The organism is Paraburkholderia sp. SIMBA_027 (assembly GCF_046535315.1).
GTDB classification, from domain to species: domain Bacteria; phylum Pseudomonadota; class Gammaproteobacteria; order Burkholderiales; family Burkholderiaceae; genus Paraburkholderia; species Paraburkholderia tropica.
In genome coordinates this window covers 1-53,428 of record NZ_JAWRWY010000027.1, presented here as the reverse complement: position 1 = coordinate 53,428, position 53,428 = coordinate 1, and the positions used below count along the sequence as shown (strand labels likewise).

Here is a 53,428-nt window from a genome sequence, read left to right as displayed (position 1 = left end):
CCGGGGCCTCTCACGAAGAACGAACTGGTCCACGCGCTCCAGTCCGTCTGCCGTGGGGACACCCGCTGACAAACAAATCGAAACACGCAGCGCTTGATCGCGACTGCCTGAGCGATGCCTAAAATAGCGCATATGATGGAAATTTCAAGAGGCCCTGCAACAACACAACCGGGAGGCATCATGGACCTATTCGACACGCTTCAGGCGCAGATCGACACCGTGCGTCTGCCGCTGTTCGCTGTCACCGTCACGGCGGCAGCACAGGTGAATACGCCGCTCATCGCAATACTCCACTGGCACGGATTCAAGCGTGCGACACCGTTGGTACTTCCCGGCATAGAGATCCCGCCCCGCCCGGTTCCAGCGTCAGCCGTTCAGCTCCATGCGCCATGGCACAATTTTGAGAGTGTGGATGCTTTGCTGCTGGATGCAGCGTGGCAATCTGGTGCATGGGATGTCGAGCGCACGGAACGGCGCGGGTGCAACGTGATCGGTGCCGGCGCTGCGGAGGCGCTCGCCTGTCGTCTGGCATTTGGCGACTACGGGGTGGACAGCGCGCATGACCCACAGCTCCTCGATGACGAAACCGATCGCGGCGAGCTGATTCAACTCGCCGCGCGCAAAGGCTACGTGCGCTGGCTGTTCCGGCCGGTAAAGGGCGGCCTGTGGCGCACGCTCGAAGCCCCGGACGACACGCTTGACGCCGATGGCGGACGCCAGCCACCCTGCCCCGTGCTGCCTGAGCCGCGTCGCCCTGATGGGCGTGGCCGCACGGTTTATCGCCTCGGCGTTGTCCATCGCATCTTGCTGACTCGCTGAAACAATTTGTTACAAATAGCCATTTTGACACCCCTTGAAGGACGTGACCGCCGCCTCTATTTCGCTATCCGCCAGACACACTGGCTCGGCTGCTCCGAGGCGTCCCCACACGCTTCGGTAACAGCAGCCGGATTCCCTTATTGGTAATCTTTAATCGCTCAGGAGATGAGAATGCAGATTCGTCCCCTCTACGACCGGGTTATCGTCAAGCGAATCGAGACGCAGCGGACGACGGCCTCGGGCATCGTGATTCCCGATTCGGCGGCAGAAAAGCCCGAACAGGGTGAAATTGTCGCGGTCGGCAGCGGCCGGCTGCTGCAGGATGGCACGCTGCGCCCGCTCCAGCTCGAAGCCGGCGACCGGGTGCTCTTCGGAAAGTACGCAGGCCAGACCGTCAAGGTCGATGGCGAGGAACTGCTCGTCATGCGCGAAGAAGACGTCATGGGCGTCCTCGAGGCCGACGCGGGCACCACCCGCAAGGCCGCCTGAAATCCCGACGCGGTCGCGAACACCGGGACGGTCGTTCGCGACGCGTTGAGTCAACGACTTTACCCGGAGCAATAACATGACTGCAAAAGACGTCAAATTCCACGACAGCGCACGCACACGCATCGTCAAGGGCGTGAACGTCCTCGCCGACGCGGTCAAGGTCACACTCGGACCGAAAGGCCGCAATGTCCTGCTCGAACGCAGCTTCGGCGCGCCGACCATCACGAAGGATGGCGTGTCGGTGGCGAAGGAAATCGAGCTGAAAGACCGCTTCGAGAACATGGGCGCGCAGATCGTCAAGCAGGTCGCCTCGAAGACCGCCGATATCGCCGGGGACGGCACAACGACGGCCACCGTGCTGGCGCAGGCCATCGTGCAGGAAGGCATGAAGCACGTCGCCGCGGGCATAAACCCGATGGATCTTAAGCGCGGCATCGACAAGGCGGTAGCCGCCGTGCTCGACGAGTTGCGCAAGCTGTCGAAGCCAATTTCCACGAACAGGGAGATCGCGCAGGTCGGTTCGATTTCAGCGAATTCCGACGAGGCAATCGGCGCGATCATCGCCGACGCCATGGAAAGGGTCGGCAAGGAAGGCGTCATCACGGTCGAGGACGGCAAGTCGCTCGAAAACGAACTCGACGTGGTCGAGGGCATGCAGTTTGATCGCGGCTACGTGAGCCCCTACTTCATCAACGATCCGGACAAGCAGGCGGCCTATCTCGATGATGCGTTGATCCTGCTGCACGACAAGAAAATCTCGAATGTCCGTGACCTGCTGCCGGTGCTCGAGGCGACGTCCAAGGCCGGCAAGCCGCTGCTGATCGTCGCGGAAGATATCGACGGTGAGGCGCTGGCCACACTCGTGGTCAACGCAATGCGCGGCATCCTCAAAGTCGCCGCCGTCAAGGCGCCAGGCTTTGGTGACCGACGCAAGGCTATGCTCGAAGACATTGCCATCCTCACGGGCGCGACCGTCATATCCGAGGAAACTGGCAAGCAACTGCAGAAGACAACGCTGGAGGATCTCGGGCGTGCGAAGCGCATCGAGGTACGGAAAGACGACACGATCATCATCGACGGCGCGGGCGACGAGCAGCGCATCGAGGCGCGCGTGAAGTCGATCCGTGCGCAGATCGAGGAAACGACGAGTGACTACGATCGCGAGAAGCTCCAGGAGCGTGTCGCGAAGCTCGCCGGTGGTGTTGCCGTCATCAAGGTCGGTGCGGCCACCGAGGTCGAGATGAAGGAAAAGAAAGATCGGGTAGACGACGCGCTGCACGCCACACGCGCGGCAGTCGAGGAAGGGATCGTGCCCGGTGGGGGCGTTGCGCTTCTGCGCGCGCGCTCGGCCGTGACCGGCCTGAAAGGCGCCAACAGTGACCAGGACGCGGGCGTCCAGATCGTGCTGCGTGCGCTCGAAGCGCCGTTGCGCGTGATCGCCGCCAACGCTGGGGACGAGCCTTCCGTGGTCATCGCGAAGGTCCTCGAAGGCAAGGGAAACTTCGGCTACAACGCAGGAACCGGCGAGTACGGCGACCTCGTCGAAACGGGTGTGGTCGACCCCACCAAGGTAACGCGCACTGCGCTACAAAATGCTGCATCAATTGCCGGGCTGATCCTCACGACGGACGCGACGGTCGCCGAGGCGGCGAAGGACGAGAAGCCGGCGCAGGCCCCCGCACCGGAGTTTGACTACTGAGGAGCGTTTCCGCATGCGCCGGCCAACGGTCGCGGCCGGTGCAATCCGTTCGGCGCCGCACATTGTCTCCGTCCTGCGGCGCCGCTTTTTGCCTGGGCCCGAAATGAAACTCGAACTTTACATTGACTCCAAGCGGCTCGACATCGAAATCGACGACGTCGTGGCGGGACTGCTGGCCGCCCGCCTGAGCCTTCCCGCCGGCTCAGACAATCACGATGCCCTCGCGCATTATCTCAGCGAGAAAGGCGCCCCATGGACGCTCGACGAGGAGCATATGCGCCGGCGCATCCTGCGCAGGTTCATCCTGGATATCGCCGACCCGGCACTGGTAATTCGCCATCTCATGGCTGATGGGGAGCACGGTCTGCCGTGATCGGCAAAGTCCCGCACGCCCAGACCGCCCAGTCAAATAATTTTTCTGAAGTACCTTGCGTCGCGATGTCCGACAGCCCTCATTTTCGTGCCCGCATGCCCGCCAGATTGCCTGTCGGCATGCTTGGCCTGGACTATCTCAAATTTCTGCAACTCTCGGTTGATGACGAACTATGTCGCAAGGGATCGTTCGTCGATGCCGCGCTGCAGGACGCGATGGCCGCCATACGCAAAGGCTCAATGCGTACGGAGCAGCCCGCGATGAAGGTCTTCTTTGATGGCTGCCAGTTCTGGCTCGCCAGGCACTTTCACCGCCATGAGGCGGCCCGCCGCCTGGACGCATTCCATCAGGAATTCTGGTGTGATATTCAACCGGGCCAGAAGGCCCACGCTGTGCGATATGCGTCGGAACGCCCGACCTGATGCGCGTCGGCATTGATACCCGCGCGCGCCACACGAGCTGACTGCCGTCCATGGCCTGCCCGAACTGGCGTGTGCCATTTATGCCTGGGGATGGCCGATTCTACCGTCCTGCCCCAATCAATCAGGCCGTTCGGCAGCATGAGCCTGGCACAGGGCTGTGGGTCGGACGGCGGACAGGGACGACTGCTACGTCGCGCGCAGCGTGGCTTGATGCGAGGCGCTTTTCCACCGGGCTGACCACACCGGCTACGAAACGGCCGAGCTAACCGATCTCGATCTCCACCTGACGGCCCAAGGACCTCACCGGTTCGCTTTTTGGCACCGTCAACGTGAGTATGCCGTTGTCATACCTGGCGAGCGCGCGTTCTGGATCTGCATATTCCGGCATGGGAACCGTGCGCTCAAACCGTCCGTGGGAACGTTCCAGCCGGTAGCACCCGTTTTCTTCGTCGCGTATATCCTGCTTTTTTTCTCCTCGAATTATTATCACACCATCCACAACGCTCACTTTTACGTCGCTCCGATCAATACCGGGTAGTTCTACCGTGACGCGCAGGACTGGTCCCTCATCAACCACGTCGATACGTGGCTGGAAACGCGCCGAGCTAAAATCTCCGAACCATCGGTCAAGCACTCCGCGAGCCAACGTCGGATCAAGAAGAAAGTCTTCGACTGCGCGCCACTGCTCGCGCGAGAGCAGCCTCATAAGGTCGGGCAATGAGTTGCGCTGGCCGCTCTCCCCTGCGTTGGTGTTGTCTGGTGACTGTGCGCCAGGCTTACGCCCTGACACGCGAAAGAACTTGAAGGGGTTCCACCTCTTCGGATCGGGATTCATCGTCTTTCTCCTCTCGGTCCTCAAGGAACATACGTTCGCGATGGTTAACATAGTCCAGGAAGACGAAATTTCAAGAGCACAAGAACGGAAGGCCCGCTGCCCAATAGCAGGACAGGCGCGGGTGACATGGCCAACGATCTGCGTTCGATTATCCGGGGGGCGGAATCGCCGGGGGCAGCCCAGTGCGGTCATCCTTGATGGCCGTACGTTGCAGTCGACGTGCGAGAGCGGTCCACGCGCAGTCTCTACGGGTACAAGCGTAAAAAAGGCAGCAAGGTGAACATGGCGGTGAACACATTGGGGTAACTGCTTGCTGTGCGTGTGACGCGTTTCCGACCTACGAGGGCAGCGGCGTCAAACGCGACATCCCCGAAGCCGAGACGCCACTCATTCTGCGTACGCTGAAGACCGCGGCGGCGACCGGTAAAACAAAGGTTGATGACGTGTCGAGCGGTGCCGACGCCGTGGTGGCGGTCGCCTGTCCCGTGCCACACCATAGAGACCTGCTCGCCTGGACGCTGACCCGCGCGCGGTCGCAACTCGGGCCGTACGGCGAGCGCGCCGCGACGATCCTGACCGGTCTTCTTCATCGTCTTGCTGGCGTTCGTGCTCGCCCTCGCACTCAGGCGCTGGAAGCGTAATCTGACTTGTCTCGAAACGGCCCTCGCGGAAGACGGCGAGTTCGAGCAGGGCAAGCGGATCACGCGGCTCGGTGAACGCGATCTGGACCAGATCGTTGAGGCGCTCAACCGATATGTCGATCCCGCCGAGCGCTTTAGCGCCCTCGGGAAGATGGCCGCGCAGATTGCGCATGAGATTCGAAATCCCGCTGGCGCCATGCGCCTCAAAGCCGAGAATGCGCTCGCGGGTGACGACGCGCGACGTGAAGCTGCTTTGAAGACCATCATCGAGCAGGGGGGAAGTATCGAATCCCAGGTGACGAGTCTGCTCGCCCTGACGCAACCCGTTACGCTTCAGCTTCGCGAGGTCGATTGAACTACTGGCTGGGCAATTTGAAAGTCCCCCACGAGCCCCATGCGCAAAATCGCCAGATCGACCTGAACGTCGAGGTCGCAGGGCTACGGCCCGTATTCGACACGACCCAGATGGCGCGCGCGCTCGACAATCTCATCGTGAACGCGCTGCGGCACGCCCCCCCTGGCGGCTACGTCAAAGTCACAGGACGACACACTAGATCGGACGGCGGCGAGCGTCTGCGCTTCGAAGTGAGCGACAACGGTCCGGGGGTGAGGGCCCGACGGAAATATCGTCGGCAGCCCCGGAGCGAACACGGCTTACCTTGGCACACAGCGCATCTTCATGGCCTCGCTCGAACTCGACTATTGACGCTCGCGCAGAAGCGTAGGTCGATGCCGCCATATGGGTCTCTTTGGGTGGCCCGATTATTGCATGGCTCGTGTTGGCGTTCGCTCCTGCTATTCGCGTATATCGGGCAATGCAGGGAGGCGTGACGCTCACGCTCGCCTGTTCGAGATTCCTGTGCGCGCGAACGCCATCTTTCGCCACGCCTCGCTGCCGTATCGACAGTTCGACGGAGGATGCCTCATGTCCACTCACGCCGATCCATTCACACGCATGCTCGACAGCGAGCAAGGACGGCTGCTGCTCTCGAAAGCCGTTCGGCGCAAGTTGCGGCGCGGTCAGATGCTCAGCATGCCGTCGCAGCTCGACAATCAGATTTTCATCGTGCGTAGCGGCCGCATCCGCGTTCATCTAATGAACGACCAGCGCGAACTGACACTGGCGTTTCTCGAACCCGGCGACGTCTATTCGACACACACGCCCGCATGGGTTACCGCCAGCGAGAGTTCCGAAGTGCTGCTGATCGGCGCGCGTGCATTCTCCGAACTGGTGGCCCAGATGCCGACGGCCACCGGCACGGTGGTCCGCTCGCTCGGAATGTTGCTCGGACGCATGATCGAACTGGTCGAAACGCTGGTGTTTCGCGACGCTCACGCGCGGCTCGCGCACTTCATCGTTTCGACGGCACGCAGTCGCGGCCAGCGCAGCGCGGACGGCTGGACCTTGCGACTCCATCTGTCGATCACCGAAATCGCCTTGCTGCTCGGATCGACACGTCAGACCGTCTCGGCGACCCTGAACCATATGCATCGCGAAGGCGTCATCATGCGACATGGGCCACGCCAGTTCTTCATCGCCGACCTAGCGCGGCTGGAAGCGTGGAATGGCGAGCGCCGCACCGGCTGCGAAGCGCCTCGGCCGAAACAAAGCACGCAAGGTGTCGGCCAGCCGACGGACGACGGCGAAGCGCATGGCTAGACTGATGACACGACCAATCATCAGGAGTCCGTTTTGTCCACTTCATCCGCTTCCGCCGATCGCTATCGAACCTTCAAGGGCATCGACTTCGACGGACAGACCCGTCGCATGATGGAACGCATCGAACAACACACGCTATCCAGCGACGACCCATTCTGGGCGTACTTTCATGGGCGCCGCCGCGCGACGAACGGGCCGCGCCACGACGATCTGCTGTTGCTGGCGAGCTTCGTCAACCAGATCCGCGAACTCTTCGAATCGCACAACGACGAGGAGGGGCTGCTCTGGCTCGATCAGATCGAAAACGAATGTTTCTGATGACTAACAAGCAGCGGCACGCCGTGCCGCCGCTGCCCCAGCTTATTGCGCGGCGACCGCCACCACGACCGAATAGGCCTTGAAAATGGCAGTCGCCTCCATACCAACCATCAGCGCCAGTGCATCGACTGCGTCATTGGTGACGCTGGCCGTCAGGATCGTGCCACCGCGCAACGTCAGGCCGATCAGCGACGAAACCGCGCCCCGCTCCACACGGGAGATGGTTCCCGGGAACTGGTTACGCGCCGACAAGGCGTAGCCGGCGAAGTCGAGCACGAGTACCACCGCCGACGACTTGATCAACACGAGCGCTTCGTTTCCCGCCGATAGTTTCAGACGCTCCGCCGCTGCGGTCGTCATGGTTGCCGCAACCTGATGCCCGCCCGGGACGGCGACCAGGACCTGGGTCGTCACCGGCCCCGGCGTCACGGCGTCGACGATTCCGGAAAGCACATTACGTGCTGTCGTTTTCATTACGATTCTCCTGAGAAGGCCAGCCACGGCCGGCAACGAACGGATAGAGACGCCGAGGATTTCATCCATCCACGGGCATATGGAGCAGGTCGCGGACGTGCCGCTCACGCACGTTGAGCGGCGACGCCCGACGCTCCGGCATCAGCTCGCGCGCCTCGCCGTTTCGCACGTCCACTTCCCTCACCACGCGTCCGTGCTCGATAACGAATGCGACGTCGGCCAGCGCAAGCACGTCGTCGAGGTCGTGCGTGATCATCACAACCGGAATCTTCCAACGCGCGAACACGCGCGCGAGCTGCTTGCGCAGTGCGTCGCGCAACATCGGGTTCAGCGCGGCAAACGGCTCGTCGAGCAGCAACAGATCCGGCTGGCACGCAAGCGCACGCGCCATCGCCACGCGTTGCTGCTGCCCGCCCGACAGGGTGGCCGGACGGCTGTCCGCCAGCGCCGTCAGCCCGAACGTATCGAGCAATTCGCCGATCAGCGCGACCTGCTCGCGCGCGAGCCTGCGGCGGCGCCAGTTCGTCAGCCCGAACGCCACGTTGTCCCGCACGCTCAGATGTGGAAACAACGCGTAGTGCTGGAACAGGTAGCCGATCCCGCGCCGCTGCGGCGCCAGATCGATACCCCGCGCCGAATCGAACAGGACGCGCCCGTCGACGCGCACATGACCGCGTTGCAGCGAAAGCAACCCCGCGATCGCCTGCAAGGTCAACGACTTGCCGCCACCCGACGGCCCGTACAGCGCGATCACGGACGCGTCGGACACGAAGCGCGTGGCGAGCACGAAGTGCCGCGCCCCATCCGACACGGTCGCGCCGAGATCGACATCGATCATGTCGTTGCGGTCCTACGAGTGCGCGAAGCCATAGCGTTTCAGTATCTCCTGCGCCTGGGGGCTCAACAGATAGGCGATGAACGTTTTCGCCAGCGCGGGTTCGCGACTCGCGCTGACCGCGACGACCGGATAGGTCACGGGGGCGTGGCCGCCGACGGCCTGGACAATCGCAACCTTGTCGGACATCAGCAGCGCGTCCGTGCGATACACGAAGCCAGCCTCGGCCTCACCCCTCGCCACGTAATCGAGCACCTGCCGCACGCTGTCGGCCTGCACGAATTTTGGCGCGAGCGCATCCCAGAGCGCGGCCTTTTCGAGCGCCTGTTGCGTGTAGCCCCCCACTGGCACAGTCGATGTCTTGCCGATGGCGATGCGCTGCACCGCCGGATTCGCCAGATCCGCCATGCTTTTCACCGGCGAGCTTTGGGCAGCGGGCACGATCAGCACCAGCGTGTTCGCCGCGAAGTCGCGGCGCGTGGCGGCGTCGAACAGCCCGGCGTCGACGCCGCGCGTGACGGTCTGCTCGTCGGCGCTTACAAATACGTCGACGGGTGCGCCCTGCCGGATCTGTTGCAGCAGCACGCCGGAGGCCGCGAAATTGAAGCGCACGGTGATGTCTGGATGCGTCGCCTCGAACTTCGCGCCCACTTCCTTGAACGCATCGGTCAGACTGGCGGCGGCGGAAACGGTGAGTTGCTGCGCCATCGCAAGGGACGGCAGTGCAACAAGCAGAACCAGGGCGGCGAATAGAACAGACAGGAAACGTTTCAAGGCATGCTCCACGAAATCAGCGAAGAGAAAGAAAGCGCCCGGACAACACGAGCATCGCAATGGACAACACGGAAGTGACGAGCACCAGCAGTAATGCGGCTTCGTCGCGGCCATCCTGCATGGCGTCGTAGATGGCCATCGAGAGCGTCTGTGTCTGATGCGGGATGTCACCGGCCACCATGAGCGTCGCGCCGAACTCACCCATCGCGCGCGCAAACGCGAGTAGCGTGCCCGCGAGAATGCCGGGCCAGGCGAGTGGCAGCGTCACGCGCACGAACACCGACCAGGGCGATTGGCGCAGTGTCAGCGCCGCGGCCTCAAGCGAACGGTCCACACCCGCGAACGCGGCATTGGCCGACTTCAACACCAGTGGCAGCGCGACCAGCGCCGACGCGAGCACCGCGCCGTGCCAGTTGAAGACGATCGTGTAGCCGGTCTGCCGGTACAGCCATCCGCCCACGATGCTGCGCCGGCCGGCCGCCACGAGCAGGCCGTAGCCGATCACGGTCGGCGGCAGGACGAGCGGCAACATGAAGACCGCTTCGAGTGCGGTGCTGCCCGGAAAGCGCCGGCGCGCAAACAGCCAGCCGAGCGCGATGCCGGCGACGAGCGCGAGCGCCGTGGCGAGGCCCGCCACGCGTAGCGACAGCCATAACGGCGACCAGTCCATCCGATGTAGGGAATCCGACATTCTCGACAATTCACGTTATCAAACGGGCGACCGAACCATCGTTGCAAAATGTGAGCCATGTGCATGTCGATGGCGCACCCTGCCGCGCGGCTGCCGATCACGTGGCGGCTAGACCAGCCGCGCGCGCAAACAACGCGAGAGACGCCCGCGCCTCGACCGGATCGTGCGTCGCGGGCTTGAGCAGGAGCTGGTACGGCCCGAGCCGGTCGCGCAGCGCCTTCGCACGCGCCACACATTGCTCTGGCGTGCCGATGATCGAGTTCGCGAGAATCACCGCTTCGGGCGCGCCCGGCGCGAACATCGGCGGCAGCTTGCCGGACGCGAACTGCACGCCCATCAGACGCGGATAGGCACGCACCGCCGCGACGCCATGCTCGACCGCACGCCGGCTATCCTCGTCGCAATGAAAAAAGCGGGCGATCGCGAACGGGAAGTCGCCGCGTCGCGCACGCTCGGCGGCGACCTGCTCCGCGACCTCGCTGAAATCGGCCGACGGCGTCGCCATCAGGCCATAGCCGTGCTGTTCGGCAAGATGCTGTGAATCGCCGGCCAGGCTCGCAAGCCAGACCGGCACCGGGCGCTGGAGCGGACGCGGATACACCGCGACACCTTCGTAGTGGAAGAAACGCCCGTCGAAGCGCGTTTGCGGCTCGTTCCACAATCGCTGGATCAGCGCGAGCGCCTCGTGCATGCGCTCACGCGCGACATCGGCGGACGCGATCCCCGCATGCCGGTACTGCTCGGGAAACGGACCGCCCCGCGCGACGCCGAATTCGATGCGCCCGCCGCTCAGCAGATCGAGCGACGCGATGTCCTCCGCAACGCGCAGCGGGTCGTTCAGTGCGAGCAGCGATGCGCCCGTGCCGAGACGGATCGTCGACGTACAGGCGGCAATGTTCGAAAGCAGCACCGTCAATGCGCTGCCGATCGCGAACGGACTGTAGTGATGTTCGGCGACCCATGCTGCGTGAAACCCCAGCTCCTCAGCCGCGATCGCGGTTCGTACGGTCTGTCCGAGCGCGTCGCGGGCATCGCCTTCGGGATTCTCGACGTTGAGAAAGACACCATAGCGCTGTAGTAAATCCGACATTTCAGTCTGGTCCGTCAAATAGCGTCATGCCCGTGCAAGTTCCGGGCCGGAACACAGCCGTGCGGCGAGCGATCCTGCAAGACCGGCGTCGAGAACCAGCTGCGCACCGTGTCGTAGGCATATCGGGTGAGGCGGTCGTGGCGTGCGCGCGGGGCGAGCAGATAGACGGAAAGCGGCTCGGCCCAGCCCCAGAAATCGGCGCGCAGCGCGGTCGGGAAATTGACGTCGTCGAACGCGTGCCACAACTGCACCAGCCATAACTCGCGCCCGTCCTCGTCGAGCAGCAACGGCAAGCCCGCGCCCGCCTGCAAATGGGCATGGCGCTGGCTGTAATAGAGCGGTCCGCCGCAGGCCTCGACGACAAAGTCGGCAACCCGCTCCGTCACGCAATCGAAGCAATCCCCGGCGTGGACGAACAGCGGCGTTGTCCTGAGCCGCCGCATGTGCTGCCTGACCAGATCGCGCAAGCCGGCTTCCTCACAGATGGCGAGCAGGCGATGTGGCGGGGCCGGCAGCGGCGGACACAGCGTCTGCTCTCCACGCGCGGAACGCTCGCGCGAAGACTGGACAACAGGCCAGTGCAATGTCCGGTAGCAGGCGCGCGTGCACGGTGTCCAGCGCGCACGCGGCGGGGGCGCAGAGGTCGGGTCCATGAGCGTGTCGGGTTCCTTGTCCGGTTTGTTGGTTATATACCGATGTACATAACGATTCCTGTGACAAAGCAAGGACCACGCCTGGACCGCCCGCAGGCTCCTAGCGCTCCGGCCCGAAACAATGCCCGTAACCCGAGCACACGCCACAGCTCGGCGCCTTGCAGACGAACAGCCCCTCGCGCTCGCACAGCTGCTTATAGAAGAACTTCTTCCATTTCATGTCGTTGACGTTTTTTTCGGCGAGCCGTGGAAACCAGTCGCCGAGCAACGCGGAAAGCTCACGCCGCGAAGGCAGCCGCAGATCCTGCCAGAGGTGGTTGGCACCGAGACACGCGCAGGCCAGCGCGTGGGCCACGCAGTTCACTTCCTCGGGCGTGCCGCTGCAAGGGTCGGCATGGTCCTTGAAGAGCGTCACGAGGTCTTCGACTTCGTCGTATCGCGTCCCGGGCGGCGACGCGCCGGTCGATTCGTCCCACGCCAACGGCAATGCCGCCTCGGCGCCGGGAAACCAGTGCGCGAGCAGCCAGCGGGTTTCGTCCACGCTCAGTCCGCGGATCGGCAACGCCCGCATGCCATCCTCGTCGAAAGCCGACGACAGCACGCCGGCGAGCGCCAGCACCGTCGGGTGATCGGCGCTCACCGCGTGGTTCATCAAGGACGTGTGGAAATCCATGACCGTCGACGCCTGCTCAAAGCCGGGCCGGCGCGTGCGTATAGCACTTTTTCGGGCAGATCTTCGCGCACGCGGTACAGCCGATGCACCGCTCCCTGTGCGCGATGGTCATGACTTTCTTCTCGTACTCGTCGTCCTCGTCGTCGTCGAGGGCGATGTGGTCGCCGTCCTCGTCGAGCCCCACCAGTTCGAGCACGCCACGCGGGCATACCCGGAAGCATCGCCCGCAGCCGATGCATTTTTCTTCGTCGAGCGTCGACACGAAAGTCGGCGTCCAGGTCTCGCCGCTCGGCAGCGTCACGCTAAAGAGATCGCTCACGTCCATCTCCCGCGCGGCTCACGCCGAAGCCGCGGCTGCGGCTGCGGCTTTGCGGGCATCCATCAGCGCGGCGTGCGCGGCGTGACAGCGCTGTGCGACCGTGAGAATCTGCTCCCAGTTCGTCGGCAGTTCCTCGGACAGGTCGTGAAGATCCATCTTCGCCTGCGTCGCCTGCGCGTTGAGCTTTTTCAGGCGCGCCTTGAGTTCGTCGGCATCGGTCATCGTGTTCTCCCGCTCAGGCGCCGTATTGCGCAACGGCCGGATAGGCCCGGATCATCTCGATGGCTTCGCTCAGGAACTTGCCGCCCGCCTCGGCCAGCTTCGCAAGCGACGCAAAGCCGAAGCGGTGCACGTCGCGAAGCTGCTTGTTGACGACCACGAGACGCCCGGCGATCAGCACCATGCGCCCGAAGCCTTCGTGGCTCATCTTCATCATCGGCGACACCATCTGGCCGGTCTCCCGCTCGATCGCCACCGCGATCGCGTTGTAGAACAGTTCCAGATGCCAGAGCGTCTCGGGGTCCGGGTCGCCCATGATCGGAATCGCGCGGCGTTCTTCCGGCGTCAGGATGTACGGCTTGAGCAGTTTCAGGTCGCTCTTGCCCTCCCAGGTGCCGTGGGTGTCCTGCGCGCGCAGTTGCCTCACGAGCTGCTGGACAAACGGCGTTGCGAGCAGCGCCTCTTCGCTGGCCGCATCGGCGGCCTCCTCGCCAGTAATGGCATCAGCCATGGGATACCTCGTCGTCCTCTTCGAAATCGAATGTTGGCCTGCCTTCCTTTGCGAGCGCCTTGCGCAGCCACGGCGGCGGCGTGCCCTTCAACACGTCGCGCAGCTTCGCCAGCATGTCCTCGATCGGCTCCGGCTGCGGCACCTTGATCGGATGGATCTTCAGCGCGACCACGCGCGCCGCGCCCGAGCCGCCGATCGCGGCGACGTAGAGGATCGCGCAGTCCTTGACGGCGTCGAGCTTAGGCGCGAGCTTGTCTTCGTCGCCGTCCTCTTCAAGCTTGCCGCCGAAGTCGAACGACTCGACGAACGTGTGGCCGTCGGCGGTCACGTCGTACGTGACGATGCTTTTCGCCCAGCCAAAGTGCGCATCGACGTGCACCTTGTCCTGGGTCGCGAATGCGATTTTCATGGGGTGGACTCCTCGTGAATTCCCGTACCGGCCGCGACGACCGGAATCTTCACTTCGCGCGCGGGTTCGCGCGCGGCCAGATCGACCGAGGCCTGCGGCAGCGGCCAGTCGTCCGAATGGTGGTGCGCAATCTGCTCGATCATCAGGTTGGCGATCTCGAAGATCAGGTTCATCGTGCCGCGATAGCCGATCTGACAGCGATGCGCGTTGCCGACGCGGTCGAACACAGGAAAGCCGACCCGCATCAGCGGCTTGCCCAGACGCTCCGCCATCTGCCTGCCGTGCGAATGCGTGATGAGCAGATCGCAGTTGGCCGCGGCGCGCTCCAGGTCTTCGAGGTCGCCGAGCACGACTTCGGCAGCGGGCAACAGGGCATGCGATGGCGACGCGGTCGTACTGACGCAGACGCTCGGTTGCGCGCCCATCTCGTGCAGCAGCGCGCCGAGCGCGAGCAGCAGGTCCGGCTCCGCGCCGAGCGCCACCTTGATGCCGCCCGTGTAGAAGTGGCCGTCGAGCATCGCGTCGAGCAACTGGCTGCGCTGGCGGCGATACTTTGCAGGCACGGCACGCCCCGAGAGCAGCGCGAGGCGCTGCAAGAACCGGTCGTTGGGTTCGAGGCCGGTGAGCCGCTCGAAGATCTCGAACGGCGTGCCGGCGATTTCCCGCAACGCCTGCGCGCCCTCGCGGGTCTGCTCGCCCACGCCGATCGTCAGCGCCGATGCACCCGCCGCGCGGATCTGCGCGAGCGTCGTACCGCCGAGCGTGGTGCCGCGCCAGTCCGGCGCGATATGGCCATCGAGCGAGCCCGACAGATCCGGCAGCACGATCGCGTCGAGCCCGAATGCGCCGATGATCTCGCGCAGCTCGTCGATATCGCCTGGCGACAGATGACTGCCCGGCAGCAGCGTGATCTGCCGGGCAACAGTCGGCAACGGCTTGACGAGCGCCTTGACGATGGCGGTGACCGCATGCGCATAGCCGTCCTCGAAGCCGCCGACGTAGTCGGGCGTGGACACGTAGACGAGTTCGGTGTCGTCGAGTTCGGGCTTGCGCTTGCGCACCGTCGTGAGATAGCCCACGACATCGTCGCCCTTGGTTTCGGTGAGCCCGGTCGAGCAGATCGCAATGATTTTCGGCGCGGCCCGCTTGCGGATATTCAACAGCGCCGTCTCGATGTTCTCGTAGCCGCCGAGGATCGTCGTGACCTCGTTCATCGCCGTGGTTTGCAGCGGGATCGCCTCCTTGAAGTGGCGCACCAGCAGCACGAGACCGAACGACGTGCAGCCCTGCGAACCGTGCATCACCGGCATGCAGGCGTCGAGCCCCATGAACGCGTAACTCGCGCCAAGCGGCTGGCTCATTTTCAGCGGGTTGACCGCACAGGCTTTCTTCGATTCGACGACAAGTGCCATGATGTCTGCTCCTCGCCGCGCTCAGGCCGGCATGCCCGGTTCGAACGCCATGGCCCTGGCGCGCACGCCCGCGAACGGCGGCACGGGCGATTGAGGCTGTTCAAGCGGCGCATCCTGCGCTACCTCCGCCCGCACCGCGCCGAGCGTCTCGCCGTCGTCGCCCCACGGCGCCGGAATGCGCACCTGCTGCCACACAGGGTTATGAATCGCGCGATCGATCTCGTGCACGAGTTCGACGATGCCCTCATAACCGCCATACGGGTGATGGCGCTCCTGGTTGATATCGAGCCACGGCATGCGCGCCTTCAGCGCGACGAACTGCGAGCGACCGCCCGAGAGCATGATGTCGGCCTTCGCGTCGCGCAGCATGGTGTACATCTCGCGCGGCGTCATGTCGTCGATCATGTGCGCGTCGTCGCCCATGATCTCCTTGATCTTTTCCTTATCCTCTTTCGTGCTCTTCTTGACGCTCGTGCCGACGATCTCGAGCCCCGCCTCCTGCAACGCGGCGACGACCGACCACGACTTCACGCCACCGGTAATCAGCAGCACGCGCTTGCCTTCGAGGCGCTCGCGGTAGCGCGCGATCCTCGCCCACGCGCGCGCCTCCTCGGCTTCGATCAGACGCTCCGTTCTGCCGATCAGATCGTCGGGCGCGCCCTGCTGCACGAGCAGCCTCGCGATCTGGCGCAGCGTGTCGCTCATGTCGCCGATGCCGTAAAACGAGCCCTCGAAGTACGGAATGCCGTAGCGCTGCTGCATCTTTGTCGCGATGTTGATCATCGACTTCGAGCAGACCATCATGTTGACCTTCGCGCGGTGCGAACTCGCGATCTCGTTGTAGCGCCCGTCGCCGGAGATGCACGACAGGATGCGGATGCCGAGCGCGTCGAGCAGCGGCTTCGTCTGCCACAGCTCGCCCGAGAGGTTGTATTCGCCGATGATGTTGATGTCGTACGGCGTCGTGTATTCCGGCTCGCGCGTGCCGATCACGTAGTCGAGCACCGCCTCGCCGCCGAGCTTGTTGCCAAGGTTCTTCGGCCCGGCGAAACCCGGCGCATTCACGGGAATCACCGGCTTGCCGAACTTTTCCGACGCGCGCTTGCAGACCGCTTCGATGTCGTCGCCGATCAGCGCGGTCACGCAGGTTTGATAGACGAACACGGCAGGCGGGTCGTATTTCTCGATGATCTCGCGCACGCTTTTGAAAAGCCGCTTCTCGCCGCCATAGATAACGTCGAGCTCGTTGATGTCGGTGGTGAAGCCGGTGCGGTAGAGCGTCGAGCCCGACGAGGCCGCATGACGGTTGTCCCACGAGTTGCCTTCACACGCGATCGGCCCATGCACGAGGTGCGCAACGTCGACGATTGGCTGCAACGCGATCTTCGCGCCATCGAACGCGCAGCCGCCCGCTGCCGCGCCCGGAGAAAGCTGCTTCGTGCAGCCCTTCTTGCGCTCCTTCTCGCCTTTTGCCTGGTTCTTGTCGCAACCGGGTTCGTCGAAGACTTCGGCGATCTTGGCTTTGAGCGAAGGTGACATGACGGGCTCCTGACTATGTGGGGTCCACGATGACTGGCAAGTTCCGTACCACGGCAGCAACCGGCGCGCGGCACGGTCAAACCGCTTCGTTGCGCGGCCCGCTTGCCGGATGGTTGTCGTCATCGGAACAGACTTTGGGCGATTTGAATGAATTGCGACATTGCCCCGCGCTGCAAACACGACACGCTGACGTTGGCGGGTTGTCCTGCTTCGATTTACGCTCAGTTGTCGTCCGCGAGCACGTCGAGCGCCACAAGTTGCTCGTACAGCGCCCGCCGCGCGTGCCAGCGCGACGCGCCCGCCAGACGTGAATCGGCGCCTTCGAACGCACCAATCGCATCGCGATCGTTCCAGTAGACGAGGCAGTCGCCACGCGCCTGCAACGCGGCCTCCGATGCATCGCACCGCGTGACGACCTCGGGCTGGCACACGCCCCGGCCGAGCAGATAGTCGGCGCGGTAGAGCGGCGTGTCCCAGCCGTGGGCGTCCCCGATTGCGCAGATCGACGGGTACTGCGCCCGCGTAACGGCATCGGGCGTCGGCCCGGCGAATCCGAGCAGTTCGCGCGGCGTCGACACATCATGGATTTCCTCGGCGTCGAGCACGTCGGACGCCGCCACCTTGCGGACGAAATCCGCCTCGTCGTAGGCAAACCACGCCCTCGGTTGTTCGCCCTCCGGCATCTCCAGCACGTAAATCACGCGTTGCCCTCCTCTGGACGGTTCACGCCACTTCGCACGCAGCTACTCGACACCTTCGGCGGCCGTCCTGGCCCAGACCGCTTGCCGGATACGCTGTGCGATGCCGGACGGACTCACATCGAACTCACGCTGGGCCGCCGCCATCGTCCCCTGCGCAATGGCGGCCTGCTCGTGCGTGAGCGGCAGCCGCCCGGCGATGTGCGTGGCGCCGGGCACGCTGTGCACAATCGCCTGCCGGTTCGGGTGCTCGTCGAGCGGCACCAGACGATCCGCCTCGCGCACGCCCGCGAGGCAGACCCAGCCGTCGATCACCTCGACCTTGCGGCCGTCCCGAGTGACTTTGACCAAAACCGGGTCTGCCATGGCTGCGCTCCGTTCAACGGATGATGTCGTAGCTGTAGTCGGTCTTCGCGGCCTCGATCGTGTTCGCGTCGAGCGTTTCGAAGAACTCGTCGAGCAAGGTCACGAGCGTGCGCAGCGCGCCTTCATAGCCCCAAGTCGGAAAGCGGTGATAGTGATGGCGATCGAAGATCGGGAACACCATCCGGATCAGCGGCGTCTTCGTGTCGCGCTCCAGGTACTTGCCGTACGTGTTGCCGATCAGAAAGTCCACCGGCTCCGTGAAGAGCAGCGAGCGCATATGCCACAGGTCGCGCTTCGGATAGACCTTGCAGCCCGCGCCGTAAGGCGATGCATCGAAGAGCGCCCGCACCTTCGCCGCCCAGGTGTCGTTGCCGTTGGTCGCGAGCACGTGCGCCGGTTCCGCGCCGAGTTCGAGCAGGAACTCCGCGTAACCGAGCATCTGGTCGGGATCGCCATAGAGCGCGAAGCGCTTGCCGTGCAGGTGCGCCTGGCTGTCGGCCATCGCGTCGACGAGCTGGCCGCGCTCTTTTTCGAGCTCGGCGGGAATCGGCTTGCCCGTCACGCGCGAGATTTCCATCAGGAAACGGTCGGTGCCCGCCACGCCAACCGGCGCGTTCAGCACGACGACTTCCTGGCCATGTTCCGCGATGAACTTGCTGGTCTTCTCGCAGCAGAACTCCTGGAACACGAACGTCGCTTTCGCATTGAGCGCGCGCTCCACCTCTTCCTTGGTCGTGCCGCCCTCGTACATGCGGAATTCGCCGTCGGTCGGCGTATTCCACGTTTCGGACGGATCGCAGATGATGTTGACCGTCACGCCGAACAGATCGAAAATCCGTCGAATCTCCTTCATGTTGCCGACCACGAAACCGTCGAAACCGCCGATGAAGTTCACGCTGTCGTCCGGCACGCGCACGAGCGACGCCGTGGTGCCCGCCTTGCCGTCCCAGAAGTGCTTCAGGATGCCGAGCAGCGCGTTGTCGTAGCCGGTGACGTGACTGCCGACAAACGCCGGCGTATGCGCGAACGGCACGTCGTAGTCTTCCGGCACGCTGCCCTTCTGTTTGCTGTTCTTGATGAACGCGTCGAGGTCGTCGCCGATCACCTCGGCCATGCACGTCGTCGAAACGGCGATCATCTCCGGCTTGTACAGGTTGTACGCGTTCGCGAGCCCGTCGATCATGTTGTTGAGACCGCCGAACACCGCCGCGTCCTCGGTCATCGACGAGCTCACGCACGACGTGGGCTCCTTGAAGTGCCGCGAAAAGTGCGACCGGTAATACGCGACGCAGCCTTGCGAGCCATGCACGAATGACAGCGTCTTGTGAAAACCGTTCGCCACGTACACGGCGCCGAGCGGCTGGCAAGCCTTGGCCGGATTCACGGTCAGCGAATCACGGGCAAAGTTCTTCTCTTTGTAGTCTTCGGTCTTGGTCCACTCGACGATCTGCTTGACGGCCTCGTCGGGATGGTTGAATTCGAAGTTTTCCTTCTTGGTGCGAAAAATCTCCTGATACTCGGGCTCGCGGAACAACAGTTCGTGATCGAGAATCTTGTCGGCGGATTGGGGCATCACTGGCTCCTGAATCGGTAATCTGAACGGCCCGCGGCCAGCGCTCACGCGCGCGCCGCGGACTTGCTGCGTGGGGTCGGCCTCGTCAGGCGGCGCGCTTCCAGGGCGCTTTCGTGAGGCTCCAGACAGGGCTCGAAATCGCCATATCCATGTCGCGCGCGAAAATGGCGAAGCCGTCGTAGCCGTGATAAGGGCCGGAATAGTCCCAGCTGTGCATCTGGCGGAACGGCACGCCCATTTTCTGGAACACGTACTTTTCCTTGATGCCCGAGCCGACGAGGTCCGGCTGCACCTGCTCGGCGAACTTCTCGAATTCGTAGCCGGTCACGTCGTCGTAGATCAGCGTGCCGTCCTTCACGTAATGCGTCGTGCGCTGGTAGTCGTCGTTGTGACCGAACTCGTAGCCGGTGCCGACCACGTCCATGCCGAGATCGTCGTACGCGCCGATCACGTGGCGAGGACGCAAGCCGCCGACGAACAGCATCACCTTCTTGCCCGCGAGACGCGGCTTGTACTTCGCGATCACCGCGTCCATCAGCGGGCGGTACTTCGCGATGACCCGTTCGGCATTGGCCTTGATCGTGTCGTCGAAGTGGCTCGCGATTTCCCGCAGGCTCTTCTCGATCATCGTGGGGCCGAAGAAGTTGTATTCGACCCACGGAATCCCGTACTTTTCTTCCATGTGCCGGCTGATGTAGTTCATCGACCGGTAGCAATGCAGCACGTTCAGCTTCGCCTTCGGCGTGTTCTCCAGCTCGGCGATCGAACCGTCGCCGGACCATTGCGCGATCACGCGCAGGCCGATTTCCTCGAGCAGGATGCGGCTCGACCACGCGTCGCCGCCAATGTTGTAGTCGCCGATGATCGCGACGTCGTACGGCGTCGAGGCAAGCTCAGGGCGCTTGGTTGATTCCGTCTTGTCGAACACCCAGTCGCGGATCGCGTCGTTCGCGAGGTGGTGGCCGAGCGACTGGCTCACGCCGCGAAAGCCCTCGCAGCGCACGGGCACAATCGTATGCCCTTCGTATTGCTGACTCTTCTTCTTCGACACGGCCTCGATGTCGTCGCCGATCAGGCCGATCGGACACTCGCTCTGGATCGAGATGCCCTTGTTCAGCGGAAAGAGCGACTGAATCTCGTCGATGATCTTGTCGAGCTTCTTGTCGCCGCCGAACACGATGTCCTTTTCCTGGAAGTCCGACGTGAACTGCATCGTGACGAAGGTGTCGATGCCCGTGGTGCCGATGTAGTAATTGCGTCGTGCAGCCCACGAATACTGGCCGCAGCCGACCGGGCCGTGACTGATGTGAATCATGTCCTTGATCGGCCCCCAGACGACGCCCTTCGAGCCGGCATACGCGCAGCCGCGGATCGTCATCACGCCGGGCAGCGACTTGATGTTGGACTTCACGCCACAGTCGGGCTTGCCGTCCTCGAAGGTGCCCAAATGCTTGGCGCGCCGCTTGGCCATTTTCTCGGGATAGGCCTTCAGCACTTCATCGATCAGGGCCTTGTTCGCGGCCTTGCGCTCTTCAACCGTGGCGGTCATGGAATGCTCCATACGTGAGGATTGTGCATCGCTGGGCCAGCCCGCGCGCATCGCCGGATACAGGCGATGCCCACGATACGCGCGGGCGTGCGGCTCAGCGCGGGTTCAGGCAGACAGTTCGGCAGCCGTCTTGCCGACCTGCGATTCGTCGATGGATTTCATGATGCCGTGCTCCATCAGCAGGTCTTCGAGCTGATCCATCGTGATCGGCGTGGGGATCGTGCCGTTGCCCGCGTTGTTGTGCACTTTTTTCGCGAGCTGGCGATACTCGTTCGCCTGGTTCGATTCGGGCGCGAACTCGATCACCGTCATGCGGCGCAGCTCCGCGTGCTGCACGATGTTGTCGCGCGGCACGAAGTGGATCAGCCGCGAACCGAGCATGCCGGCCAGCGCTTCGGCAAGCTCCAGTTCCTTGTCGGTCTGCCGCTCGTTGCAGACGAGGCCGCCGAGGCGCACGCCGCCGCTGTTCGCGTACTTGAGAATGCCCTTCGAGATGTTGTTGGCCGCGTACATCGCCATCATCTCGCCCGACATCACGATGTAGATTTCCTGCGCCTTATTTTCGCGAATCGGCATCGCGAAGCCGCCACACACCACGTCGCCGAGCACGTCGTACGAGACGTAGTCGACGCCTTCGTACGCACCGTTTTCTTCGAGGAAGTTGATGGACGTGATGACGCCGCGGCCCGCGCAGCCGACGCCCGGCTCAGGTCCGCCCGATTCGACGCAGCGGATGTCCTTGTAGCCGATCTTCATCACGTCATCGAGTTCGAGGTCCTCGACCGAGCCGGCTTCCGCCGCGAGCGAGAGGATCGTGTCCTGCGCCTTGGCGTGCAGGATCAGGCGCGTCGAGTCGGCCTTCGGGTCGCAGCCGACGATCAGGATCTTCTGCCCGAGCTCGGTGAGGGCGGCCAGCGTGTTCTGCGACGTCGTGGACTTGCCGATGCCGCCTTTACCGTAAAAGGCAATTTGCCGAAGTTGAGACATTAACGTTCTCCAGTTCAGGAAAAGGGTTGAAACCAGGGTTGCGAATCAAGGTTGCGAATCAGTTGCGAATCAGGGCTGCAATGCCGCGACCATGTCCTGAGCCTGCCGTGTCTGTATGGGTCTTCTTCTGTCGACTCACGCATCGGCCGGAGTGTCCGCGCGGACCGATCTAGTGCAGCTTCCGTGCCATGTCGGCGCGAAACTTCGGAATCCCCGGTAAAAGCTGGCCTGCGGCGCTTTCCGCCAGGTCGCGGCGGCGGCCGCACGCGGTGTCGACTTCCCGACAAACCGTGCGCGTTTCGTCGCAAACAACACCGACGCAACCTCCGTGCGCACGCGCATGACCGCCGTATCCGAGCGTTTTGCCGCTGGTACGGTTGTTGCATTGAAATGCCGCCATGAACCCGCCCACCATTCCTGTTGTCGACGTGCGCCCCGCCACGACGCATTTCGAGTCCATCGGCGCAGAGCCCGCCGTCACGCGCATCGTCGATGCGTTCTACCGGCAGATGGACACGCGGCCCGCGGCGCGCGAGATCCGCGCCATGCACGGCCCCGACCTTGCGCCGGTCAAGGCCGTGCTCGTGCGATACCTGTGCGAATGGCTCGGCGGCCCGAAGCACTATTCGGCCGAACGGGGCCATCCGCGGCTACGCATGCGCCATGCGGCGTTCGCGATCGGCGCCGCCGAGCGCGACGCGTGGTTCGCCTGTATGCACGCTGCGCTCGACGAGACCGGCATCGACCCGGCCATGCGCGACACGCTGATGCAGGCATTCTTCAGGACTGCGGACTGGATGCGCAACAACGGCAGATGAGCTGCCATGCTGTTCCGACGAAGTACCCACCGGCGTCCTGCGAAGCCGCCGTTTCCGATCTCAAGAATCCAAGGAATCCGTCATGACCGACACGCTTATCCGCAAGGAACTCGAGGACACCGCCCTCGCCCGCCTCGAACACGAAGGCCGTCTGCTCAACCCGGTCTTCAAGGGACTCACGAACACGTTCGGCCGGGTTGGCTTTCGTGGCGAGCTCGCGCTGCGCTTCGCGCCGAAGCTCGCCGACGAGGCGCGCCCGCCCGAGCTTTCCTGCGAGCAGGTAATGGCCGTCGCGCTCGCGGGCGAACGGCATCTGCCGTTCTTCGCGGGCTGGCTATTGAGTTTCGAATCGCTGAAGGACGTGGCGGAAGTACTCGGCGACACCCTGTCGGCAGGCGGCAAATACTTCCTGTTCTGCGACAACATCGATCTCACCAGGCGTTATCAGGTGCCGTACAGGGGCGCGATGTTCTATGTGCTGCCGATCCTCGAATCGACGGTCTACAACGAACTGCTCGAACTGCTCTACCTGGAGAAAAACGATCTGAAAAAGAAGGACACGGCTGGCAAGCTCGACGCAGTGGCCGACACGGCCATGAAGTTCGACGTGACCTTCGACACGATCACCTACGCGGAAGGGCTCGAACTGATGGGACCGGTACGCAACACCAACGAAAACCGGCCTGTTTGAATGCCGATCGAGCCGCAGGCCGGGGCGCTGTCGTCGTCGCCACGCCTTCGGCCGCCCCACGATACATCTTCTCCGAGCTGGAGCGCGATCATGTCCCTGCATGCCGAGAACGTCCCCGTCACGTGTGTCACGCGCTTCACGCGCGAAAGCGCAAGCTGCCGGGCTTCGCCGCCCGCCGATGCGAACCCGCGACAGAGCGCAAGCGCCGCGCTTGCGGCCTGGCTATCGGGTCACGACTTCCCCGACGTCCACTCGCGCGGCATCGACGGCGTCACGCCATTGATGCTGGCAGCGCTGCATGGCGAGGACTCGCTGGTTGACGCGCTGCTCGACGCGGGCGCGCGCTTCGGCGCGCTCGACGACGAAGGCAACCACGCGCTCTGGTACGCGTGCCTTGCCGGCGCGCCCGCGCCGATCCTGCGGCTGATCGAGGCCGGTATCGAAATCGATCACGCTAACGACCACGACATCACATGCCTGATGCAGGCCGCCGCCAGCGGGCGGGTCGAGGTCATGCATCTGCTGTTGTCGCTTGGCGCGAGCGAAGGCTTGTATGCACCGGACGGGCGCGACGCGCTCGACATGGCCGCCGATCGCGGCTTCGAATTGCTGCGAACGGCACGCCGGCTCGGCGACGCGAAACCTGGCGCGCAAGGCATCGAAGCCGGGCGTGCCGCGATCGCCGCCGACGCCTTCACCGACAAGGCCGCGTGACGCACAGGCGGACCACGCCCGGATGCGTTCGACCGCGGCACCCACACCAGGACTTGACGCGAGGAGTTCACGCCATGACACACATTACGTTTTACGAAAAACCCGGATGCGGCGGCAACGCAAAACAGAGAGCGCTGCTCGCCGCCGCGGGCCATACGCTGGAGGTGCGCAATCTGCTGCGCTGGCGCTGGACGCCGAGAACGCTGTTCGCGTTTCTCGAACCGCTGCCGGTGCACGAGTGGTTCAACCGCGCCGCGCCGGACATCAAGTCAGGGCGTATCGTTCCCGAATCGCTGGACGCCGGGAGCGCGCTCGCCCTGCTGCTCGCCCAACCGCTGCTGATTCGCCGGCCGCTGATGGAAGCGGGCGACACCCGCATGGTGGGCTTCGATACGGCGCGCGTTCACGCGTGGGTCGGACTCGGACTGCCCGAAGGCCTCAGCCACCCACCGCGATCGTTCGAAGGCTGCGCCGCCGCGATGGGTGACTGTGCCACCGCCCCTCATTGAACAGGAATCCCGCGATGCCGCTTTACGACTATCAATGCCGAAATTGCCGCCTGCACTTCGAAGCGCTGGTGCGCACCGGGACGCCGCCGCGCTGCCCCCATTGCGGCGGTTCACTGCTCGACAAGCAGGTCAGTGCGCCTGCGCCGCCGGGCCGCAGCAAGGCGATCATCGCTTCGGCGCGCCGCCAGGCCGCGCGCGAGGGGCATCTGAGCCACTACTCGGTGGCCGAGCGAAAGAAGCTGCTGGGCCAAAGCTGAATGACCGCCGTGCGCAAACCGCGCGGCGGTCAAATCGTCATCTGGAACAGCGTGCCCTGGCGCTGGCGATGCAAGCGCAGCCACAGCAGGGTGGCCGGTGCCAGCGATTCGCACGCGAACCACAGCGCGTCGTCCAGCTCCAGGCCCGGCGGCAGCGCGAGCTGCACCTGCATCAGTTGCCAGCCTTCCCAGTCGATCTCGGGCATCGCGCCGCGAATCCGCGCGCTCACGCCGGCTGCGCCGCCCGCCAGCCGGACAAGCTGCCGGTGGACCTCCGTGCGGGTCAGCCGCGAGCGCAACAGATCGTCGCGCGCGAGCCCTTCGACGAGCGTCATGACAACGACGACCGACTGCTCGACGATCGACAGGCGCGCGCCGTCCTCGATCGTGCGCGCGCCGCTCATGCCGCCGCTCCCGCAGCACGATCTCGTTCCGCCGCATCGACGAGACGTTCGTTGAGCTCCAGCGCAAACTCGCGCCACGCATCCGCAAGGGCGAGCACGACGGCTCTTTGCAGCTCGGCGTCCGGATGATGATCGTCCGGGAAATTCGACAACGCGCACGAAGTTGCATTGAACGCTAGCGCGCTCTCCAGCAGCTTGCTGCTCCAGCCCTGAAACGGTTCGAGCAACACCGGCGTGAAGCGGTGCCGGCCGATCTGCGCCGCGTCGGCGTCGCGTGTGCCGAGCGTCGGCATCAAGCGGTCGAGCACAGCCAGCGCCTCGCTGTAGACCTGGCTCACCGTCGCGAGCAGCGCGTGCTGCGTGAACGGACCTGGGTACGGGCCCGATAGCAGGCGGACGACGTGCCGCCGGTAGTAGGCTGGCGCGGCTTCGCGCGACTCGGACACGGCGTTCGCAAAGCACGCGATCGCCTCGGCCACCGTCGCTGGCGCGCGCAGCGTCCCGCCCGGAAAGTCCGCTGAACCATCGGGTGGCGCCAGCGCACGCGCAATGCGCGCGGCCGCATCGAGTGCGCCCTCCATGCGTCCCGCGCCATGCAGCGCAGTCTCGCTGCCGCCGAAGTAAAGCCGGTCGCCGAACCACGCGCCACGCAACGCCGCGTCCGGCTGCGGCCAAGCGGGTGGGCTGTCCCGGTCCGCGCGACTACAGATCCAGACCTCGTCGGCCCAATCGTGCCGATACTGCCGGCCGCTTTCCGCGCCGGGACCGTAGAGCTGCACAAGCTGGCTTTCGATTAGCAACGGCAGTCCGCGCGCGAAGTGCTTGCGCTGCACCGCGTCGAGCGCGACAAAGCCACCGAGCGCGCCTGCCTCCGTCTCGGGATCGCTCGCATCAAAGACCTCGCCGAGCGTGGCCTGGACGTGTCGCACCCATGCGTTGCCCGAGTGGCCAGCGGTACGCCAGAACGACTGCGCATAGGTTGTCAGTGACTTCGCCGCCGACGCCATCCATGTCGGCGTCGCTGCCAGCATGCGCGCCAGCTCGGCGGGCAGCGGCGGATCGAACGCAACGTGCTCCGCGACGAGCCGCGGCGGCAAAGCCAGCACGACCTGACGCGCCCGCAGCGTCGAGGTCAGCTCGCCGTGCGCGAGTTGCAGGTCGAACCACGCGCCGCGATCCCGGACCAGACGCAATGCATGCCCCAGGCGGATCGAGTCCAGGGGAAGTGCCGCGCATAGCTTATCGAGCAGCCTGGCCGTACCGCCGGCAATGCGGCGCGCGCCGGCATGGATACCGCCAGGCTCACTGCGCCGTTCGGGCCCGCGGTTCGGATCGGTCAGCCAGAGTGCGTCGCCGGGATCATGCTGCGGGACGCTCTCGATCCCCAGCTCCGAAATCAGTGCGGCCATGCGGGGCTCGGTGTCGGGCCAAAACCATGTGGGTCCCAGATCCAGACGCTGGCCCGTGACGTCGCAGCGCCGCGTCAGCACGCGCCCGCCGAGCCGGGTGCTCGCTTCGACGAGCACGAACGACCGCCCCCGCGCATGCAGTGCGCGCGCCAGCGCAAGCCCGCACAGCCCAGCGCCGATGATGGCGATATCGAGCGGCGGCGCTTCGGCGGCAGTCATCGCCGATGTCCCGTCAGACAAAGCCGAGCAGCTCGACGGTCACGGGCTCCTCGCCGAGCACAGCCTGGCACGCGAGGCGCGACTTCGACCCGACGCCGACGATCGAGTCGAGCTTCTCGTTCTCCGTCCGTTGAATCTTCGAGAGACTCTTGCGCCCTTCCTGTACGAACAGGTGGCACGCGCCGCATTCGGCCTTGCCGTCGCACTTGTGCGCGATGGGTTCGCCCGCATCGAGCAGGGCTTTCAGCAGCGTGGCGCCGGTCGTCGCGTCATAGGTCTTGCCCGAAGGCAGTACAGTCAGTGTCGTCATGATGTTTCTTGTGGAAAGGAAGGGTCGAAAAAACGGCAACCAAATCAGGCGGCCAGCGCGGGACGCAATGCGCTGACGAGTTCGTCGGCGAACGTCGCAAGCGGGGTCGCGATGCGGGTGATGCGCTGTTCGTTGAGGAAGCGCGCCTCCATGCGGGTGGGCTCGTCCGGCAGCACCGCCCAATGCACGTCCGACGAGCGCTTCATGATCTGGCGCGCGAAGCTGCGCGCGAGCTGGTCGTCGAAGCGGCAGCCGAGAAACAGGAAGCTGCGGCCCGTGCGCCAAGCCTGCACGGCGGGCGGAATCGGCGTCTGAATGTCGATTTCGGTCAGCACCTCGACATAGTCGCTGTCCGACACCAGATAGTTGGACGCCGGCGCGCGCGAGCCGATCGGCTTGTAGAGCAGCGCACCCGACTCCGGCACGTCGGCGAGCGGCGCGCCGAGCGCGTCATAGGCGCCGAACCACCGTCCGAAGTGCTCCGCCTGCGACTGCCCTTGCACCTGCGCCCACTGTCCGCCCGCACGCGCGCCGGCCAGCGCCGCTGCGAAGGTGTCGTCATACCAGCTGTCGACGTACAGCCCCGCGCCGCTCGACGCAAGCGCCCGGTGCAGCGCCGACGGCGTCGGCGTCATGCCAAACGCGTCGTTCATAAGGCTCACCACCGACTTGCGGTGCTTGAAGTTCTCGATGAACTGCGCGGCCTGCGTGAGCCGGTTGCGGATCTTGTGCGGCACGCTGACTTTCGCGGTCATCAACTGCGCGAGCGCGACGGAGGTCGCGGGCACGCTTGCGTCCGGGCACAGCGCGAGCATGCCCGGACCGAGATACGGAATGACAGCGCCATCCCCGATCCGGCTGGCGATGCTGTCGACGGAAACTGAAGCGAGACTCATGAATGCGATCCCTCACAGATAGATGGCGGCGCCCGCGCCGACATTCGTCGCGGTGTCCTTGAGCGTCTTGACGATGTAGCGGACCTGATCCGCGTCGAGCAGCGTGTGCAGCGGCAAGGCGAGCGCGCGGTCGCCGATGCGCTCGGTATCGGGCAACGTGCCGCGCCGGCGTCCGACGGCATCGGCGGCGTTCATGTAGTGGAACTGCTCGTGCAGCGGCTGGCTGTACGCGGCCGTTTCGATGCCGCACGCCTGCATGTCGTCGATCATCTGCGCGCGGGCGCTCTGCGTGAAGCGCTTGCCAAGATGCACGACGTAGAGCATCCAGTGCACTTCCTCGACATCCTCCGCGAGATACGGCGGCTTGATGCCCTCGAAGCTCTGCATCGCTTCGTGATACCAGGCCTCCACCTGCTTGCGCTGCGCGAGCCGCTCGTCGAGTCCCGCGAGCTGCGCCAGCCCTAGCGCGGCGCTCAGCTCGCTCATGCCCGCCTGCATCGGCACGCGGGAGCCGACCGACACGGACCCGCGGTCCGTGATCCGCCGCTGACGCAGATAGCGCAGTTCGTGCGCGAGACGCTCGTCGTCGGTGACGAGCATCCCGCCTTCTCCCGCGCACAACGCCGACGGCGCCGAGAAGTCGAACACCGACACGTCGCCGAAAGACCCGACCGCGCGCCCCATGTAGCGCGAGCCGAGCGCCTCGGTGCTGTCCTCGATCAGCCGCAGGCCATGCGCGTCGGCCAGCGCGCGCAACGGCCCCCAGGCGGCTGGATGCCCGTTGGTGTTGCCCGCGAGGATCGCGCGTGTGCGTGCGCCAATCTTCTGTTCGGCCTTCGCGACGTTCAGGCAGCCGCTCCAGTAGTCGATATCGGCGAACACCGGCGTCGCGCCCGCCAGCGTGATCGCCTGCGCCACCTGATGCCATGTGTGCGAGGCGCAGATCACTTCATCACCCTGACCGATGCCGAGCGCGCGCAAGGCGATCCACGTACCGAGCGTGCCGCTCGCCACCGCGACGGCGTGCGCGCGGCCGCTCCAGCCCGCAAATGCGGCCTCGAACGATTCGAGCATCGGGCCGCTGCTCCAGCGCGGCGATTGCAGAACGGCGTTGACGAGTTCGATTTCGCGCGCGCCGCAGGCCGGTTCGCTCAGGGCGATCTCATCGATCTCCATGCGCGGCTCCGTCTTCGGTGAAGATGACCATGACGGCTTCGCTGGCCTCGCGGGTGACGGACACGCACATCCCGTCCGACATGGCGAAATAGACGCGGCGGCCGCCCACCTCAAGCGCCGGCGTTTCGTCTCGCATCTCGGCCGCGCTGATCCGCACGGCCCGGACCGCCGGAAACCGCTGGCGCAAGCTCGCCGCCGCGTCCAGCAGCGTCGGCGCGGTGCCGAGCACCTCGGCGATCGCCTGGATCTGATCGGTATCGAGCGCCATGTCAGTCCTCGCCGTTCGCCACGCGCCGGGCCTCGACCGTGATGGGCAGCGCGGTGTCGTCCGCCATCGCGGGCAGTTCAAGCTGCCAGCCATTCGCGAGCGTGATGAGCCCGCCCCACATCTCGGGCCGCGCCATCGAGACGATCGGCTCCTCCAGATCCTTCTTCGGCACGTACGCGCTCAATGCGCCCTTGCTGTCCCTGCGGATCATGACTTTCACGACGGTAGCTCCTGGGTTCCTGGGAAAAATTCAGGCCGCGCGGACGGCATCGCTTGCGAGCAGCGGCGCGAGCAAAGGCGGCAACGCCGCCAGCAAATAGTCGATGTCGTGCGCGGTCGTCGACTCGCCGAGCGACAGACGCACGGCCGCCAGCGCTTCATCGCGTGGCACGCCCATCGCGGCGAGCACGTGCGACGGCTCGCTCCCGCCCGACGCGCATGCCGAACCGGACGACGCACACACGCCCATCTGTTCGAGCCGATGCAGCACAACCTCGGCCGGCAATACGCCAAAACGCAAATAGCTGGTGCACGCGAGCCGCGGCGCAGCGGCGGAAAACACCTGAACGCCGGGCAGCGCATCGCACAGTCCGCGTTCGAGCGCGTCGCGCAGCTTCGCGGTGTGGGCGGCCTTCGCAGCGACATCGCCTAGCGCGTCGAGTGCGGCCGCGAAGCCCGCGATGGCGGGCAGATTCTCGGTGCCGCCGCGCCTGCGCCGCTCCTGGCTGCCTTGCGTCTGCGGCTGCAATGCTGTGCCCTGGCGCAGCAGCAATGCCCCGATTCCCTTCGGTCCGCGAACCTTGTGAGCCGACAACGAAACGGCATCGACGCCAAGCCGCGCAAAGTCGAACGGCGCCTTGCCGACCACCTGCGTTGCATCGACGTGCATCCGTGCGCCAGCGTCATGCGCGAGCGCGCGCATTGCCTCGACCGGCATCAGCACGCCGGTCTCGTTGTTCGCCGCCATCAGCGAAACCAGCGCGACGTCGGGGCCGATCAGGCGAGCGGCGCTGTCGAGGTCGAGCGTGCCGTCCGCGTGCACGCCGATGAAGTCGACCGGCACGCCCAGCCCGATCAACGCGCGCGCCAGCGCAAGATGCGCCGCGTGCTCGACCGCGCTCAGCACGATCCGGCGGCGGCCCGGCTCCGTGACCGCTGCATGCAGACCCAGCACGGCCAGATGGTTCGCCTCGGTTGCGCCGCTGGTGAAAATCACCTCCGATGGCTTGCAGCTCAGCACGCGCGCCACCGTCGCGCGCGCCGCCGCGAGCGCGCGCCTCGCCTGCTGCCCCAGCGCATGCTGCGAGGACGCATTGGCCCAGACATCGGTCATGACCGACAGCATGGCCTGCACCACGCCGGGGGCAGTCGGCGTCGTCGCGTTGTGGTCGAGGTAGATCATCGCGGGCTCCATCGCCAGGGTTTTAAGGCCAGAACACGCGCGCGGCATCCACGCGCAGACGGTCCAGTAGCATGGCCAGGTCGTGACTCGCGTACTGCGCCACCCAGCGGCGCGCTGCGTGGTCCCGCGCATGCAGATGCCACTGGCCGTCGTCGTCCCGCGCGAGCCACGCAATGTCGATCACGCCGCCCGCCGGGTCGACGTTGCGCGAGCAGCACGGGCTTTCGATCCGATACCCTTCGGGCTCCCGCGCGACGCGCGCCCGAACGTACCGGTAGCGCACGCGGTTGCGCAACGCGCGCTCGATCTGGTGCTGCGTGAAATCGGCCACGCGTGCGTTGCCCGCATCGGCAACATGCGCGGCGGACGGCGCGTTCCGTGCGCATGGCTCTGCGCACCCTTCGCCCCATGTCGTCGGCGTCGTCATGATTCGACCTCGTCTTCCTCGGCTAGCAGCCCGGCGGGCGCGGGCGCGATCTCGTCTTCCGTGCAGCCGACAACGCGGCGGCCGAATTCGACGAGATACACCGGCTCGCCGCTTTCGACCACCCGCCCCACGTTGACGATCTCGCCCACCGCGCCCGCGCTCACCAGGCACTCGCCTTCGCCTCGGTCTGGATAGCTGCCGTCATTGCACAGATCGTCGAGTGCGATCACACGCATGCCCCACGCGTAGGCGGGCTCAATCGGCTCCATGCTCATCGCGCCGTCCCCTCATCGCTGCCCGTGCCGATCGTGCGCAGCGCGGCGGCACGTTCGCCGAGGCGTTCGAGCACGTCGTCCGGCAGGTGATCGAGCGTGCACAACTCCTTCGCGCGCATGCCGACCCGATGACCGGTTTCGACGAAGTCCACCGCGTAGATGTAGAACTGCTGCAGGAACGTGTTGATGCTCGTGACATAACCGACGTCGCCCTTGCTCACCAGCACCTCGCCAATATCCTTGCCGGTGTAGGTGCCGTCGTTGCGAATCGCCGAGCGGGCGATCACACGCTCGCCGAAGCTGAAACGCGGCGGGAACGCGATCTCGACGGTGTCGTCGTCCCGGTTGATGTCACCCATGGCTCACTCCCGCGCAAGGCCGCATCTCGCCGTCACGGACATCTGCGGGCGCGCTCGCCCCTCTGCGCTGCCTGGCGAGCGCACGCACCTCTTCGTCCGGGTCGGTCAGCAACGGCGTCAACGTGTGGGGCTGGGCGCGCCGCGCGGCTTCCCAGCGCACGCGCCAGTCGGCGTCGTGGAAAAAGCGTGTCGCGAGCGCGAACGGCAGGCGCGTCGCCACGATGCGCCTCACCTCGGCTTCACCATCGTCGGCCATGCGCAGCAGCGCCGGCATCTCGATGCGTTCGGCGACCCGCATTCTTACGACCCAGTCCGGGTCCTGCGCCATCAACGGCAGCAGCGCCGAAGGCAGACGCCGCGCCACCCACTCGCGCACGCCATAGTCGCTGTCCGTGCGCAACTGGGCCAGCGCCGCCGGTTCGAGCCGTTGCGCGACACGAATCCGCACCTCACGGTGAGGGTCGCGAGCCATGCGCGCGAGATGCGCCTGCGGCAGGCGCAGCGCGATTTGCAGGCGGACGGTCTCGTCGGTGTCGTCGATCAGCGCGGGCAGCCTGAACACATCGGCATGGCGCGCCGCAATCGCACGCACCTCAAAATACGGATGATCGAGATGCGCGTTGCCGAGTTCGGGATGCCAGCGGAAGAAGCGGTCGATACGCCTCGCGTACGCATCCTGCATGCACGCGTGGCCCGGCTCGCATCCTGCCTCGTCCGGCATTGCGCGCAAGCCGCGATGGGCGCAGACCGCGCAGTCGACCGGGCCGCCTTGCCAGTGACAAGGCGGAATGTCGCCGGAAGGCGCGCGCACGGCGCGGCGCGCGTTCATGACGGCACCGCCCAGCCGCGCGCCGGATACGCGCGCGGCACGCCTGCTCCGTCACCGTCGACGTCGTCCTCGCGGCGCATCAGTACATGCAGCAGCAACGCGCCGCCGACGTGGTCTTCCGGGTCGAGGCTTCGCAGTTCTGCAAGCTGCGTTTGCGCCGAAGCCAGTTCACCCAGCCGCATGTGCAGATACGCGAGCCCCTTGAGCGTGAACAGATAGAAACGCACGGCGGCGTCGTAGCGCACGGCATCGCGCGACGGCGGCTCGCGCCCGAAATCGGCGCCTAGCACGGATCGCGCAATCGACAGCGCATCCTCGCCCACCGCGCGCGCGTCGGCCAACCGATGACCATAGAAGTGAAACCGGTAGAGTGCGATCAGCGGTGCCGGGTGAGCCGGTGCGACAGCGCGTGCCCGCTCCAGCAGCCCGAGCGCTTCGGCTGGCCGCTCGCGCACGCGGCCCGCTTCGGCGAGCAGTCGCGCCGCCTCGGACGCAAGTCCGCCGCCAAGCGCCGACTGCGCGAAACAGGCGAGCGCGTCGTCCATGGTGTCGGTGTCGGGCGTCAGCGTCTGCATCGTCGCACCTGATGGTTTCACGATGCCTGCGGCGGCAACGGCGGGCGCCCGCGTCCGATCGCCCCCACGTCGATGCGCGCGACGCCCGGCTCGCTCGCGCCCGCGCTGCTGCACGCGCACGGCGCCTGGTTCGGGCTCGCGAAGGTGAGGCCCGACTGGGTCGCCGTCTCGACGAAATCGATCGTCATGCCATCGAGCAGCAGACGGCTCTCCGCCGCGAGGAAAAGGCGCAGGCCGTTAATTTCCAGCACCTGCTCGCCCGCCTGCGGCGCGGCCTCGGCGCTGAACTCAGCGTTGTAGCCCGAGCAGCCGCCGGGACTCACGAGCAAACGAAAGCCTGCGCCGGCAGGCAGGCAGGCAAAGCGCACGATCCGGCGCATGAACTTCTCGGCGGCGGGCATGACGGTAAGGTTGGGCAGCATGATGCAGATCTTCTCCAGTTGGGCAGTCGGGCTAGCGCCGCGCAGTTCGATACGCGGCGCGCACCGTGGCTCAGGCGTGAACGATGCAGCCGTCCACCGGGCATACCGCGATGCACTGCGGGCTATCGAAATGCCCTTCGCACTCCGTACATTTCTTCGGGTCGATCGCGAAGACGCCGCCCTTCTCGTTGATGGCGACGTTCGGGCATTCCGGCTCGCAGGCCGAGCAGCCGGTGCAGGTGGACGCAATGATTTTCAGTGTCATGGGGATACTCCTCGCAATGAATGATCGTGGGGGCGTTCAACGCAGTCTTCAGGCCGCCGCGCCCGTGAACGCGCCCTGCCGGATCGCCGCGTCGCCGCGATCCGCGTGCGTGATCGCACCGTTCGCGACCCGGCTTCGGTAATCGTTGAACCACGCGAGCGCGGCCTTCTCGATGAACTCGCCAACGAACTGGTCCACCGGTTCGATGCCCGCCTGCGCAAGTTCGTCGCGGGGGCACGCGCCGATCTTCGCGACCAGCACCGCATGACAGTCGTTGATCGCACGCACGACGGACGGCAACTGCTCGTCGTCGCCATAGCCGCCCTGGCAGTACAGGTCCACGCGACGATGGCCGACGAACAGCGCCCCGGTTGCGCTCACCTCGAAAATCTGGAACTCGGTGACATGGCCGAAGTGCTCGTTCACGCGTCCGCCGCCCTTCGTCGCGACGGCGACCAGCACCTTCAGATCGTCGGCCACATCGATCGCCTGCGCAGCGGCCAGCGCTTCCTGCTTCGCCGCGTGCTGCGCCTCGCGTTCGGCCTCGACGCGGCTCTGATATTCGCGGCGGCGCTCAAGGTCGTAGACCACTTCCATCTGCTCGATCTTGTCGAGCGTGAATTCCTCGCTGCGATCCTCGCCGAGCAGCCCCACCGCGTCCGCGCGGCACTGGCGGCAATGGCGCATCAGGTTCGCGCCGCCCATGCACGCGTCCTGCACGGTTTTCAGTTCCTGCGCGCTCGGCCCGCGCTGCCCGGTCAGCCCGAAGTGCGTGCCGTGCTCCGCCTCCGAGATGAGCGGCATGATGTTGTGCAGGAACGCGCCGCGCTTTTTCACTTCGCGGTTCACCTCGATCAGGTGGTCGTCGTTGATGCCCGGAATCAGCACCGAATTGATCTTCGTGAGCACGCCGCGCGCGGTCAGCATCTCGAGGCCCTTCATCTGCCGTTCGTGCAGAATCCGCGCGGCTTCGTAGCCCGTTATGCGCCGGTGGTTCCAGAAAATCCACGGATAGATCTTTTCGCCGACGGCCGGATCGACCATGTTGATCGTGATCGTCACGTGGTCGATGTTGTACTGGCAGATTTCGTCGACGAGATCCGGCAGCGCGAGTCCGTTAGTGGACAGGCACAGCTTGATGTCGGGGGCCTGCTCCTGAAGCATGCGGAAGGTGTCGAAGGTCTTCTTCGGATTGGCCAGCGAATCGCCGGGACCGGCGATGCCGAGCACGGTCATCTGCGGAATCTCGCTCGCGACCGCGACCACCTTCTTCACCGCCTGCTCAGGCGTGAGCTTTTGCGACACCACACCGGGGCGCGACTCGTTCGAGCAATCGTACTTGCGGTTGCAGTAGTTGCACTGGATGTTGCAGGCGGGCGCGACCGCCACGTGCATGCGCGCGTAATGGTGATGCGCCTCTTCCGAATAGCAGGGATGGTTCTTGATCTTCTCCCACACCTCAGGGGGCATGTCGTCGGGGCCGCCCGACGAACCACAACTGGCCTTGCCCTCGCCGCCTTGGGAACCACAACCGCCGCTGGCAGCCGGCACGTCGATGGCCGCCCCCAGAGGCTTGATCTGGCCGATGCCGATATAGGCAGCGGCGGGCAACATGTTGGCACTCGCGTTATCTTGCATGGATATCTCCTCGCAACCGGACGTGACTACGTGCGGGAGATAAAAGCCAGATTCGTGCCACTAGCGCAAAGCCCGTCTAGACGGGGGTTGGACGAATCGCGCGTGCGCTTTGTCGCGCGCGCCGACACGCAAACCCAACGAGGCCGTCGGTTTCTGTCGCGGTTGCGACAAAGCCCACATTATTTCGTCATGCTATGGAATTGACACGAAGGCGCGAGCGCGCGCAGCACAGCCGCCGCTCGCCGATGGCGTGCGAATACGTGACGAACGAGAAACAGCGAAAGCGGCGAGCTAGAAGCGCCGAACCTCGATGCCGTATTTATGGAGCGCGTAGCCGATCTGCCGCGGCGTAATCCTGAGCAGACGCGCCGCCTTGGCCTGAACCCAGCCGCAGCGCTCCATCGCCCAGATGAGCCGCTCGCGCTCGCCCTCCGGCTTGCCTTCTTCCGCATCGCCGGAATGGAAGCCATCGGCGACGCTGTCGTCGGCCAGATCGTCCGGCAACGCGAACGGCATGTCAGCATCGCGCGGCGCACCGCCCGGCATGCCCGGAATTTCGCGGATCGGAATATCGGCGAGACGCGCCGGCCGCACGGCGTCATCCCGCTCGATGTGATGCAGCACCCGCGTCAAGCACTGATCTTCCTGACACAGAAAAGCGAGACGATCGATGAGGTCGCCATGCGTCATCGTTGCCGTGCGCTCGACGCAGTTCTCCAGCTCACGCACGTTGCCGGGCCAGTAGCAGCTCGTCAGCACGCGCATCGCGTCCGTGCTGAAATGCAGCGCACGGCTATTGTCGCGGTTGAAGCGATCGAGAAAATACTCCGCCATCGCCGGAATGTCCTCGCGCCGCTCGCGAAGCGGCGGCAACTGGATGCTCACCACATTGATGCGGTAATAGAGGTCGGCGCGGAATTCGCCTTCTTTCACCATGCGTTCGAGATTGCGATTCGTGGCGAGAATCAGCCTCACGTCGACTTTCACCGCCGACGCGCCGCCGACCCGCTCGAACTCGCGCTCCTGTAGCACGCGCAACAGCTTCGCCTGGAACGAAGGCGAGATATCGCCGATCTCGTCGAGAAAGAGCGTGCCGCCGTGCGCGAGTTCGAAGCGGCCCTTGCGCTGGCCTTGAGCGCCTGTGAATGCGCCCTTTTCGTGGCCGAACAGTTCGCTTTCGAGCAGCGACTCCGTCAAGGCCGCGCAGTTGACCGACACGAACGCCTGCTCGTTGCGCGGCGAAAGGCGATGAATCGCGCGCGCGATCACTTCCTTGCCGGTACCGCTTTCTCCGCGCAGCAGCACCGTGGTACGCGCGGGCGCCACCTGATGAACCTGCTCGAAGATGCGCTGCATGGGCTCGGACACGCCCACCACGTGATCGAGCGGCGGCGCCGGGCGAATCGCCTTCTGCATGCGCCGCACTTCTTCCTGCATGCGGCCGTGCGCGGCGCTCACGCTGCGATGAAGCAGCAGCGCCTGCGCCATCAAGGTCGAGACGATCTTCATCAGATCGAGGTCGCCCGCGAACATGCGCGTGCCGCCCGGATTGATGCAGAACACCGCGAGCACGCCGAGCGTATTGCGCTCCACGCGGATCGGCGTCGCGAGCAGCGCGACGCGCGCGTCGCCGAATTCGCCGGGCTCGCCCGCGCTGCCGGTGCGATCGAGAAACACCGGCTCGTCACGCACGTCCGGCACGACCGCGGGCATGCTGCTCTTGAACACCCGCCCGACGATGCCCTCTCCCGGATGAAAGCGGATACGCCGATGCTCGTCGCGCGACAGCCCCGCGCTGCACATCCCGTGCAACTCGCCGTCCGGTTCCGCCACGACGACGAACGCACGCCGCCAGTCGAGCGCATTGAGCAGATACTCCAGCGACGTCCGGAACGTCTGCGCGACATCCAGCGACGACACGAGCGTCTTGCTGACTTCATAGACCGCGTCGAGCTCACGACGGGCCTCGCCTGCACCTGACTTCTGCATGAATCCCTCCGCTCCTGCTGTGGCCCGGTCGAGGCACCACGGCGCAACAGCAGCACGAATCTCGATAAAGCAAGATTCAGCCCACGCCGAACAAGCGCCGGATCGGAATGCGGGCCGAGCCGACAAAGCCGACAAACGCAACAAACCTGAACTGCAATCCTGCGTCGGTTACGTACAAAGAAAACCATCCCCGCGCCAGAAGACAACCATACCCGGCTAAAAAAAGCCGTGGCATGGATGTTGCAGATTTTCGCCTGCCTGTTCCATCCTCCGCTGCCAAGGAGCCCGCCATGCCGGATGCCGCCCGTTATCCCGAGTCCCGCGTTCAGCCCGTCTATCTCGACTACGCCGCCACTACGCCCGTGGACCCGCGTGTCGCGCGGCGCATGCTGCCCTACATGACGCAGATCTTCGGCAATCCGGCGAGCCGCTCTCATGCGTTCGGCTGGGCCGCCGACGAAGCCGTGGAACTCGCCCGCGAGCAGGTGGCGAGCCTCGTGAACGCCGACCCGCGCGAAATCGTCTGGACCTCGGGCGCGACCGAGTCGGACAACCTCGCGCTGAAGGGCGCCGCACACTTCCACCGCTCGCGTGGCAAGCACCTCGTGACGCTCGCAACCGAACACAAGGCCGTGCTCGACACGATGCGCGAACTCGAACGCGAAGGCTTCGAGGTGAGCGTGCTGCCGGTGCAGCAGGACGGCCTCGTCGACCCGGCCGTGTTCGAGGCCGCGCTCCGGCCCGAGACCGTGCTCGCGTCGGTGATGCTCGTGAACAACGAAACGGGCGCCGTGCAGGACATCGCCACGCTGGGTGCGCTGTGCCGCGCGCGCGGCGTGCTGCTGCACGTCGATGCGGCGCAGGCGGCCGGCAAGGTGCCGATCGACCTCGACGCATTGCCGGTCGACCTGATGTCGCTCTCCGCGCACAAGGTCTACGGCCCGAAAGGCATCGGCGCGCTTTACGTGCGCCGCCGCCCGCGCGTGCGCATCGATGCGCAGATCCACGGCGGCGGGCACGAGCGCGGCATGCGCTCGGGCACGCTGCCGACGCACCAGATCGTTGGTATGGGTGCGGCATTCTGGCTTGCCCGCGAAAGCATGCGCGCCGACAACGAACGCATCCGCATGCTGCGCGACCGATTGTGGGCGGGCTTGCAAGCCATCGACGCAATCGAGGTCAATGGCGACCTCACACACGGCGCGCCGCATTACCTCAATATCAGTTTCCGCTACGTCGAAGGCGAATCGCTGCTGATGGGGATGAAGGACATCGCGGTGTCTTCCGGTTCGGCGTGCACGTCCGCAAGCCTCGAACCCAGCTACGTGCTGCGCGCGATGGGACGCGACGACGAACTCGCGCACAGTTCGATCCGCTTCTCGCTCGGACGCTTCACGACGGCGCAGGAGATCGATTTCGCCATTGCGCAGGTGACCCGCGTGGTCGAACGGCTGCGCGGCATGAGCCCGTTGTGGGACATGGCGCAGGCCGGCGTCGACCTTCGTTCTCTCCAGTGGGCCGAACACTGATGCCCGGCCCGTCCGGCACGCTACCAAGGAGCATGTCATGGCTTACAGCGACAAGGTTCTCGATCACTATGAAAATCCGCGCAACGTGGGCTCGTTCGGCAAGGACGACGACACGGTAGGCACCGGCATGGTCGGCGCGCCCGCGTGTGGCGACGTGATGCGGTTGCAGATCCGCGTCAACGGCCAGGGCGTGATCGAGGACGCACGGTTCAAAACGTATGGCTGCGGCTCGGCGATCGCGTCCAGTTCGCTGGTCACCGAATGGGTCAAGGGCAAGACGCTCGACGAGGCGATGGCGATCCGCAATACGCAGATCGCCGAAGCCCTCGCACTGCCGCCGGTGAAGATCCATTGCTCGATCCTCGCCGAGGATGCCATCAAGGCCGCCGTGGCCGACTTCCGCGCGCGGCGCCTCACGGCCGAGCCTCGCGAAACGGCGGCGCGAGACAGCGTCGAATTCACGACCGAACAGCCGGCCTGCGCGTCCGGCACGAATTGAACGCGCTCACAGAACGAGGACAAGCACGATGGAATCACTCCAGCAAGCGGCCGCCGCCGCGCCCGAACCCCTGCCGTCCTTCCTGGACTTCACCGCGCGCGCCGCCGCCAAGGTCGCGTCGCTGATCGAGGAAGAAGGCAATCCCCGGCTCAAGCTCCGACTCTATGTGTCCGGCGGCGGCTGCTCGGGCTTTCAGTACGGATTCTCGTTCGACGACCAGGTTGCCGAAGACGACATGCAGATCGTCACCGACGGCGTCACGCTGCTGATCGATGCGATGAGCCAGCAATATCTGCTGGGCGCGCGCGTCGATTACGAAGACAGCCTCGAAGGCGCGCGTTTCGTCATCCAAAACCCGAACGCCCAGAGCACCTGCGGCTGCGGCAGTTCCTTCTCCGTGTGAGGCCCGACATGACCGTCTCTCTCACCCCGGCAGCGGCGCGGCACGTCGCGAGGTCGCTGCAAAAGCGTGGCAGCGGCGTCGGACTGCGCGTCGCGGTCAAGACGAGCGGCTGCTCGGGCTTCGCGTATGCGCTCGAATTCGTGGATACACCGAACGTCGAGGACCGGTGTTTCGAGGCATATGGCGTGACGATCGTCGTCGATCCACGCAGCCTGCCGATGCTCGACGGCACCGAACTCGACTTCGTGCGCGAAGGCCTGAACGAAGGCTTCAAGTTCCACAACCCGAACGCGAAGGCAAACTGCGGATGCGGAGAAAGCTTCGCGGTCTGAGCCTTCCGGTCCGCCTGCCGAGGAGATATCGACATGGCCCTGCTACAGATCGCTGAACCTGGCCGCGCCGCCGCCCCGCATCAGCACCGGCTCGCGGCCGGCATCGACCTGGGGACGACAAACTCGCTCGTCGCGACGGTCCAGAGTGCCGTGGCGCGCGTGTTGCCAGACCTGTTGCCGGACATGGAAGGCTCACCGCTCGTGCCTTCCGTCGTGCGCTATCTGCCGTCAGGCGAAGCGCGCGTGGGACGCGAGGCGCAAATGCAGCAAGCCGACGATCCGGCCAACACCATCGTCTCGGTGAAGCGTTTCATGGGGCGGCGTCTTGCGGATCTGCCCGATGCCGACGCGCTGCCTTATCGCTTCGTCGACCGGCCCGGCATGGTGCACGTCGCGACGGCCGCGGGCGAGCGCTCGCCGGTGCAGGTCTCGGCCGAAATCCTGCGCGCGCTGCGCACGCGAGCCGAAGCCGCGCTCGGCGGCGAACTGGCGGGCGTGGTGATCACCGTGCCTGCCTACTTCGACGATGCGCAACGCCAGGCGACCAAGGACGCCGCGAGACTCGCCGGACTCACCGTGCTGCGGCTGATGAACGAGCCGACCGCCGCTGCTGTGGCCTACGGGCTCGACCGCGCAGCCGAAGGCACGTTCGCGGTCTACGACCTGGGCGGCGGCACGTTCGACATCTCGATTCTGCGGCTCTCGAAGGGCGTCTTCGAAGTGCTCGCCACGGGCGGCGACGCAGCGCTCGGCGGAGACGATTTCGATCACGCCGTGGCGCACTGGCTGTGCAATGCGCAGGGCGTCGCCAGCCTTGCCGCACTCGCGCCGCGCGAGCAGCGCGCGCTGCTGATGGCGGCGCGCACCGCGAAGGAGGCACTGTCGCAATCGGACACGGCCGAGGTCACGCTGACGCATCCCGGCGGCGCCATCTGGCAGCGCACGCTGTCGCGCGCGGTATTCGGCGCGCTCTGTCAGCCGCTGATCGACCGGACCATTGCCGCCACGCGCCGCGCACTGCGCGACGCCAGGCTGCAGAGCGCCGATATCGACGGCGTGGTGCTGGTCGGCGGTTCGACACGCATGCCGCTCGCACGAGACGCGGTGCGCGGCCTGTTCGGCTGCGAACCGCTCGCGGACATCGATCCCGACCAGGTCGTCGCTCTCGGCGCGGCGAGGCAAGCGGACGTCCTCGCCGGAAACAGCAACGGCGACGGCTGGCTGCTGCTCGATGTCTGTCCGCTGTCGCTCGGGCTCGAAACGATGGGCGGTCTGGTCGAGAAGATCATTCCGCGCAACTCGACGTTGCCCGTCGCCCGTGCGCAGGAATTCACGACGTTCAAGGACGGACAGACCGCGATGTCGATCCACGTCGTCCAGGGCGAGCGCGAGGCGGTCGCGGACTGCCGCTCGCTCGCCCGTTTCGAACTGCGCGGCATTCCTGCCACGGTCGCGGGCGCCGCGCGCGTTCGCGTGACATTCCAGATCGACGCCGACGGCCTGCTCGCCGTCACCGCCCGGGAGCAGACGACCGGAACCGAGGCGCACGTCGAGGTCAAGCCGTCATACGGCCTGAGCGACGCGCAGGTTGCCGCGATGCTAAGGGAGGCCTTCGACACCTCGCTCGACGACATGCAATTGCGCGCGCTGCGCGAAGCGCAAGTCGACGCCCGGCGCCTGCTGGATGCGACCGAAACGGCGCTTGCCGCCGATGCCGCGTTGCTCACGGAAACGGAACTCGCCGCGATCCGGCAAAGCCTGTTCGGCGTGGCGGAGGCGCTCGAAGTCGGCGCGCCCCTCGATGCGCTGCGCGCGGCTGCCGAAACGCTCTCCCACGCTACCGCCGAATTCGCCGCACGCCGGATGAACGCCTCCATTCGCCAGGCGCTCGCAGGCCGCGCGCTCGACAGTCTCGCCTGAACGGATCCCCTCATGCCCCGCGTACACGTGCTTCCTCATGCCGAGTTGTGTCCCGAAGGACGCGTAATCGAGCTCAAACGCGGCGCATCGCTGTGCGACGGCCTGCTCGAATCGGGCATCGCCATCGAACATGCCTGCGAGATGGTGGCCGCCTGCGCAACTTGTCATATTTACGTGCGCGCGGGCGGCGCGTCGCTGACCGCGCCCGATGATGAGGAGTCCGACCAGCTCGACCACGCGTGGGGCGTCGACGCACAATCGCGCCTTGCGTGCTGCGTGAAGCTGCGCGACGCCGACCTGACCATCGAGTTTCCGAAACACACGCGCAACTTCGCGCGCGAGCGCTGACACCGCCACCCGGTCGAGAACGCCTGGTTCACGGTGTTCGGAACAGCACATTCGCGACACGCGCAACCCCACAACACGCCCTTCATACGCGACATCCGCGTCATCGAATTGCGGCCACAAGCCCGCGTCCAGCCATAAAGCGCTGCTGGCACAACCCTTGCAAATCTCATGACGACAACTTGAGAGACCACGCACATGCCCGTCCCGATCATCAACGACACCACCCTGCGCGACGGCGAACAGACCGCCGGCGTCGCGTTCACGCTCGAAGAGAAATGCGCTATCGCGACGGCACTGTCTAAAGCCGGCGTCGCCGAACTCGAAATCGGCATTCCGGCCATGGGCGAGGACGAGATTGCCGGCATCCGGGCGATCGTCGACCTGAACCTCGACGCCGGCCTCATGGTCTGGGGACGCCTGACCGACGGCGATCTCGCCGCTGCGCTGCGCTGCAATCCCGACATCGTGCATCTGTCGATTCCGGTCTCGGACATCCATCTGCAATACAAGTTGCGTCAGCCCCGCAACTGGGTATTCGGGCAGATCGCGCGCGTGATCGCGGCGGCGGCGAAAAGCGACCGCAAGATCTCGCTCGGGATGGAGGACGCCTCGCGCGCGGACGCCGCCTTCCTCGCCGACGTCGCACGCTGCGCGCAGCAGCACGGCGCGCAACGCGTGCGCTTCGCCGATACGCTCGGCGTGCTCGATCCGTTCTCGACCTACGACGCCATCGCAAGACTGCGCGACGCCGTCGACATCGAGATCGAGATCCATGCGCACGACGACCTCGGGCTCGCCACGGCCAACACGCTCGCCGCGCTGCGCGCGGGCGCGACCCACGCGAACACGACCGTCAACGGCCTCGGCGAGCGCGCCGGAAACGCCGCGCTCGAAGAGATCGTCATGGGTGCGCGGCATCTGCTGGGACGCGACACCGGCGTCGACACGACCGCGCTGCTCGGCATCTCGCGGCTCGTTGAAAGCGCGTCGGGCAGGACGGTTTCGTTCAACAAAAGCATCGTCGGCAGCGCCGTGTTTACGCACGAGTCGGGCATTCACGCCGACGGCATCGCGAAACATCCCGCGACCTACGAAAGCTTCGATCCGGCCGAACTCGGGCGGCAGCGTTCGGTCGTGCTCGGCAAACACTCTGGATCCCAAAGCGTTCGCCAAGCCTACGGCGCGCTCGGCGTGAACGTGGCCGAGCGGATCCTGCCGATGCTGCTCGCGCGGATCCGCCAGTACGCCACGCAGTACAAGCAGGCGCCGAGCGCGAGCGACCTCTACCGTTTTCTGTCCGAAGCCAGCGAAACGTTCGGGGAGGTCTCGTGAGCGACTATCGCCGCGTCATGCCTGAACCGGCATCCACGGACACGGCCGGCCCGAACACCTCATGGTGGTCGCTATTGCTTGGCGACGTGCACTGCGTCGCTCAGCGCGACCCGGCCGCCCGCAGCCGGTTCGAAGCCTGGACGATCTATCCCGGCGTGCACGCCATGGCGGCCTACCGTATCGCTCATGCGCTGTGGGCGCGCGGCTGGCGCTACGTGCCGCGCTGGCTGTCGTTCGTCGCGCGCATGGTCACGCATGTGGACATTCACCCGGGCGCGGTGATCGGCGCGCGATGCTTCATCGATCACGGCGCGGGCGTCGTGATCGGCGAGACTGCCGTGATCGGCAACGACGTCACGCTCTATCACGGCGTCACGCTCGGCGGCACGAGCTGGCATCCGGGCAAGCGTCACCCAACGCTCGGCGACCACGTCGTCATCGGCGCGGGCGCGAAGATTCTCGGACCGATCACGATCGGCCATCACGCGCGCATCGCTGCGAACTCCGTCGTCATCGATCCGGTGCCGGAAGGCGCGACCGTCGTCGGCATCCCGGGGCGCGTCGTGGCCCCTCGCGCGCGAGCGGCTCCATATGGTTTCGACCTCAATCACCATCTGATTCCGGATCCCGTCGGCAAGGCTCTCGCCTGCCTGCTGGAGCGCGTAGCGCATCTCGAACAGGCCGCGCAAGTGGGTCCCGCTGCGGTTGCCGCCCAGTGCCACGTCGGCTGCGACGACCGCTGCACGCCAAGCGCGCATTTTTCAACACCGCCCGACATGTCCAGTGGGGAGTAACGACATGCAAGGATTCATCGAGCAACTTAAACGCCTCTCGTCGGCCGAGGATTTCCTGCACTTCTTCGGCATCCCGTTCGACGAGAAGGTGGTGAACGTCAGCCGTCTGCACATTCTCAAGCGCTTCTTCCAGTACATCCGGCAACAGGAAGCGATGCCGCAGAACAACGAGGCGGCCATGTTCAAGGTCTACCACGGTCTGCTGCTGAAGGCCTACAGCGACTTCGTCTCGTCCACGCCCGCCGACGAGAAGGTGTTCAAGGTCTTCCAGGACGTGGACGGCCGCCAGCATGTCTCTCTCGACAACCTGCGCGCGTCGTTGCCGACGCGCGACGCCGCCTGAACTGGAGCGCCATCATGCACATTGTCGTCTGCATCAAACAGGTTCCGGATTCCGCACAGATCCGGGTTCATCCTGTCACCAACACCATCATGCGCCAGGGCGTGCCGGCGATCGTCAACCCGTACGACCTGTTCTCGCTCGAAGAGGCGCTGCGGCTCAAGGACCGCTTCGGCGGCAAGGTCACGATGCTCTGCATGGGACCGCCGCAAGCCGAGGACGCGCTGCGCAAATGCATCGGCTATGGCGCGGACGACGCCGTGCTCGTGACCGACCGCGCATTCGCGGGCGCCGACACGCTCGCCACCTCGTATGCGCTCGCCGCTGCCATCCGCCAGATCGGGAAGGAACAGGCGGTGGACGTCGTGTTCACTGGCAAGCAGACCATCGACGGCGATACAGCCCAGGTCGGCCCCGGCATCGCCAAACGCATGGGGATGCAGCTACTCACCTACGTGTCGAAGATCGTCGAGACCGACCTCGATGCGCGCACGATCGTCGTCGAGCGCCGCGCGGAAGGCGGCGTGCAGGTGCTGAAGACCGCGCTGCCCTGTCTCGTGACGATGCTGGAGAACACCAACGAGCTGCGCTTCGCGACGCTGCCCGCGATGATCCATGCCGCGGGCTTTCCCGTGCGCAAATGGAACCGCGAACAGGCGGGCATCGAGGACGTCAGCAAGATCGGACTGAAAGGCTCGCCGACCGTGGTCAGCAAGGTCTTCGGACCGACGCCGCGCAGCGAAAAGACGGAGATGCTGGAGCTGGACATTTCGAGCCTGCGCGACATCTCGCTGAACCTGTTGCAGAAGATATTCACCCGCCATCCAACACTGGAGGCGGACTTGCTGATGAAGGGGACCTCATGAACTCGCCTGTCGCCGCCGACGCCAAGCCGGCTGCGCCCGCCAAACGTGCGGGCGGCCGCAATCTCGAACTGCCCGAACACCTCAAGGTCTACAAGGGCGTCTGGGTTTTTCTGGAACATGACCGCGGCCATGTGCACAGCGTCTCGTGGGAACTGCTCGGCGAAGCGCGCAAGCTCGCCGACAAGCTGGGCAGCGACGTTGCCGTCGTGGCGCTCGGCGGCCCGGACGAGCCGCTCGAGCAGTTCGCCGCCGAGGCCTTCGGCTTCGGCGCGGACAAGGCCTACGTGATCCATGATCCGGTACTGCTCGGCTATCGCAACGAGCCCTTCACGAAAGGCCTCACCGACCTCGTCAACCAGTACCAGCCCGAAATCCTGCTGCTCGGCGCGACCTCGATGGGCCGCGATCTCGCCGGCTCAGTCGCGACGACGCTCGCAACCGGCCTCACCGCCGACTGCACGGAACTCAACATCGACCCGGTTTCGCGCGCGCTCGCCGCGACGAGGCCGACTTTCGGCGGCTCGCTGCTGTGCACGATCATGACTCTTGCATACCGCCCGCAGATGGCCACCGTGCGCCCGCGCGTAATGGCGATGCCGCAGGCGCAGAGCGGGCGCAGCGGAGCAATCGTGCAGGCAACGCTCGGGATGGCGGAGTCCGGCATCGTGACGAAGCTGCTCGATTTCATCGCCGACGCGAACAGCAACCGCATCAACCTGCCCTACGCCGATGTGATCGTCAGCGGCGGCAAGGGGCTCAAGAACCCGGAGAACTTCCGGCTCGTCTTCGAACTGGCGCGTGTGCTGGGCGGCGAAGTCGGCGCGACGCGTCCCTGTGTGCAGACCGGCTGGGTCGAGGCCGATCGCCAGGTCGGCCAGACCGGCAAGACCGTGCGGCCGAAGCTCTATATCGCAGCCGGTATTTCCGGCGCGATCCAGCATCGCGTCGGTATGGAAAGTTCGGACGTGATCGTCGCGATCAACACCGACCCGAACGCACCAATCTTCGACTTTGCGCACTATGGCATCGTCGGCAATGCACTCCAGGTGCTCCCGGCGCTAACGCAGGCGTTCGCGGACCACCTGGCGCTGCGCGGCAAGGCAGCCGCGTGAGGAGAACACGATGAAAAAACCCTCGCAATTCGATGCGATCGTCGTCGGCGCCGGACCGTCCGGCAACGCAGCGGCGTACGTGATGGCCAAAGCCGGACTGAAGGTGTTGCAGATCGAGCGCGGCGAATATCCAGGCAGCAAGAACGTCCAGGGCGCGATCCTGTATGCCAGGTCGCTCGAGGAGATCATCCCCGACTTTCGCGACGACGCACCGCTTGAGCGCCATATCATCGAGCAGCGTATGTGGATGCTCGACGACACGTCGTTCGTCGGCACGCACGTGCGCAGCGACGACTACAACCAGCCGCCGTACAACCGCTACACGATCATCCGCGCTCAGTTCGACAAGTGGTTTTCGTCGAAAGTGCGCGAAGCTGGTGCGCTGCTGATCTGCGAGACCACCGTCAATCACCTGATCATGGACGGCGACCAGGTCGTCGGCGTGCAGTGCGACCGCGAACAGGGCGATGTCTACGCGGATGTCGTCATCCTCGCGGACGGCGTGAATTCGACGCTCGCGCGCAAGGCCGGCTTTCACGGCGAAATCGAGGCGCGCAACGTCGCCCTGGCGGTCAAGGAAATTCTCTTCATGCCCGAGGAGACGATCCGCCAGCGCTTCAACATTGGCGAAGAGGAAGGCGTGGTGATCGAGATGATCGGCCGCATCACGGACGGCATGATGGGCACCGGGTTCCTGTACACGAACAAGGAGTCGCTGACCATCGGCGTTGGCTGCATGCTCAGCGATTTCAAGAGGAATCCGAATCGAACGAGTCCGTATGTGCTGCTCGAACAGATGAAGCGGCACCCGTCGATCGCACCGCTGATCGCCGGAGGAGAAATGAAGGAATACTGCGCGCACCTGATACCCGAGGGCGGATTCAATGCCATTCCGCGCGTGTACGGCAACGGCTGGATGATCGTCGGTGACTCGGGCGGCTTCGTCAATGCCGCGCACCGCGAAGGATCGAACCTCGCCATGACGACGGGACGCCTCGCCGCCGAAACAGTCATCGCCGCCAGGGTGAACGGCCATGGCTACCGCGCGAGCGCGCTCGCGGCGTACAAAACCGCGCTCGACAACAGCTTCGTGATGAAGGATCTGCACAAGTACCGGGACATGCCGGGCATCCTGCACGACAATCCGCAGTTTTTCACGACGTATCCGGACCTCGTCGCGAACGCCGCACGCACGATGATTACCGTCGACGGCGTTGACAAGACCAGCAAGAAGCGCGAGGTGATGGCGAGTTTTCGCAAGCACCGCTCTCTCGGCGGCCTCGTTGGCGACGCCTACAAACTTTGGAGGGCCTTCCGATGAACACCGTCACAGTCAACGTCGAGGAAAAGCTGTTTCAGAATCGCTACCGCGTGGACGCGGGACGACCGCATATCCGCATCAAGAATGCGGATATCTGCACGAACGACTGCGGCTCGAAGAGTTGCACCTTCGTGTGCCCCGCATCGTGCTACAAGGCCGAAGGCAATGGGGCGGTCACACTGATCACCGATGGCTGCCTGGAGTGCGGAAGCTGCCGCATCCTGTGCACGGACCACAACAACATCGAATGGGAGTACCCGCGCGGCGGGCACGGCATCCTGTTCAAGTTCGGTTAGGAGAGCACGGCAATGAGCAAACCTCAACGGCATGTTTTCGTGTGTACCCAGAATCGGCCGCCTCAGCATCCCCGCGGCTCGTGCGCGGGCGGCAAGGGATCGACCGCCCTCCTTCAGGCGCTCTGGGCCGAACAGCAGAAGCGAAACGCGTATGACACGGTGGCGATCACCTACTCGGGATGCCTCGGTCCGTGCGACCAGGGCGCGAATGTGCTGGTCTATCCGGAAGCCGTGCTGTATCGAGGCGTGACGGCCGCCGACGCCGAGGAAATCTTCACCTCGCATCTCGAACGTGGAGAGCCCGTGGCGCGGCTTGTTGCACCGGAGACAGTGTGGTGAACCTCGTCACCGGGATCGAGTCCACCGACCTGTTCGGCGGCGAGGTGCCGCCAGCCGCGCGTCGGCTGATCGACGCGGCGCGCGGTGCCGCACACGACGAAGCTGGTGCTGCGCTGTGGACCACCGTGCTTGCATTCCCGCAATGCCTGCCGCCGTATTACCTGCTGTACAAATTCCACGCTAGCCTAGGCGAACTGGAACTGGCCGAGGAAGTCGCATGCAAGGCGCTCGCCGTGGCCGCGCTGCAGGCGTCGCTCGCGCGAGACTGGCGCACGGTGCAGCCCGATGACGCTGATTTTTCGACACCGGGCCCGGCCCGCTTCTGGTTATCCACACTGAAGGCGCTGGCGTTCATCAGCGTGCGCCGCGGCGAGCATGCTGCAGCGAGAGAGCTTGTCGGCAAGCTGCGTGCGCTCGACCCGGAAGACAGGCTCGGCTTTGGCGTGATCGAGGCGCTGCTTGAGCATTCCTGCTCGCGGTAACGGCATGCAGGTTCGATCGCGCATGCGGGCAGCCAGTTCATGACGGCAACGGCAGACAAATCGGGCACGGCCGGCGTTGCCGCCGTTGATCGGGCTCTGAGTGTGCTTTCGGCGCTCGCCGATGGCAAAGGCAACCTGTCGTTAAATGAACTCGCTGAAAGTAGCGGTCTTTATAAAAGTACCCTGCTTCGTCTGCTCGCCTCGCTGACTCACGCCAGGCTCGTTTCCCGTCAACCAAACGGACGTTATGTCCTCGGACCAACCGTGGCGAAACTTCATGCGAGCTATTTGCAGTCGTTTTGCTGCTCGGATTGGACCATCGCCGCCCTGCATGAACTGGTCGAGGCGACACGGGAGAGCGCCGCGTTTTTCGTGCTACGCGGTGAGTTCCAGCTTTGTCTCCATCGGGTTGCCTCTCCACGTGCGGTCAGGGACACGATCGAAACAGGCAAGCTGCTGCCGCCCGGCAGGGGCGCTGCGGGCCGTGTATTGCAGGCCTACGCATACATCGGCGACGAGGCACTGGGACAGCAGATTCGGCGAGCACAGGTTCTTCTGCTGACTGGCGATCACGACGCCGAATTGGCGGAGATCGCCGCGCCGGTCTTCGGCGCACTCGGAGAAGTGCTGGGTGCGATCGCGTTGATCATCCCGTGCGATCGCGTACACAGCGCATGGACAGTGACGGTCAGAAAGGCGGCAGAGGCTTTGAGCCTGCAGTTGGGCGGAGGGTTTCCCGATCAAAGTACCGATCATGGTTCCATTGGTGCAACCGCCGCGGGCACAACTTTGTGAGTGTTTGTTCCGCCACCATCGCGCGCAGGGAACGCCGTTTTGAGCGTGCCGCGCGTGGTCGCGGCGTCAAACTTCAGATGACGGATGACACCCGGTATCAGCGCGAATTTCAGCTCGCCTTTCGACAAATCCTGTGTAAGCACCCAAGCAAGGCCGTCTTGAGGATATGACGGCGGTGGGCAAATATGGCGTCCGCGAAATATTTTGCGGACGCGATAATGGACAATTCTGACGACGTGGTAACAGCGGCCCCGAAGCGGCCGAACTTCTCGAATGAGTTTCGGCGTGCGATCGTCGAGATGACGATGCAGCCCGGGGCTTCTGTCTCGCGAATCGCGCGGGAACACGGTCTGAACGACAACATGGTGTTCAAGTGGCGGCAACGATTCAAGAGGGAGCATGCGAAGGCCACCACGTCGGTTCCAGTGTCGGCCCTGGTGGAGCCCGCGCAATTGCTGCCGGTGAACGTCATCGACGTAGCGTCGTCGCCCACGACGCAGTCCGCTACGATGACCTCCGGTTGTGAGGTGGAAGTCGAGGTGGGCAAGAGACGGATTCGCGTCAAAGGTGTATCGCAAGAGTTCGCCGAGCGATTTCTGCAGGACTGCCTGAAGTGATACCGCCGAACACCCGGATATGGATTGCCGCAGGGGCGACCGACATGCGCTCCGGTTTCAATTCTCTGGCTGCGAAGGTGCAGACAGTGTTGGAGAAAGACCCGTATGGCGGCAACATCTTCCTCTTCAGAGGCAAGCGCGGTGATCTGCTGAAGGCTTTGTATTGGTGCGACGGCGGACTCTGTTTGTTTGCAAAACGCCTTGAAAAAGGACGTTTTGCGTGGCCCCGAGCCGATTCCGGCGTCATCGCGCTGACGAGTGCCCAACTTGCGCTCTTGCTCGAAGGCTTCGATTGGCGTCAGCCAGTCGAAGCAGCGCGCCCGCGCAGCGCATTGTAAACGGTCTTGTCCGCCGTCAACTTCCGGCAGGAGCCATGCCCGTAAACTGTAGGCATGGACCTTCGTGCAACAAACCTTCCCGACGACATCGACGCCCTGAAAGCGATGGTGTTCGCTCGTGATGAAATCGTGCGTAAACGCGATGCACAGGTTGCCGAACTGCACGAGCAACTCTCGTCTCGCGCCATTGAGATCGAGCACCTGAAGCTCACCATCGCGAAGCTGCGCCGCATGCAGTTCGGGCGTAAGTCGGAGAAGCTCGATCGCCAGATCGGGCAACTTGAACTCCGGCTGGAGGATCTGCAGGCCGACGAAGGCGCCACCTACATGGCAGCGCCTCGTGCGACGCCCCGACCGCGGCGCGAAGGGCCCGGCCGCAAGCCGCTGCCTGATCATCTCGAACGTGAAGAGCGCGTGCATCTGCCGGCGAGCGACAACTGCCCGGATTGCGGCGGGCAGCTCAAGCCATTGGGCGAAGATGTTGCCGAGCAGCTCGAGTACGTGCGCGCGCACTTCCGTGTGATCCGTCACCGCCGTCCGAAACTTGCCTGCGCGTGCTGCGACTGCATCGTGCAGGCCGCCGCGCCCACTCGACCGGTTGATCGCGGCATCCCGGGCCCGGCACTGCTTGCGCATATCGCCGTGTCGAAGTTCGCTTACCACCTCCCGTTGCATCGCCAGGCCGTTATGTACTCACGCGACGGCGTCGAAATTGATCCGGGCACGATGGGGTACTGGGTGGGCAGCATCACACATCTGCTTGCCCCACTGGTCGATGCTGTGCGTCGCTATGCGCTGGCCGGCTGCAAGGTTCACGGGGACGATACGCCTCTGCCGGTGCTGGCTCCGGGCAATGGCCGCACGAAGACAGGCCGTCTGTGGGTGTACGTGCGCGACGACCGGCCCTCCTGCTCCGGGGAGCCGACGGCGGTCTGGTTCGCCTACACGTCGGATCGGCGAGGCGAGCATCCGCAACAGCATCTGGCCAACTTCACCGGCGTGCTGCAGGCGGACGCGTTCGCCGGTTACGCCGAACTGTATCGCGGTGAGCGCATCGTCGAAGCCGCCTGCATGGCACACGCGCGGCGAAAAATCCATGATCTGCACGCCGTGCGGCCCAACGCCGTGACGGAAGAGGCGCTGCGCCGTATCGGCGCGCTTTACAGGATCGAGGAACAGATCCGCGGCAAACCACCGGACGAACGCCAACGCGTGCGCCAGGCGCAGGCCGTGCCGCTGCTCGACGACATGAAGCGGTGGTTCGACGCGACGCTTGCCACGCTCTCTGCGAAGTCCGATACGACGAAGGCGATTCGCTATGCGCTCAATCGCTGGCCGTCGCTCGTCTATTACTGCACGGACGGTCGGGCAGAGATCGACAACCTGATCGCCGAGCGGGCGCTGCGCGGTGTGGCCCTCGGAAGGCGCAACTTCTTGTTCGTCGGTTCCGATTCCGGCGGCGAGCGCGCGGCGGCTATGTACAGTCTCATCGGCTCGGCGCGCCTGAACGGCCTCGACCCCGAGGCGTATCTCGCCTATGTGCTCGAGCGCATCGCCGATCATCCGGCTAACCGCATCGAGGACCTGCTGCCGTGGAATGTAGCACCGGCGCTACCGTCCTCTGCACGCGTCGAACCGATCCGATAGCATTCCTCAGCTTCGTCGTCAACGATCTGAGCTACGGCGATGCTTGGGCGCTTACAATCCTGTGTCGGCAGCAGCACACGCGTCGTGACATAGCCGTGGGTGAGAATGAGGCCTTGCAGGGGCATTGTCAAGTTGGCGGCTGTGGGCAACTGTGCGTCACGCGCGTAGTTATCCTTAACAGATAACGGTCTCGCTTGCGGCGGAAAGAGTCCAAGCGCGCCATGTGCCGAGGCGTTCT

The 53,428-nt window shown here is 65.0% G+C and carries 68 protein-coding genes and 2 pseudogenes; 33 read left to right on the top strand and 37 right to left on the bottom strand.

What is annotated here, in order from left to right; translation table 11 throughout:
- Nucleotides 1-180: 180 nt before the first annotated feature.
- From SB764_RS35010 to SB764_RS34990, 5 genes are all read left to right on the top strand, one after another.
- Nucleotides 181-819 carry a diguanylate cyclase gene (locus SB764_RS35010; RefSeq protein ID WP_410866167.1) on the top strand — a complete coding sequence of 213 codons (639 nt, stop codon included), beginning with the start codon at nt 181-183 and terminating at the stop codon, nt 817-819.
- 171 nt (nt 820-990) lie between these two features.
- On the top strand, nt 991-1,308 hold the full coding sequence (gene groES / locus SB764_RS35005) for a co-chaperone GroES (RefSeq protein WP_410866166.1): 318 nt from the start codon (nt 991-993) through the stop codon (nt 1,306-1,308).
- Nucleotides 1,309-1,384: 76 nt separating this feature from the next.
- A complete protein-coding gene (gene groL / locus SB764_RS35000) occupies nt 1,385-3,007 on the top strand; it encodes a chaperonin GroEL (RefSeq protein WP_410866165.1) in 1,623 nt (540 codons plus the stop codon).
- Nucleotides 3,008-3,110: 103 nt separating this feature from the next.
- Entirely contained in the window at nt 3,111-3,380 is a 270-nt protein-coding gene (locus SB764_RS34995; RefSeq protein WP_410866181.1) for a hypothetical protein, read from the top strand.
- Entirely contained in the window at nt 3,377-3,802 is a 426-nt protein-coding gene (locus tag SB764_RS34990; protein WP_410866164.1) for a hypothetical protein, read from the top strand. The genes SB764_RS34995 and SB764_RS34990 overlap by 4 nt, the downstream gene beginning before the upstream one ends.
- 262 nt (nt 3,803-4,064) lie before the next feature.
- Here the strand turns inward: SB764_RS34990 and SB764_RS34985 are convergent, their stop codons facing one another.
- Nucleotides 4,065-4,637 (bottom strand): Hsp20/alpha crystallin family protein, encoded by a 573-nt coding sequence (locus tag SB764_RS34985; protein WP_410866163.1) that lies wholly within the window; start codon nt 4,635-4,637, stop codon nt 4,065-4,067.
- A 126-nt stretch (nt 4,638-4,763) separates the two neighbouring features.
- On the opposite strand from SB764_RS34985, the pseudogene SB764_RS34980 reads away from it, so the two are divergent.
- The 4 genes and pseudogenes from SB764_RS34980 to cowN all read left to right on the top strand — a co-directional run.
- Nucleotides 4,764-4,940: pseudogene (locus SB764_RS34980) on the top strand (IS5/IS1182 family transposase); the annotation flags it as partial.
- 23 nt (nt 4,941-4,963) lie between these two features.
- Nucleotides 4,964-5,908, top strand: a pseudogene (locus SB764_RS34975) (ATP-binding protein); the annotation flags it as partial.
- Nucleotides 5,909-6,203: 295 nt separating this feature from the next.
- A complete protein-coding gene (locus tag SB764_RS34970; protein WP_410866162.1) occupies nt 6,204-6,938 on the top strand; it encodes a Crp/Fnr family transcriptional regulator in 735 nt (244 codons plus the stop codon).
- 33 nt (nt 6,939-6,971) lie between these two features.
- Complete coding sequence (gene cowN / locus SB764_RS34965) at nt 6,972-7,256, top strand: N(2)-fixation sustaining protein CowN (protein ID WP_074987549.1); 285 nt, start codon at nt 6,972-6,974, stop codon at nt 7,254-7,256.
- Between the two features lie 42 nt (nt 7,257-7,298).
- Here the strand turns inward: cowN and SB764_RS34960 are convergent, their stop codons facing one another.
- The 19 genes from SB764_RS34960 to SB764_RS34870 all read right to left on the bottom strand — a co-directional run bounded on the left by SB764_RS34960 (nt 7,299) and on the right by SB764_RS34870 (nt 22,428).
- Nucleotides 7,299-7,730, bottom strand: a complete 432-nt coding sequence (locus SB764_RS34960; RefSeq protein ID WP_410866161.1) for a TOBE domain-containing protein — start codon at nt 7,728-7,730, stop codon at nt 7,299-7,301.
- A 61-nt stretch (nt 7,731-7,791) separates the two neighbouring features.
- Nucleotides 7,792-8,568, bottom strand: a complete 777-nt coding sequence (locus tag SB764_RS34955; RefSeq protein ID WP_410866160.1) for an ABC transporter ATP-binding protein — start codon at nt 8,566-8,568, stop codon at nt 7,792-7,794.
- 12 nt (nt 8,569-8,580) lie between these two features.
- Nucleotides 8,581-9,273, bottom strand: coding sequence for a molybdate ABC transporter substrate-binding protein (gene modA / locus SB764_RS34950; RefSeq protein WP_321854096.1), 693 nt, complete (start codon nt 9,271-9,273; stop codon nt 8,581-8,583).
- 82 nt (nt 9,274-9,355) lie between these two features.
- Nucleotides 9,356-10,030, bottom strand: a complete 675-nt coding sequence (modB, locus tag SB764_RS34945) for a molybdate ABC transporter permease subunit (protein WP_124262440.1) — start codon at nt 10,028-10,030, stop codon at nt 9,356-9,358.
- 97 nt (nt 10,031-10,127) lie between these two features.
- Nucleotides 10,128-11,120 (bottom strand): LLM class flavin-dependent oxidoreductase, encoded by a 993-nt coding sequence (locus SB764_RS34940; protein ID WP_410866159.1) that lies wholly within the window; start codon nt 11,118-11,120, stop codon nt 10,128-10,130.
- Nucleotides 11,121-11,134: 14 nt separating this feature from the next.
- Nucleotides 11,135-11,773: an oxygen-binding protein gene (locus SB764_RS34935; protein ID WP_410866158.1), complete on the bottom strand. Its 639-nt coding sequence runs from the start codon at nt 11,771-11,773 to the stop codon at nt 11,135-11,137.
- Between the two features lie 100 nt (nt 11,774-11,873).
- Nucleotides 11,874-12,446 (bottom strand): nitrogen fixation protein NifQ, encoded by a 573-nt coding sequence (locus tag SB764_RS34930; RefSeq protein WP_410866157.1) that lies wholly within the window; start codon nt 12,444-12,446, stop codon nt 11,874-11,876.
- Nucleotides 12,447-12,462: 16 nt separating this feature from the next.
- Nucleotides 12,463-12,765, bottom strand: coding sequence for a ferredoxin III, nif-specific (gene fdxB / locus SB764_RS34925; protein WP_410866156.1), 303 nt, complete (start codon nt 12,763-12,765; stop codon nt 12,463-12,465).
- Between the two features lie 18 nt (nt 12,766-12,783).
- The gene (locus tag SB764_RS34920; protein ID WP_410866155.1) at nt 12,784-12,987 is read right to left on the bottom strand and encodes a CCE_0567 family metalloprotein; all 204 of its coding nucleotides are present in this window, start codon (nt 12,985-12,987) and stop codon (nt 12,784-12,786) included.
- Nucleotides 12,988-13,000: 13 nt separating this feature from the next.
- Nucleotides 13,001-13,495, bottom strand: coding sequence for a NifX-associated nitrogen fixation protein (locus SB764_RS34915; protein ID WP_410866154.1), 495 nt, complete (start codon nt 13,493-13,495; stop codon nt 13,001-13,003).
- Nucleotides 13,488-13,904 (bottom strand): nitrogen fixation protein NifX, encoded by a 417-nt coding sequence (nifX, locus tag SB764_RS34910; RefSeq protein WP_410866153.1) that lies wholly within the window; start codon nt 13,902-13,904, stop codon nt 13,488-13,490. The genes SB764_RS34915 and nifX overlap by 8 nt, the downstream gene beginning before the upstream one ends.
- Entirely contained in the window at nt 13,901-15,316 is a 1,416-nt protein-coding gene (nifN, locus tag SB764_RS34905; RefSeq protein WP_410866152.1) for a nitrogenase iron-molybdenum cofactor biosynthesis protein NifN, read from the bottom strand. Before nifN ends, nifX begins: the two co-directional genes overlap by 4 nt.
- A 21-nt stretch (nt 15,317-15,337) precedes the next feature.
- Nucleotides 15,338-16,855, bottom strand: a complete 1,518-nt coding sequence (nifE, locus tag SB764_RS34900; protein WP_410866151.1) for a nitrogenase iron-molybdenum cofactor biosynthesis protein NifE — start codon at nt 16,853-16,855, stop codon at nt 15,338-15,340.
- A gap of 221 nt (nt 16,856-17,076) precedes the next feature.
- On the bottom strand, nt 17,077-17,556 hold the full coding sequence (locus tag SB764_RS34895; RefSeq protein WP_410866150.1) for a hypothetical protein: 480 nt from the start codon (nt 17,554-17,556) through the stop codon (nt 17,077-17,079).
- A 42-nt stretch (nt 17,557-17,598) separates the two neighbouring features.
- The gene (locus SB764_RS34890) at nt 17,599-17,919 is read right to left on the bottom strand and encodes a hypothetical protein (RefSeq protein WP_410866149.1); all 321 of its coding nucleotides are present in this window, start codon (nt 17,917-17,919) and stop codon (nt 17,599-17,601) included.
- A gap of 13 nt (nt 17,920-17,932) precedes the next feature.
- Nucleotides 17,933-19,492, bottom strand: a complete 1,560-nt coding sequence (nifK, locus tag SB764_RS34885; RefSeq protein WP_410866148.1) for a nitrogenase molybdenum-iron protein subunit beta — start codon at nt 19,490-19,492, stop codon at nt 17,933-17,935.
- A gap of 85 nt (nt 19,493-19,577) precedes the next feature.
- The gene (gene nifD / locus SB764_RS34880; protein ID WP_410866147.1) at nt 19,578-21,041 is read right to left on the bottom strand and encodes a nitrogenase molybdenum-iron protein alpha chain; all 1,464 of its coding nucleotides are present in this window, start codon (nt 21,039-21,041) and stop codon (nt 19,578-19,580) included.
- Nucleotides 21,042-21,146: 105 nt separating this feature from the next.
- On the bottom strand, nt 21,147-22,028 hold the full coding sequence (gene nifH / locus SB764_RS34875; RefSeq protein WP_028226428.1) for a nitrogenase iron protein: 882 nt from the start codon (nt 22,026-22,028) through the stop codon (nt 21,147-21,149).
- Between the two features lie 169 nt (nt 22,029-22,197).
- Nucleotides 22,198-22,428: a hypothetical protein gene (locus SB764_RS34870; protein WP_410866146.1), complete on the bottom strand. Its 231-nt coding sequence runs from the start codon at nt 22,426-22,428 to the stop codon at nt 22,198-22,200.
- On the opposite strand from SB764_RS34870, the gene SB764_RS34865 reads away from it, so the two are divergent.
- From SB764_RS34865 to SB764_RS34845, 5 genes are all read left to right on the top strand, one after another.
- Nucleotides 22,427-22,846 (top strand): group II truncated hemoglobin, encoded by a 420-nt coding sequence (locus SB764_RS34865; RefSeq protein WP_410866145.1) that lies wholly within the window; start codon nt 22,427-22,429, stop codon nt 22,844-22,846. The two genes, SB764_RS34870 and SB764_RS34865, sit on opposite strands and share 2 nt — an antisense overlap.
- Before the next feature lie 82 nt (nt 22,847-22,928).
- Entirely contained in the window at nt 22,929-23,537 is a 609-nt protein-coding gene (locus SB764_RS34860; protein ID WP_074987567.1) for a hypothetical protein, read from the top strand.
- Between the two features lie 90 nt (nt 23,538-23,627).
- The gene (locus SB764_RS34855) at nt 23,628-24,251 is read left to right on the top strand and encodes an ankyrin repeat domain-containing protein (protein ID WP_410866144.1); all 624 of its coding nucleotides are present in this window, start codon (nt 23,628-23,630) and stop codon (nt 24,249-24,251) included.
- Nucleotides 24,252-24,325: 74 nt separating this feature from the next.
- Nucleotides 24,326-24,760: an ArsC/Spx/MgsR family protein gene (locus SB764_RS34850; RefSeq protein ID WP_074987569.1), complete on the top strand. Its 435-nt coding sequence runs from the start codon at nt 24,326-24,328 to the stop codon at nt 24,758-24,760.
- 14 nt (nt 24,761-24,774) lie between these two features.
- On the top strand, nt 24,775-25,017 hold the full coding sequence (locus SB764_RS34845) for an FmdB family zinc ribbon protein (protein WP_074987570.1): 243 nt from the start codon (nt 24,775-24,777) through the stop codon (nt 25,015-25,017).
- A gap of 29 nt (nt 25,018-25,046) precedes the next feature.
- On the opposite strand, the gene SB764_RS34840 is transcribed toward SB764_RS34845, so the two are convergent.
- From SB764_RS34840 to nifA, 17 genes are all read right to left on the bottom strand, one after another.
- Entirely contained in the window at nt 25,047-25,421 is a 375-nt protein-coding gene (locus SB764_RS34840) for a hypothetical protein (protein ID WP_074987571.1), read from the bottom strand.
- Nucleotides 25,418-27,049 (bottom strand): flavin monoamine oxidase family protein, encoded by a 1,632-nt coding sequence (locus SB764_RS34835; RefSeq protein WP_410866143.1) that lies wholly within the window; start codon nt 27,047-27,049, stop codon nt 25,418-25,420. The genes SB764_RS34840 and SB764_RS34835 overlap by 4 nt, the downstream gene beginning before the upstream one ends.
- Before the next feature lie 13 nt (nt 27,050-27,062).
- Entirely contained in the window at nt 27,063-27,359 is a 297-nt protein-coding gene (locus SB764_RS34830; protein ID WP_074987573.1) for a 2Fe-2S iron-sulfur cluster-binding protein, read from the bottom strand.
- 44 nt (nt 27,360-27,403) lie between these two features.
- A complete protein-coding gene (locus SB764_RS34825) occupies nt 27,404-28,255 on the bottom strand; it encodes an SIR2 family NAD-dependent protein deacylase (RefSeq protein ID WP_074987574.1) in 852 nt (283 codons plus the stop codon).
- A 12-nt stretch (nt 28,256-28,267) separates the two neighbouring features.
- Nucleotides 28,268-29,431 (bottom strand): DegT/DnrJ/EryC1/StrS family aminotransferase, encoded by a 1,164-nt coding sequence (locus SB764_RS34820; RefSeq protein WP_074987575.1) that lies wholly within the window; start codon nt 29,429-29,431, stop codon nt 28,268-28,270.
- Nucleotides 29,418-29,699 (bottom strand): hypothetical protein, encoded by a 282-nt coding sequence (locus SB764_RS34815; protein WP_028226437.1) that lies wholly within the window; start codon nt 29,697-29,699, stop codon nt 29,418-29,420. Before SB764_RS34815 ends, SB764_RS34820 begins: the two co-directional genes overlap by 14 nt.
- 1 nt (nt 29,700) lies before the next feature.
- Nucleotides 29,701-29,919, bottom strand: coding sequence for a putative nitrogen fixation protein NifT (gene nifT / locus SB764_RS34810; RefSeq protein ID WP_074987576.1), 219 nt, complete (start codon nt 29,917-29,919; stop codon nt 29,701-29,703).
- Between the two features lie 30 nt (nt 29,920-29,949).
- Nucleotides 29,950-31,101 carry a cysteine desulfurase family protein gene (locus tag SB764_RS34805; RefSeq protein WP_110329257.1) on the bottom strand — a complete coding sequence of 384 codons (1,152 nt, stop codon included), beginning with the start codon at nt 31,099-31,101 and terminating at the stop codon, nt 29,950-29,952.
- Nucleotides 31,102-31,123: 22 nt separating this feature from the next.
- Nucleotides 31,124-31,528 (bottom strand): hypothetical protein, encoded by a 405-nt coding sequence (locus SB764_RS34800; protein WP_410866142.1) that lies wholly within the window; start codon nt 31,526-31,528, stop codon nt 31,124-31,126.
- Nucleotides 31,525-31,803: a nitrogen fixation protein NifZ gene (locus tag SB764_RS34795; protein ID WP_074987578.1), complete on the bottom strand. Its 279-nt coding sequence runs from the start codon at nt 31,801-31,803 to the stop codon at nt 31,525-31,527. The genes SB764_RS34800 and SB764_RS34795 overlap by 4 nt, the downstream gene beginning before the upstream one ends.
- Nucleotides 31,800-32,162: a nitrogen fixation protein NifZ gene (locus SB764_RS34790; RefSeq protein ID WP_110329256.1), complete on the bottom strand. Its 363-nt coding sequence runs from the start codon at nt 32,160-32,162 to the stop codon at nt 31,800-31,802. Before SB764_RS34790 ends, SB764_RS34795 begins: the two co-directional genes overlap by 4 nt.
- Nucleotides 32,155-32,991, bottom strand: a complete 837-nt coding sequence (locus SB764_RS34785; RefSeq protein WP_110329255.1) for a 4Fe4S-binding leucine-rich repeat protein — start codon at nt 32,989-32,991, stop codon at nt 32,155-32,157. Before SB764_RS34785 ends, SB764_RS34790 begins: the two co-directional genes overlap by 8 nt.
- Complete coding sequence (locus tag SB764_RS34780) at nt 32,988-33,566, bottom strand: hypothetical protein (RefSeq protein ID WP_410866141.1); 579 nt, start codon at nt 33,564-33,566, stop codon at nt 32,988-32,990. Before SB764_RS34780 ends, SB764_RS34785 begins: the two co-directional genes overlap by 4 nt.
- Before the next feature lie 17 nt (nt 33,567-33,583).
- Nucleotides 33,584-33,988 carry a HesB/IscA family protein gene (locus tag SB764_RS34775; protein WP_410866140.1) on the bottom strand — a complete coding sequence of 135 codons (405 nt, stop codon included), beginning with the start codon at nt 33,986-33,988 and terminating at the stop codon, nt 33,584-33,586.
- A gap of 70 nt (nt 33,989-34,058) precedes the next feature.
- Nucleotides 34,059-34,253, bottom strand: coding sequence for a 4Fe-4S binding protein (locus SB764_RS34770; protein WP_074987583.1), 195 nt, complete (start codon nt 34,251-34,253; stop codon nt 34,059-34,061).
- A gap of 48 nt (nt 34,254-34,301) precedes the next feature.
- Nucleotides 34,302-35,891 (bottom strand): nitrogenase cofactor biosynthesis protein NifB, encoded by a 1,590-nt coding sequence (gene nifB / locus SB764_RS34765; protein WP_410866139.1) that lies wholly within the window; start codon nt 35,889-35,891, stop codon nt 34,302-34,304.
- A 291-nt stretch (nt 35,892-36,182) separates the two neighbouring features.
- Entirely contained in the window at nt 36,183-37,880 is a 1,698-nt protein-coding gene (gene nifA, locus SB764_RS34760; RefSeq protein WP_410866138.1) for a nif-specific transcriptional activator NifA, read from the bottom strand.
- A 290-nt stretch (nt 37,881-38,170) separates the two neighbouring features.
- Between nifA and SB764_RS34755 the strand changes: the two genes are divergently transcribed.
- The 19 genes from SB764_RS34755 (at nt 38,171) to tnpC (ending at nt 53,190) form a co-directional block, all read left to right on the top strand.
- Complete coding sequence (locus SB764_RS34755) at nt 38,171-39,409, top strand: IscS subfamily cysteine desulfurase (protein WP_074987586.1); 1,239 nt, start codon at nt 38,171-38,173, stop codon at nt 39,407-39,409.
- Nucleotides 39,410-39,446: 37 nt separating this feature from the next.
- Entirely contained in the window at nt 39,447-39,908 is a 462-nt protein-coding gene (gene iscU / locus SB764_RS34750; RefSeq protein WP_124262411.1) for a Fe-S cluster assembly scaffold IscU, read from the top strand.
- 28 nt (nt 39,909-39,936) lie between these two features.
- Nucleotides 39,937-40,311 (top strand): iron-sulfur cluster insertion protein ErpA, encoded by a 375-nt coding sequence (erpA, locus tag SB764_RS34745; RefSeq protein WP_074987588.1) that lies wholly within the window; start codon nt 39,937-39,939, stop codon nt 40,309-40,311.
- 8 nt (nt 40,312-40,319) lie between these two features.
- Nucleotides 40,320-40,643: an iron-sulfur cluster assembly protein IscA gene (gene iscA / locus SB764_RS34740; RefSeq protein ID WP_074987589.1), complete on the top strand. Its 324-nt coding sequence runs from the start codon at nt 40,320-40,322 to the stop codon at nt 40,641-40,643.
- Nucleotides 40,644-40,676: 33 nt separating this feature from the next.
- Nucleotides 40,677-42,563, top strand: coding sequence for a Fe-S protein assembly chaperone HscA (gene hscA / locus SB764_RS34735; protein WP_410866137.1), 1,887 nt, complete (start codon nt 40,677-40,679; stop codon nt 42,561-42,563).
- Nucleotides 42,564-42,575: 12 nt separating this feature from the next.
- Nucleotides 42,576-42,911, top strand: a complete 336-nt coding sequence (locus SB764_RS34730) for a 2Fe-2S iron-sulfur cluster-binding protein (protein WP_410866136.1) — start codon at nt 42,576-42,578, stop codon at nt 42,909-42,911.
- Between the two features lie 195 nt (nt 42,912-43,106).
- Entirely contained in the window at nt 43,107-44,243 is a 1,137-nt protein-coding gene (gene nifV / locus SB764_RS34725; protein ID WP_410866135.1) for a homocitrate synthase, read from the top strand.
- The gene (gene cysE / locus SB764_RS34720) at nt 44,240-45,037 is read left to right on the top strand and encodes a serine O-acetyltransferase (RefSeq protein WP_410866134.1); all 798 of its coding nucleotides are present in this window, start codon (nt 44,240-44,242) and stop codon (nt 45,035-45,037) included. The genes nifV and cysE overlap by 4 nt, the downstream gene beginning before the upstream one ends.
- A gap of 4 nt (nt 45,038-45,041) precedes the next feature.
- Complete coding sequence (gene nifW / locus SB764_RS34715; RefSeq protein WP_074987593.1) at nt 45,042-45,380, top strand: nitrogenase stabilizing/protective protein NifW; 339 nt, start codon at nt 45,042-45,044, stop codon at nt 45,378-45,380.
- A 14-nt stretch (nt 45,381-45,394) separates the two neighbouring features.
- A complete protein-coding gene (locus tag SB764_RS34710; protein ID WP_074987594.1) occupies nt 45,395-46,243 on the top strand; it encodes an electron transfer flavoprotein subunit beta/FixA family protein in 849 nt (282 codons plus the stop codon).
- Nucleotides 46,240-47,355, top strand: a complete 1,116-nt coding sequence (locus SB764_RS34705) for an electron transfer flavoprotein subunit alpha/FixB family protein (RefSeq protein WP_410866133.1) — start codon at nt 46,240-46,242, stop codon at nt 47,353-47,355. Before SB764_RS34710 ends, SB764_RS34705 begins: the two co-directional genes overlap by 4 nt.
- Nucleotides 47,356-47,365: 10 nt before the next feature.
- Entirely contained in the window at nt 47,366-48,676 is a 1,311-nt protein-coding gene (locus SB764_RS34700; RefSeq protein WP_410866132.1) for an FAD-dependent monooxygenase, read from the top strand.
- On the top strand, nt 48,673-48,972 hold the full coding sequence (locus SB764_RS34695) for a ferredoxin family protein (RefSeq protein ID WP_410866131.1): 300 nt from the start codon (nt 48,673-48,675) through the stop codon (nt 48,970-48,972). The genes SB764_RS34700 and SB764_RS34695 overlap by 4 nt, the downstream gene beginning before the upstream one ends.
- 12 nt (nt 48,973-48,984) lie before the next feature.
- On the top strand, nt 48,985-49,311 hold the full coding sequence (locus SB764_RS34690) for a (2Fe-2S) ferredoxin domain-containing protein (protein ID WP_074987598.1): 327 nt from the start codon (nt 48,985-48,987) through the stop codon (nt 49,309-49,311).
- The gene (locus SB764_RS34685) at nt 49,308-49,793 is read left to right on the top strand and encodes a hypothetical protein (protein ID WP_074987605.1); all 486 of its coding nucleotides are present in this window, start codon (nt 49,308-49,310) and stop codon (nt 49,791-49,793) included. The genes SB764_RS34690 and SB764_RS34685 overlap by 4 nt, the downstream gene beginning before the upstream one ends.
- A gap of 39 nt (nt 49,794-49,832) precedes the next feature.
- On the top strand, nt 49,833-50,588 hold the full coding sequence (locus SB764_RS34680) for an IclR family transcriptional regulator (RefSeq protein ID WP_410866130.1): 756 nt from the start codon (nt 49,833-49,835) through the stop codon (nt 50,586-50,588).
- Between the two features lie 218 nt (nt 50,589-50,806).
- A complete protein-coding gene (gene tnpA, locus SB764_RS34675) occupies nt 50,807-51,205 on the top strand; it encodes an IS66-like element accessory protein TnpA (protein ID WP_410866129.1) in 399 nt (132 codons plus the stop codon).
- A complete protein-coding gene (gene tnpB / locus SB764_RS34670; protein ID WP_258178556.1) occupies nt 51,202-51,543 on the top strand; it encodes an IS66 family insertion sequence element accessory protein TnpB in 342 nt (113 codons plus the stop codon). The genes tnpA and tnpB overlap by 4 nt, the downstream gene beginning before the upstream one ends.
- Before the next feature lie 54 nt (nt 51,544-51,597).
- Entirely contained in the window at nt 51,598-53,190 is a 1,593-nt protein-coding gene (gene tnpC, locus SB764_RS34665; protein ID WP_410866128.1) for an IS66 family transposase, read from the top strand.
- Nucleotides 53,191-53,428: the final 238 nt, after the last annotated feature.

Excerpts from the sequence above, each read along its gene's own strand:
- SB764_RS34960 (WP_410866161.1), bottom strand. The coding sequence starts at position 7,730 with ATGAAAACGACAGCACGTAATGTGCTTTCCGGAATCGTCGACGCCGTG.
- iscA (WP_074987589.1), top strand. The coding sequence starts at position 40,320 with ATGACCGTCTCTCTCACCCCGGCAGCGGCGCGGCACGTCGCGAGGTCG.
- SB764_RS34860 (WP_074987567.1), top strand. The coding sequence starts at position 22,929 with ATGACCGACACGCTTATCCGCAAGGAACTCGAGGACACCGCCCTCGCC.
- SB764_RS34785 (WP_110329255.1), bottom strand. The coding sequence starts at position 32,991 with ATGAACGCGCGCCGCGCCGTGCGCGCGCCTTCCGGCGACATTCCGCCT.
- groL (WP_410866165.1), top strand. The coding sequence starts at position 1,385 with ATGACTGCAAAAGACGTCAAATTCCACGACAGCGCACGCACACGCATC.
- nifX (WP_410866153.1), bottom strand. The coding sequence starts at position 13,904 with ATGAAAATCGCATTCGCGACCCAGGACAAGGTGCACGTCGATGCGCAC.
- SB764_RS34705 (WP_410866133.1), top strand. The coding sequence starts at position 46,240 with ATGAACTCGCCTGTCGCCGCCGACGCCAAGCCGGCTGCGCCCGCCAAA.
- SB764_RS34680 (WP_410866130.1), top strand. The coding sequence starts at position 49,833 with ATGACGGCAACGGCAGACAAATCGGGCACGGCCGGCGTTGCCGCCGTT.
- groES (WP_410866166.1), top strand. The coding sequence starts at position 991 with ATGCAGATTCGTCCCCTCTACGACCGGGTTATCGTCAAGCGAATCGAG.
- SB764_RS34825 (WP_074987574.1), bottom strand. The coding sequence starts at position 28,255 with ATGAGTCTCGCTTCAGTTTCCGTCGACAGCATCGCCAGCCGGATCGGG.
- nifN (WP_410866152.1), bottom strand. The coding sequence starts at position 15,316 with ATGGCACTTGTCGTCGAATCGAAGAAAGCCTGTGCGGTCAACCCGCTG.
- SB764_RS34995 (WP_410866181.1), top strand. The coding sequence starts at position 3,111 with ATGAAACTCGAACTTTACATTGACTCCAAGCGGCTCGACATCGAAATC.
- nifE (WP_410866151.1), bottom strand. The coding sequence starts at position 16,855 with ATGTCACCTTCGCTCAAAGCCAAGATCGCCGAAGTCTTCGACGAACCC.
- tnpC (WP_410866128.1), top strand. The coding sequence starts at position 51,598 with ATGGACCTTCGTGCAACAAACCTTCCCGACGACATCGACGCCCTGAAA.
- SB764_RS34830 (WP_074987573.1), bottom strand. The coding sequence starts at position 27,359 with ATGACGACACTGACTGTACTGCCTTCGGGCAAGACCTATGACGCGACG.
- SB764_RS34855 (WP_410866144.1), top strand. The coding sequence starts at position 23,628 with ATGTCCCTGCATGCCGAGAACGTCCCCGTCACGTGTGTCACGCGCTTC.
- nifB (WP_410866139.1), bottom strand. The coding sequence starts at position 35,891 with ATGCAAGATAACGCGAGTGCCAACATGTTGCCCGCCGCTGCCTATATC.
- nifD (WP_410866147.1), bottom strand. The coding sequence starts at position 21,041 with ATGACCGCCACGGTTGAAGAGCGCAAGGCCGCGAACAAGGCCCTGATC.
- SB764_RS34870 (WP_410866146.1), bottom strand. The coding sequence starts at position 22,428 with ATGGCGGCATTTCAATGCAACAACCGTACCAGCGGCAAAACGCTCGGA.
- SB764_RS34800 (WP_410866142.1), bottom strand. The coding sequence starts at position 31,528 with ATGACGACGCCGACGACATGGGGCGAAGGGTGCGCAGAGCCATGCGCA.
- SB764_RS34935 (WP_410866158.1), bottom strand. The coding sequence starts at position 11,773 with ATGGACCCGACCTCTGCGCCCCCGCCGCGTGCGCGCTGGACACCGTGC.
- SB764_RS34970 (WP_410866162.1), top strand. The coding sequence starts at position 6,204 with ATGTCCACTCACGCCGATCCATTCACACGCATGCTCGACAGCGAGCAA.
- SB764_RS34730 (WP_410866136.1), top strand. The coding sequence starts at position 42,576 with ATGCCCCGCGTACACGTGCTTCCTCATGCCGAGTTGTGTCCCGAAGGA.
- SB764_RS34940 (WP_410866159.1), bottom strand. The coding sequence starts at position 11,120 with ATGTCGGATTTACTACAGCGCTATGGTGTCTTTCTCAACGTCGAGAAT.
- modA (WP_321854096.1), bottom strand. The coding sequence starts at position 9,273 with ATGGCGCAGCAACTCACCGTTTCCGCCGCCGCCAGTCTGACCGATGCG.
- SB764_RS34805 (WP_110329257.1), bottom strand. The coding sequence starts at position 31,101 with ATGATCTACCTCGACCACAACGCGACGACGCCGACTGCCCCCGGCGTG.
- SB764_RS34955 (WP_410866160.1), bottom strand. The coding sequence starts at position 8,568 with ATGATCGATGTCGATCTCGGCGCGACCGTGTCGGATGGGGCGCGGCAC.
- SB764_RS34845 (WP_074987570.1), top strand. The coding sequence starts at position 24,775 with ATGCCGCTTTACGACTATCAATGCCGAAATTGCCGCCTGCACTTCGAA.
- SB764_RS34795 (WP_074987578.1), bottom strand. The coding sequence starts at position 31,803 with ATGAGCATGGAGCCGATTGAGCCCGCCTACGCGTGGGGCATGCGTGTG.
- modB (WP_124262440.1), bottom strand. The coding sequence starts at position 10,030 with ATGTCGGATTCCCTACATCGGATGGACTGGTCGCCGTTATGGCTGTCG.
- SB764_RS34850 (WP_074987569.1), top strand. The coding sequence starts at position 24,326 with ATGACACACATTACGTTTTACGAAAAACCCGGATGCGGCGGCAACGCA.
- SB764_RS34690 (WP_074987598.1), top strand. The coding sequence starts at position 48,985 with ATGAGCAAACCTCAACGGCATGTTTTCGTGTGTACCCAGAATCGGCCG.
- SB764_RS34780 (WP_410866141.1), bottom strand. The coding sequence starts at position 33,566 with ATGCAGACGCTGACGCCCGACACCGACACCATGGACGACGCGCTCGCC.
- SB764_RS34695 (WP_410866131.1), top strand. The coding sequence starts at position 48,673 with ATGAACACCGTCACAGTCAACGTCGAGGAAAAGCTGTTTCAGAATCGC.
- erpA (WP_074987588.1), top strand. The coding sequence starts at position 39,937 with ATGGAATCACTCCAGCAAGCGGCCGCCGCCGCGCCCGAACCCCTGCCG.
- SB764_RS34930 (WP_410866157.1), bottom strand. The coding sequence starts at position 12,446 with ATGGATTTCCACACGTCCTTGATGAACCACGCGGTGAGCGCCGATCAC.
- SB764_RS34815 (WP_028226437.1), bottom strand. The coding sequence starts at position 29,699 with ATGGCGCTCGATACCGATCAGATCCAGGCGATCGCCGAGGTGCTCGGC.
- nifA (WP_410866138.1), bottom strand. The coding sequence starts at position 37,880 with ATGCAGAAGTCAGGTGCAGGCGAGGCCCGTCGTGAGCTCGACGCGGTC.
- nifH (WP_028226428.1), bottom strand. The coding sequence starts at position 22,028 with ATGTCTCAACTTCGGCAAATTGCCTTTTACGGTAAAGGCGGCATCGGC.
- iscU (WP_124262411.1), top strand. The coding sequence starts at position 39,447 with ATGGCTTACAGCGACAAGGTTCTCGATCACTATGAAAATCCGCGCAAC.
- SB764_RS34755 (WP_074987586.1), top strand. The coding sequence starts at position 38,171 with ATGCCGGATGCCGCCCGTTATCCCGAGTCCCGCGTTCAGCCCGTCTAT.
- SB764_RS35010 (WP_410866167.1), top strand. The coding sequence starts at position 181 with ATGGACCTATTCGACACGCTTCAGGCGCAGATCGACACCGTGCGTCTG.
- SB764_RS34820 (WP_074987575.1), bottom strand. The coding sequence starts at position 29,431 with ATGGAGATCGATGAGATCGCCCTGAGCGAACCGGCCTGCGGCGCGCGC.
- tnpA (WP_410866129.1), top strand. The coding sequence starts at position 50,807 with ATGGACAATTCTGACGACGTGGTAACAGCGGCCCCGAAGCGGCCGAAC.
- SB764_RS34835 (WP_410866143.1), bottom strand. The coding sequence starts at position 27,049 with ATGACTGCCGCCGAAGCGCCGCCGCTCGATATCGCCATCATCGGCGCT.
- nifK (WP_410866148.1), bottom strand. The coding sequence starts at position 19,492 with ATGCCCCAATCCGCCGACAAGATTCTCGATCACGAACTGTTGTTCCGC.
- SB764_RS34710 (WP_074987594.1), top strand. The coding sequence starts at position 45,395 with ATGCACATTGTCGTCTGCATCAAACAGGTTCCGGATTCCGCACAGATC.
- SB764_RS34865 (WP_410866145.1), top strand. The coding sequence starts at position 22,427 with ATGAACCCGCCCACCATTCCTGTTGTCGACGTGCGCCCCGCCACGACG.
- SB764_RS34840 (WP_074987571.1), bottom strand. The coding sequence starts at position 25,421 with ATGAGCGGCGCGCGCACGATCGAGGACGGCGCGCGCCTGTCGATCGTC.
- SB764_RS34890 (WP_410866149.1), bottom strand. The coding sequence starts at position 17,919 with ATGGCAGACCCGGTTTTGGTCAAAGTCACTCGGGACGGCCGCAAGGTC.
- SB764_RS34985 (WP_410866163.1), bottom strand. The coding sequence starts at position 4,637 with ATGAATCCCGATCCGAAGAGGTGGAACCCCTTCAAGTTCTTTCGCGTG.
- SB764_RS34915 (WP_410866154.1), bottom strand. The coding sequence starts at position 13,495 with ATGGCTGATGCCATTACTGGCGAGGAGGCCGCCGATGCGGCCAGCGAA.
- hscA (WP_410866137.1), top strand. The coding sequence starts at position 40,677 with ATGGCCCTGCTACAGATCGCTGAACCTGGCCGCGCCGCCGCCCCGCAT.
- SB764_RS34790 (WP_110329256.1), bottom strand. The coding sequence starts at position 32,162 with ATGGGTGACATCAACCGGGACGACGACACCGTCGAGATCGCGTTCCCG.
- nifV (WP_410866135.1), top strand. The coding sequence starts at position 43,107 with ATGCCCGTCCCGATCATCAACGACACCACCCTGCGCGACGGCGAACAG.
- SB764_RS34920 (WP_410866155.1), bottom strand. The coding sequence starts at position 12,987 with ATGACCGATGCCGACGAACTCAAGGCGCGCCTGAAAAAGCTCAACGCG.
- SB764_RS34700 (WP_410866132.1), top strand. The coding sequence starts at position 47,366 with ATGAAAAAACCCTCGCAATTCGATGCGATCGTCGTCGGCGCCGGACCG.
- SB764_RS34770 (WP_074987583.1), bottom strand. The coding sequence starts at position 34,253 with ATGACACTGAAAATCATTGCGTCCACCTGCACCGGCTGCTCGGCCTGC.
- SB764_RS34775 (WP_410866140.1), bottom strand. The coding sequence starts at position 33,988 with ATGCTGCCCAACCTTACCGTCATGCCCGCCGCCGAGAAGTTCATGCGC.
- nifW (WP_074987593.1), top strand. The coding sequence starts at position 45,042 with ATGCAAGGATTCATCGAGCAACTTAAACGCCTCTCGTCGGCCGAGGAT.